51 protein-coding genes, 1 tRNA gene and 3 other annotated features (2 of these 55 cut by a window edge) are annotated in these 57,671 nt (G+C 48.3%); of the genes, 2 read left to right on the top strand and 50 right to left on the bottom strand.

From position 1 onward, the window contains the following. The 34 genes from radC to Q0757_RS00315 all read right to left on the bottom strand — a co-directional run. Window positions 1–655, bottom strand: partial view of a DNA repair protein RadC gene (gene radC / locus Q0757_RS00480; RefSeq protein ID WP_298783593.1) — the 5' portion only. It extends 29 nt beyond the left edge of the window; the window shows 655 of its 684 coding nt (coding positions 1–655); it begins with the start codon at window positions 653–655; its stop codon lies beyond the left edge, outside the window. 41 nt (window positions 656–696) lie between these two features. After that, complete coding sequence (locus Q0757_RS00475) at window positions 697–1,452, bottom strand: A24 family peptidase (protein ID WP_298783592.1); 756 nt, start codon at window positions 1,450–1,452, stop codon at window positions 697–699. A gap of 105 nt (window positions 1,453–1,557) precedes the next feature. After that, the gene (locus tag Q0757_RS00470; RefSeq protein WP_298783590.1) at window positions 1,558–2,850 is read right to left on the bottom strand and encodes a folylpolyglutamate synthase/dihydrofolate synthase family protein; all 1,293 of its coding nucleotides are present in this window, start codon (window positions 2,848–2,850) and stop codon (window positions 1,558–1,560) included. 59 nt (window positions 2,851–2,909) lie between these two features. Next, window positions 2,910–5,528: a valine--tRNA ligase gene (locus tag Q0757_RS00465; protein WP_298784477.1), complete on the bottom strand. Its 2,619-nt coding sequence runs from the start codon at window positions 5,526–5,528 to the stop codon at window positions 2,910–2,912. A 61-nt stretch (window positions 5,529–5,589) separates the two neighbouring features. Further along, window positions 5,590–5,804 (bottom strand) — a binding site (T-box leader). 49 nt (window positions 5,805–5,853) lie between these two features. Continuing rightward, a complete protein-coding gene (gene hemL, locus Q0757_RS00460) occupies window positions 5,854–7,167 on the bottom strand; it encodes a glutamate-1-semialdehyde 2,1-aminomutase (RefSeq protein ID WP_298783588.1) in 1,314 nt (437 codons plus the stop codon). Window positions 7,168–7,269: 102 nt separating this feature from the next. Continuing rightward, window positions 7,270–8,262 carry a porphobilinogen synthase gene (hemB, locus tag Q0757_RS00455; protein ID WP_298783586.1) on the bottom strand — a complete coding sequence of 331 codons (993 nt, stop codon included), beginning with the start codon at window positions 8,260–8,262 and terminating at the stop codon, window positions 7,270–7,272. An 11-nt stretch (window positions 8,263–8,273) separates the two neighbouring features. Further along, on the bottom strand, window positions 8,274–9,020 hold the full coding sequence (locus tag Q0757_RS00450) for a uroporphyrinogen-III synthase (protein WP_298783584.1): 747 nt from the start codon (window positions 9,018–9,020) through the stop codon (window positions 8,274–8,276). Then, window positions 9,020–9,955, bottom strand: a complete 936-nt coding sequence (hemC, locus tag Q0757_RS00445; protein ID WP_298783582.1) for a hydroxymethylbilane synthase — start codon at window positions 9,953–9,955, stop codon at window positions 9,020–9,022. The genes Q0757_RS00450 and hemC overlap by 1 nt, the downstream gene beginning before the upstream one ends. Window positions 9,956–9,990: 35 nt before the next feature. After that, a complete protein-coding gene (locus Q0757_RS00440; RefSeq protein WP_298783580.1) occupies window positions 9,991–10,821 on the bottom strand; it encodes an inner membrane protein YpjD in 831 nt (276 codons plus the stop codon). 15 nt (window positions 10,822–10,836) lie between these two features. Next, complete coding sequence (hemA, locus tag Q0757_RS00435; protein WP_298783578.1) at window positions 10,837–12,237, bottom strand: glutamyl-tRNA reductase; 1,401 nt, start codon at window positions 12,235–12,237, stop codon at window positions 10,837–10,839. Window positions 12,238–12,447: 210 nt separating this feature from the next. Beyond that, a complete protein-coding gene (yihA, locus tag Q0757_RS00430) occupies window positions 12,448–13,029 on the bottom strand; it encodes a ribosome biogenesis GTP-binding protein YihA/YsxC (protein ID WP_091614714.1) in 582 nt (193 codons plus the stop codon). Next, window positions 13,016–15,349 (bottom strand): endopeptidase La, encoded by a 2,334-nt coding sequence (gene lon / locus Q0757_RS00425; RefSeq protein WP_298783574.1) that lies wholly within the window; start codon window positions 15,347–15,349, stop codon window positions 13,016–13,018. The genes yihA and lon overlap by 14 nt, the downstream gene beginning before the upstream one ends. Window positions 15,350–15,584: 235 nt before the next feature. Then, window positions 15,585–16,859: an ATP-dependent protease ATP-binding subunit ClpX gene (gene clpX, locus Q0757_RS00420; RefSeq protein WP_022793156.1), complete on the bottom strand. Its 1,275-nt coding sequence runs from the start codon at window positions 16,857–16,859 to the stop codon at window positions 15,585–15,587. 327 nt (window positions 16,860–17,186) lie between these two features. Further along, on the bottom strand, window positions 17,187–18,524 hold the full coding sequence (gene tig / locus Q0757_RS00415; protein ID WP_298783568.1) for a trigger factor: 1,338 nt from the start codon (window positions 18,522–18,524) through the stop codon (window positions 17,187–17,189). A 144-nt stretch (window positions 18,525–18,668) separates the two neighbouring features. Then, window positions 18,669–19,688, bottom strand: coding sequence for a tetratricopeptide repeat protein (locus tag Q0757_RS00410; RefSeq protein WP_298783566.1), 1,020 nt, complete (start codon window positions 19,686–19,688; stop codon window positions 18,669–18,671). A 149-nt stretch (window positions 19,689–19,837) separates the two neighbouring features. Further along, window positions 19,838–20,428, bottom strand: a complete 591-nt coding sequence (gene leuD / locus Q0757_RS00405) for a 3-isopropylmalate dehydratase small subunit (protein ID WP_298783564.1) — start codon at window positions 20,426–20,428, stop codon at window positions 19,838–19,840. A 12-nt stretch (window positions 20,429–20,440) separates the two neighbouring features. After that, window positions 20,441–21,856, bottom strand: a complete 1,416-nt coding sequence (gene leuC, locus Q0757_RS00400; protein ID WP_298783562.1) for a 3-isopropylmalate dehydratase large subunit — start codon at window positions 21,854–21,856, stop codon at window positions 20,441–20,443. Window positions 21,857–21,870: 14 nt separating this feature from the next. Then, a complete protein-coding gene (leuB, locus tag Q0757_RS00395; protein ID WP_298783561.1) occupies window positions 21,871–22,962 on the bottom strand; it encodes a 3-isopropylmalate dehydrogenase in 1,092 nt (363 codons plus the stop codon). A 37-nt stretch (window positions 22,963–22,999) separates the two neighbouring features. Continuing rightward, window positions 23,000–24,553, bottom strand: a complete 1,554-nt coding sequence (locus tag Q0757_RS00390) for a 2-isopropylmalate synthase (protein WP_298783559.1) — start codon at window positions 24,551–24,553, stop codon at window positions 23,000–23,002. A gap of 4 nt (window positions 24,554–24,557) precedes the next feature. Next, window positions 24,558–25,562, bottom strand: a complete 1,005-nt coding sequence (ilvC, locus tag Q0757_RS00385; RefSeq protein WP_298783557.1) for a ketol-acid reductoisomerase — start codon at window positions 25,560–25,562, stop codon at window positions 24,558–24,560. A gap of 30 nt (window positions 25,563–25,592) precedes the next feature. After that, window positions 25,593–26,111 (bottom strand): acetolactate synthase small subunit, encoded by a 519-nt coding sequence (gene ilvN, locus Q0757_RS00380; RefSeq protein ID WP_298783555.1) that lies wholly within the window; start codon window positions 26,109–26,111, stop codon window positions 25,593–25,595. Next, window positions 26,108–27,835 carry an acetolactate synthase large subunit gene (gene ilvB / locus Q0757_RS00375; RefSeq protein ID WP_298783553.1) on the bottom strand — a complete coding sequence of 576 codons (1,728 nt, stop codon included), beginning with the start codon at window positions 27,833–27,835 and terminating at the stop codon, window positions 26,108–26,110. The genes ilvN and ilvB overlap by 4 nt, the downstream gene beginning before the upstream one ends. A 134-nt stretch (window positions 27,836–27,969) precedes the next feature. Next, window positions 27,970–28,222: a binding site (T-box leader), on the bottom strand. Between the two features lie 37 nt (window positions 28,223–28,259). Further along, complete coding sequence (gene ilvE / locus Q0757_RS00370) at window positions 28,260–29,165, bottom strand: branched-chain-amino-acid transaminase (protein WP_298783551.1); 906 nt, start codon at window positions 29,163–29,165, stop codon at window positions 28,260–28,262. A 378-nt stretch (window positions 29,166–29,543) separates the two neighbouring features. Then, window positions 29,544–29,620, bottom strand: a tRNA-Arg gene (locus tag Q0757_RS00365). Window positions 29,621–29,692: 72 nt separating this feature from the next. Continuing rightward, window positions 29,693–30,223: a metallophosphoesterase gene (locus Q0757_RS00360; RefSeq protein WP_298783549.1), complete on the bottom strand. Its 531-nt coding sequence runs from the start codon at window positions 30,221–30,223 to the stop codon at window positions 29,693–29,695. A gap of 41 nt (window positions 30,224–30,264) precedes the next feature. Continuing rightward, window positions 30,265–30,861, bottom strand: coding sequence for an XTP/dITP diphosphatase (locus Q0757_RS00355; RefSeq protein WP_298783546.1), 597 nt, complete (start codon window positions 30,859–30,861; stop codon window positions 30,265–30,267). Next, entirely contained in the window at window positions 30,861–31,637 is a 777-nt protein-coding gene (rph, locus tag Q0757_RS00350) for a ribonuclease PH (protein WP_298783544.1), read from the bottom strand. Before rph ends, Q0757_RS00355 begins: the two co-directional genes overlap by 1 nt. Then, window positions 31,606–32,475, bottom strand: coding sequence for a glutamate racemase (gene racE / locus Q0757_RS00345; protein WP_298783542.1), 870 nt, complete (start codon window positions 32,473–32,475; stop codon window positions 31,606–31,608). Before racE ends, rph begins: the two co-directional genes overlap by 32 nt. Window positions 32,476–32,707: 232 nt before the next feature. After that, window positions 32,708–34,429 (bottom strand): phosphoenolpyruvate--protein phosphotransferase, encoded by a 1,722-nt coding sequence (gene ptsP / locus Q0757_RS00340; RefSeq protein ID WP_298783540.1) that lies wholly within the window; start codon window positions 34,427–34,429, stop codon window positions 32,708–32,710. Next, the gene (locus Q0757_RS00335) at window positions 34,429–34,692 is read right to left on the bottom strand and encodes a phosphocarrier protein HPr (protein WP_298783538.1); all 264 of its coding nucleotides are present in this window, start codon (window positions 34,690–34,692) and stop codon (window positions 34,429–34,431) included. Before Q0757_RS00335 ends, ptsP begins: the two co-directional genes overlap by 1 nt. A gap of 345 nt (window positions 34,693–35,037) precedes the next feature. Beyond that, the gene (sdhB, locus tag Q0757_RS00330) at window positions 35,038–35,835 is read right to left on the bottom strand and encodes a succinate dehydrogenase iron-sulfur subunit (protein ID WP_298783536.1); all 798 of its coding nucleotides are present in this window, start codon (window positions 35,833–35,835) and stop codon (window positions 35,038–35,040) included. After that, on the bottom strand, window positions 35,835–37,613 hold the full coding sequence (gene sdhA / locus Q0757_RS00325; RefSeq protein WP_298783534.1) for a succinate dehydrogenase flavoprotein subunit: 1,779 nt from the start codon (window positions 37,611–37,613) through the stop codon (window positions 35,835–35,837). The genes sdhB and sdhA overlap by 1 nt, the downstream gene beginning before the upstream one ends. A gap of 39 nt (window positions 37,614–37,652) precedes the next feature. Beyond that, window positions 37,653–38,264 (bottom strand): succinate dehydrogenase cytochrome b558 subunit, encoded by a 612-nt coding sequence (locus Q0757_RS00320; RefSeq protein ID WP_298783532.1) that lies wholly within the window; start codon window positions 38,262–38,264, stop codon window positions 37,653–37,655. Between the two features lie 387 nt (window positions 38,265–38,651). Then, window positions 38,652–40,001 carry a TrkH family potassium uptake protein gene (locus Q0757_RS00315; protein WP_298783530.1) on the bottom strand — a complete coding sequence of 450 codons (1,350 nt, stop codon included), beginning with the start codon at window positions 39,999–40,001 and terminating at the stop codon, window positions 38,652–38,654. A 112-nt stretch (window positions 40,002–40,113) separates the two neighbouring features. Here Q0757_RS00315 and Q0757_RS00310 point away from each other — a divergent pair, with 112 nt between their 5' ends. After that, on the top strand, window positions 40,114–40,494 hold the full coding sequence (locus tag Q0757_RS00310; protein ID WP_298783528.1) for a DUF2507 domain-containing protein: 381 nt from the start codon (window positions 40,114–40,116) through the stop codon (window positions 40,492–40,494). Between the two features lie 54 nt (window positions 40,495–40,548). On the opposite strand, the gene uvrC is transcribed toward Q0757_RS00310, so the two are convergent. The 12 genes from uvrC to Q0757_RS00250 all read right to left on the bottom strand — a co-directional run bounded on the left by uvrC (window position 40,549) and on the right by Q0757_RS00250 (window position 55,073). Then, window positions 40,549–42,336, bottom strand: a complete 1,788-nt coding sequence (uvrC, locus tag Q0757_RS00305) for an excinuclease ABC subunit UvrC (protein ID WP_298783527.1) — start codon at window positions 42,334–42,336, stop codon at window positions 40,549–40,551. Between the two features lie 104 nt (window positions 42,337–42,440). Continuing rightward, the gene (trxA, locus tag Q0757_RS00300) at window positions 42,441–42,755 is read right to left on the bottom strand and encodes a thioredoxin (protein ID WP_022793132.1); all 315 of its coding nucleotides are present in this window, start codon (window positions 42,753–42,755) and stop codon (window positions 42,441–42,443) included. A gap of 112 nt (window positions 42,756–42,867) precedes the next feature. Next, the gene (locus Q0757_RS00295) at window positions 42,868–43,458 is read right to left on the bottom strand and encodes a TetR/AcrR family transcriptional regulator (RefSeq protein WP_298783524.1); all 591 of its coding nucleotides are present in this window, start codon (window positions 43,456–43,458) and stop codon (window positions 42,868–42,870) included. Window positions 43,459–43,709: 251 nt separating this feature from the next. After that, window positions 43,710–44,108, bottom strand: a complete 399-nt coding sequence (locus Q0757_RS00290; protein ID WP_298784475.1) for a DUF350 domain-containing protein — start codon at window positions 44,106–44,108, stop codon at window positions 43,710–43,712. Between the two features lie 26 nt (window positions 44,109–44,134). Further along, window positions 44,135–46,492, bottom strand: a complete 2,358-nt coding sequence (locus Q0757_RS00285) for an endonuclease MutS2 (RefSeq protein WP_298783523.1) — start codon at window positions 46,490–46,492, stop codon at window positions 44,135–44,137. Window positions 46,493–46,515: 23 nt separating this feature from the next. After that, window positions 46,516–48,231 carry a DNA polymerase/3'-5' exonuclease PolX gene (gene polX / locus Q0757_RS00280; RefSeq protein WP_298783521.1) on the bottom strand — a complete coding sequence of 572 codons (1,716 nt, stop codon included), beginning with the start codon at window positions 48,229–48,231 and terminating at the stop codon, window positions 46,516–46,518. Window positions 48,232–48,368: 137 nt separating this feature from the next. Beyond that, complete coding sequence (locus tag Q0757_RS00275) at window positions 48,369–48,947, bottom strand: CvpA family protein (RefSeq protein WP_298783520.1); 579 nt, start codon at window positions 48,945–48,947, stop codon at window positions 48,369–48,371. Further along, a complete protein-coding gene (zapA, locus tag Q0757_RS00270) occupies window positions 48,947–49,198 on the bottom strand; it encodes a cell division protein ZapA (protein WP_298783518.1) in 252 nt (83 codons plus the stop codon). The genes Q0757_RS00275 and zapA overlap by 1 nt, the downstream gene beginning before the upstream one ends. Before the next feature lie 118 nt (window positions 49,199–49,316). Then, on the bottom strand, window positions 49,317–51,740 hold the full coding sequence (gene pheT / locus Q0757_RS00265; protein WP_298783516.1) for a phenylalanine--tRNA ligase subunit beta: 2,424 nt from the start codon (window positions 51,738–51,740) through the stop codon (window positions 49,317–49,319). 15 nt (window positions 51,741–51,755) lie between these two features. Further along, entirely contained in the window at window positions 51,756–52,790 is a 1,035-nt protein-coding gene (gene pheS, locus Q0757_RS00260; protein ID WP_298783515.1) for a phenylalanine--tRNA ligase subunit alpha, read from the bottom strand. Between the two features lie 322 nt (window positions 52,791–53,112). After that, entirely contained in the window at window positions 53,113–53,910 is a 798-nt protein-coding gene (locus Q0757_RS00255) for an RNA methyltransferase (protein ID WP_298783513.1), read from the bottom strand. A 74-nt stretch (window positions 53,911–53,984) separates the two neighbouring features. Next, on the bottom strand, window positions 53,985–55,073 hold the full coding sequence (locus Q0757_RS00250) for a M42 family metallopeptidase (RefSeq protein WP_298783511.1): 1,089 nt from the start codon (window positions 55,071–55,073) through the stop codon (window positions 53,985–53,987). 266 nt (window positions 55,074–55,339) lie between these two features. Between Q0757_RS00250 and Q0757_RS00245 the strand changes: the two genes are divergently transcribed. Further along, window positions 55,340–55,747: a sigma-w pathway protein ysdB gene (locus Q0757_RS00245; protein WP_298783509.1), complete on the top strand. Its 408-nt coding sequence runs from the start codon at window positions 55,340–55,342 to the stop codon at window positions 55,745–55,747. A gap of 42 nt (window positions 55,748–55,789) precedes the next feature. Here Q0757_RS00245 and rplT read toward each other — a convergent pair whose 3' ends face one another. From rplT to thrS, 4 genes are all read right to left on the bottom strand, one after another. Beyond that, window positions 55,790–56,143 (bottom strand): 50S ribosomal protein L20, encoded by a 354-nt coding sequence (gene rplT / locus Q0757_RS00240; RefSeq protein ID WP_298783507.1) that lies wholly within the window; start codon window positions 56,141–56,143, stop codon window positions 55,790–55,792. Between the two features lie 41 nt (window positions 56,144–56,184). Next, window positions 56,185–56,388, bottom strand: coding sequence for a 50S ribosomal protein L35 (gene rpmI / locus Q0757_RS00235; RefSeq protein WP_022793119.1), 204 nt, complete (start codon window positions 56,386–56,388; stop codon window positions 56,185–56,187). 43 nt (window positions 56,389–56,431) lie between these two features. Continuing rightward, window positions 56,432–57,046 (bottom strand): translation initiation factor IF-3, encoded by a 615-nt coding sequence (gene infC, locus Q0757_RS00230; RefSeq protein WP_245558588.1) that lies wholly within the window; start codon window positions 57,044–57,046, stop codon window positions 56,432–56,434. After that, window positions 57,042–57,186 (bottom strand) — a sequence feature (ribosomal protein L20 leader region). (Overlaps the previous gene by 5 nt.) Window positions 57,187–57,242: 56 nt before the next feature. Continuing rightward, window positions 57,243–57,671 carry the final stretch of a threonine--tRNA ligase gene (gene thrS / locus Q0757_RS00225; protein ID WP_298783497.1) on the bottom strand. Its footprint extends 1,512 nt past the window's final position, so only the last 429 of its 1,941 coding nucleotides appear in the window; its start codon lies beyond the right edge, outside the window; its stop codon occupies window positions 57,243–57,245.

Raw genomic sequence — 57,671 nt, 5'->3', positions numbered from 1 at the left:
CAAAGCACTGATCACCAACGATTACATGGTCGAGCAGTTCAATGCCAAGCAGTCGGCCGCATTCTGCTACCCGCTTAGTCACCTGAATATCCTCGCTGCTCGGCGCCGGATCGCCGGATGGATGATTGTGAAGACAGATAATTGATGCAGCGGACCGCCGCAGCGCTTCTTTGAACAGCTCCCGTGGATGAACAATACTTGAATTTAAACTGCCGATAAATAGCGTCTGCTTATGAATAATTTGATTTTTAGTATTCAGACACAGTACTACAAAATGCTCCTGCTGTAAAAACCTCAAGTCTTCCATCATATACTCCGCCGCGTCTTCAGGTGAACGCACAACGTATCTGTCCGGATACGAATAGCGAAAGACGCGCTTTCCCAGCTCAAGGGCAGCCTGCAGCTCCAGAGCTTTCGCTTTTCCAATACCCGGGATTTCCATCAATTCTTCCCTGGTCGCTTCTTTCAATAAGGGAAGAACATCGAAACGTTCCATCACCTGGGCAGCCAGCTCCAGTACCGGCGCCTGCTTTGTACCTGTGCGAAGGAGTACTGCCAGCAGTTCCTGCTCCGTCAGCGCCTCCGCTCCTTGTTGTTCCATTTTCTCACGGGGACGGAACAGTTCTGTTCCGGCAGGGATTGCAGTCAATTTCATCAGTGATCGTCTCCTTTATATGTGGGGGTTGAAACGGGGAATTATAAAAAAGCCAGGTACCATTTCAGGCATGCTTCTCCGGTAAACAACGTAAATAAGCTGCCGACCGCGATAGCAGGGGCAAACGGGAACGGTGTTCCTTTTTTGAAAGCATTAAATGGATATAGTAGAAAAATAACAATAGAAGCAGTGAATACAGCAGCTGTAAAATTTACGGCAAGAAGATGCGGGCCAAAGAAAAATCCGAGAACAGTAAATATTTTCAGATCGCCGCCGCCCATCCCTCCTCTCGTTACCAGAATAATAGCTGATAAAAGAAAAAAGCCGGCTAGTGCGCCTATGAAGCTTTCGTTCCAGGCGGGCTCCTCCAGCCAGAACAGTTTTAAAAGCACCGCTCCAAGAAAAAACAAAAGCGACACCCGGTTCGGGATGATCATGGCTGTAATATCGCTGATAGTAATAATGAAAAGGTAGGAAATAAGAAGTAAGGCTGCAGCGAATTCTGCAGTTGGTCCGAAGCGGACGTAGGCGAGGAAAAACAAGACACCACCGGCGCCTTCCATAAGAGGATAAATCGCGGAAATACGGGTTTTGCAGAAGCGGCATTTACCGCCCAGATACAGATACGAACAGCAGGGGACTAAATCTCTTTTTTTAATTGGCTGGACACATACCGGACACTGTGACGGGGGCGCCCATACAGACTCACCAACAGCCATTCGCATGCCTGCGGCGTTACAGAAGGAACTCACTACCATCCCTGCCGCTGTAAAATATACAGCGAGCAATACGTTCATTACAACACCTCTTCCATTTTTTTCTTATTATAGCATGCTTTTCCGTTAATCAGCTCAAAAAAATAATAAAAAAGCAGAAGCATGCGGCTTCTGCTTGTCGTTTTCTTATTGACTCCACTCCTGCATCAGTTGGGAGATGAAATACAGGGAGCCGGCAAACACGATCACGTCTTCCTGATCCCGGGCTGTCTCTGCTTTTTCCCACGCCTTCTGCCAGCTTTCTGCTGTTTGAACGCCGGCTGTATTCGCTTCAGCAATATCCTCCGGCGCTGCTGCCTGCGGAAAATCAAACGGTACCGCTGTGATGGATTCTATCTCCAGGCCGTCCAGCTGATCGAGCACCGGTGCCTGTAATTTGTCCGTTTTCATTCCAACAATAAAATGAAACCGGCCGTTTGGATAATGCGTGGCTAACGCTTCTTTAAGGCTTTTCATTCCCTCTTCATTATGCGCACCGTCAAAAAAGACGTGCTCCTCGCCAGGCGCTTTTTCAAGTCTCCCCGGCCAGGCTGCTTTTTTCAGACCAGCACGAATGTGCTCATCCTCTGCAGGCAGGGCATAATACATTTTCAGGTAACGCGTTGTAATTACCGCTGCTGCCGCATTCTCCACCTGGTGCTCCCCGAGCATGGAGACCTCGAGATCCTCCATATCCCCCAGCAGGGAATAAAAGGAAAAACGAGTTCCTGACTCTGACGGCTCAAGACGGCGGACATGAAACTGACTGCCAAGCTGATAAAACTTCGAGCGCTGGTAATCGGCAGCCTCCTCAAAAATGCCGGCAAGCTCCTCATTCTGTTCGCATGTCACCACAGGAACCCCGCCTTTAATAATGCCGGCTTTTTCCCGGGCTACTTCTTCGAGCGTGTCCCCGAGGATTCCCTGATGGTCGTGTCCAATATTTGTGATAATGCTCACCATAGGGTGGATGGCGTTTGTAGCGTCCAGACGACCGCCAAGGCCAACCTCCCATATTACTACGTCCGGAAACGTTTTTCTGGCAAAATACATTGCCGCTATAACAGTAATCACTTCAAACTCCGTCGGTGATCCAAACGGCGTGCGGGCGATGCTTTCCACTACCGGACGAAGAACGGCAGCCAGCTCCAGAAAATCCTCCTCGCTGATCGGCTCTCCGTCTGTGGCAATCCGCTCACGGAAATGGTGAATATACGGTGATGTGAATGATCCGCAGACAATACCTGCTTCTGTCATAATATTTCTCGTAAATGCCGCGGTGGATCCTTTGCCGTTCGTTCCGCCAATATGAATACCCTTCAGTCGGCGTTCCGGATTGCCGACAGCTTCAAGCATCATGTTCATCCGGTCAAGTCCCGGGCGGATACCGAACGTTTCGAGTGAGTGCACCCATGCTTCTGCTTCCTTGTATGTGTGCAAAGTAGACCTCCCTTTAAACAGCCATGCAGCAGGCCCCCTTAGCCGGGGGCGTCTGCTGCTTAGCTTTTTTGCAGTTCTTCCATTCTGGCTGTTACTTTTTCTCTTTTTTGTTCGTAATCCTTCTGTTTTTCTTTTTCTTCCTCGACGACGTGTGCAGGAGCTTTGCTGACAAACCCTTCGTTGTTCAGCTTTTTCGTGACCCGTTCCACTTCTTTATCAAGCTTGTCTTTTTCCCGCTGCAGCCGCTCTATTTCTTCGTCTACATTAATCAGGCCTTCAAGTGGGAGAAAGATCTCCGCCCCGCTCAATACGTGGGATATGGATTTTTCCGGAGCCTCCATTGCTGCATCGATCGTCAGCGTTTCCGGATTTCCAAACCGTACAATATAGTCACGCCCCCGTTCGAGTCGTTCCGAAGCCTGGCTGTTGGACGGCTTCAGACTCATCGGCACCGCTTTGCTCGGTGGAACGTTCATTTCCGCCCGCGTATTCCGGACCGAACGAATAACCTCCTGGATTAATTCCATATCGCGTACCGCTTCCTCGTCAAATAGCTGCGAATCCGCTACCGGCCAGGAAGCACTCATGATCGACGTTCCTTCATGAGGGAGATGCTGCCAGATTTCCTCCGTGATAAACGGCATCATCGGGTGAAGCATACGCATCGTCTGATCAAACACATGAACAAGCACAGACTGGGCCATGCGTTTTGGCTGTTCGTCTTCACCGTACAGCGGCAGCTTGGCCATTTCAATATACCAGTCGCAAAGGTCATCCCAAATAAAGTTATAGAGCGTCCTTCCGGCCTCCCCAAACTCGTATTTCTCCATCAGCTGAGTGGCGTTCTGCTTTGTTTCCTGCAGCCGGTGTAAAATCCAGCGGTCCGCAATCGTTTTTGTGCCTTCGAGCTCGATATCTTCTGCCGTGATCCCTTCCACATTCATCAGCGTAAACCGGGCAGCGTTCCAAATTTTATTGCCAAAATTCCAGTTGGCCTCTACCTTTTCCCACTGGAAACGAATATCATTGCCCGGTGTTGTACCTGTAGCGAGCAGAAAGCGCAGAGCATCCGCCCCGTACTGATCGATAACATCCATCGGGTCCACCCCGTTGCCGAGGGATTTACTCATTTTCCGCCCTTCGCTGTCACGTACCAGGCCGTGAATAAGCACGTCCTCAAACGGGCGTTCGCCGGTAAACTCCAGACCCTGAAAAATCATCCGGGACACCCAGAAGAAAATGATGTCGTAGCCGGTGACAAGCGCACTCGTCGGATAGTAGCGCGCATAGTCCGCGCTTTCTTTCGGCCAGCCCATAGTCGAAAACGGCCATAAAGCCGAGCTGAACCATGTATCAAGCACGTCCTCGTCCTGTTTCCACTCCTCCGGATTTTCCGGTGCCGTGCGTCCGACATAAATTTCGCCTGTTTCTTTATGGTACCAGGCCGGGATCCGGTGCCCCCACCACAGCTGCCGGGAAATACACCAGTCCCGGATGTTTTCCATCCACTGCAGATACGTCTTTTCAAAGCGTTCCGGAACAAAGGTAACTTTTTCTTCCTTCTTCTGAAGCTCTACCGCCTGCTCCGCAAGCGGCCCCATGTTTACAAACCACTGCGTGGAAAGATAAGGCTCAACCACGGCGCCGCTACGCTCGGAATGGCCGACAGAATGCATATGCTCTTCGATATCAAATAGAATGCCCTCTGCCTGCAGATCCTTCGTCAGCTGCCGGCGGCAGGCAAAACGGTCCATGCCCTCGTAGACGCCGGCATTTCCATTCATGCTGCCGTCCTCATTCATCACAAGTACACGCGGCAGGTCATGACGGTTACCCATTTCGAAGTCGTTTGGATCATGCGCAGGCGTAATTTTTACTGCCCCTGAACCAAAATCCATGTCCACATAGTCGTCTGCGATAATTGGAATTTCTCTTCCGATGATCGGCAGCACGGCCGTTTTTCCGATAAGATGCTTATAGCGCCCGTCCTCCGGATGTACTGCGACTGCCGTGTCCCCGAGCATCGTTTCCGGCCGGGTCGTCGCTACTTCGATCGAGATATTTTCGCCTTTAACCGGGTAGCGCATATGGTAAAAGTGACCCTGTACTTCTTTGTACTCCACCTCGATATCCGAAAGCGCCGTCTGCGTTTCCGGGTCCCAGTTGATGATGTACTCACCACGGTAGATAAGCTCTCTTTCATACAACGAAACAAAGACTTCCCGTACCGCTTCCGAGAGACCTTCATCAAGCGTGAAGCGCTCCCTCGAATAATCAAGTGAAAGTCCGAGCTTGGCCCACTGGCTGCGGATGAAATCTGCATATTCCTCTTTCCATCCCCACGTTTTTTCCAGGAACGCTTCCCGTCCAAGCTCGTAGCGGCTCGTACCTTCTTCCTTCAGCTGCGCCTCGACCTTGGACTGGGTAGCAATGCCGGCATGGTCCATCCCCGGCAGCCATAGGGTGTCATAGCCCTGCATGCGTTTCATGCGGATTAAAATATCCTGAAGCGTCGTATCCCACGCATGGCCCAGGTGAAGCCGGCCGGTTACGTTCGGCGGCGGAATAACAATTGTATAAGGTTTGCCGTCTGTCTGTCCTGCTTCAAACTGACCTGTTTCTTTCCAGAAATCATACCAGCGGTTCTCTGTTTCCTTCGGATCGTACTTTTTCGCCATTTCCGTCTCTTGTTTTCCCATACAAATCCCCTTTCTTCTCATAAAAAAACTCTTCATCCCAAGTAAGGACGAAGAGTTTTCGCGGTACCACCTTAATACCTGCCGCCAAGCAGGCACTTTCCCATAACGGTGGCTACCGTCTTTTCTTACTGTATACGTTCAGAAAAGAAGCTCGAGGGCGACTTTCCGCACGGGTCGTTAAAGAATCTCTCAGCCCTGGATCCTTTTTTCTGTACAACGACCTTCGTGCGTACTCCTCCCTGTTTCTGCTTTTATTATTAATATTGAGTTAGTGTCTTTATTTTACGAAACCAGGACGCGTGCGTCAACTGTCTTCCCCGTGCTCTTTATTTGCAGCAAGACTTGCAAAGACGCGGTCAGCCGCCTCAATGGTTTTATCGATATCTTCTTCGCTGTGCTCCGTCGATAAAAACAGGCCTTCGAACTGCGAAGGCGGAAGGGATATTCCCTCTGCCATCATTCCACGGAAATAACGCGCGAACATTCCCAGATCAGACTTCTTCGCAGAAGCAAAATCCACTACCGGTTCATCGGTAAAGAACAGGCCGATCATCGCTCCGGCACGGTTGATTTGATGTGGGATTCCATGCTTGGAAGCCGCACGGTTCAGCCCTTCTTCAAGCTGGGATGCCCGGGCGCGGAACGTTTCATAGCTGCTTTCGTCCACCTGTCTGAGTGTTTCAAGTCCGGCTGTCATCGCCAATGGATTGCCGGAAAGGGTTCCTGCCTGATAAATAGGTCCGTCCGGGGCAATCTGCTGCATGATATCGGCACGGCCGCCGTAGGCTCCCACCGGAAGCCCGCCACCGATCACCTTTCCAAGACACGTGAGATCCGGAGTCACCCCGTAGTGTCCCTGGGCGCTGTTATAGTCCACCCGGAAGCCGCTCATAACTTCATCAAAAATCAGCAGACTGCCGTGCTGATTCGTAATGTCGCGAACGCCTTCCAAAAATCCTTCACCCGGTGTGACCACACCCATATTCCCGGTGACAGGCTCGAGGATAACACCGGCGATTTCATCTCCGTATTCATCAAACGCCTTCTGCAGGCTGTCGAGATCATTGTACGGAACGGTAAGCGTATTCTGCGCAATCGAACCAGGAACGCCCGGGCTGTCCGGCAGGCCAAGCGTGGCGACGCCGGAGCCGGCACGAATGAGAAGAGAATCTCCGTGGCCGTGATAGCAGCCCTCCATTTTTACAATTTTGTCCCGGCCGGTAAACCCGCGGGCAAGGCGCAGCGCACTCATTGTCGCTTCCGTGCCGGAGTTCACCATCCGGACAACTTCAATGGAGGGCACGCGGTCCACGACAAGCTCTGCCAGACCCGCTTCTGTTACGTGCGAAGCACCGAAGCTCGTGCCTTTTTCAGCCACAATTTTTAAGCTGTCGACCACATGCTCGTTTGCGTGTCCGAGAAGAAGCGGCCCCCAGGACATCACATAATCAATGTATTCATTGCCGTCAATATCTTTAATACGGGAGCCTTTGCCTTCATCCATATAAACAGCCGGATGGCCGACCGATTCATAGGTCCGTACGGGGCTGCTGACTCCTCCCGGCATTACTTTTTTTGCGCGTTCATGTGCATGTATTGAATTATGATACGATTTCATGTCATACCTCCTGGATACTTAAAAGTTATCTTTTTTGCTATTCCCGTCCTTAGTATAACGAAAACAAGCCCTGGACTGAATACCTTCCAGAGCTTGCTATTATTATTTATTATCCTCCTGCATATAACGAACAGCGTCTTTGGCGAAATACGTCACAATCAGGTCTGCTCCGGCACGCTTCATGCTTGTGAGCTTTTCCATGACAATATCCTTTTCATTCACCCATCCGTTCTGGGCGGCAGCTTTAATCATCGCATATTCCCCGGAAACGTTATAAGCTACCACCGGATATCCGGTGCGCTCCTTCACTTCTCTTACGATATCGAGATAAGCAAGGGCCGGCTTCACAATAAGAAAATCGGCACCTTCTTCGACATCAGTTTCCGCTTCTTTTAACGCTTCAAGCCGGTTCGGTGGATCCATCTGGTAGGTTTTCCGGTCCCCAAACGAAGGAGTGCTGTGAGCTGCGTCACGGAACGGGCCGTAAAAGGCACTGGCATATTTAACTGTATAGGACATCAGTGGCACTGTCACGTGTCCTGCTTTATCGAGCCCTTCCCGGATAGCCGCTGTAAATCCGTCCATCATGTTCGACGGCGCAATAATGTCTGCCCCGGCTTCTGCCTGGGAGACCGCGGTTTCTGTTAGATTTCTCAGCGACTCATCGTTATCCACGTAGCCGTTATGAATAACCCCGCAGTGCCCGTGGTCTGTATACTGGCACAGACAGGTATCTGCAATCACCGTTAACGCCGGGTGATTTTCTTTAATCTGCCGGATCGCCCGCTGGACGATTCCGTCCTTCAGAAAAGCCGGCGTTCCTTCAGCGTCTTTTTCCTCCTCATGAGGCACGCCAAACACGATGACGCTCGGAATACCGAGGGCTTCCAATTCATCCATTTCTGCATCCAAATGATCCAGGGAAATATGATAGACCCCCGGCATGGACGGTACTTCTTTGCGCACGTTTTCCCCTTCGACGACAAAGATGGGATAAATCAAGTCATTGGGTCTTAGTTCGTTTTCTCTTACCATTGCTCGTATACCAGGCGTCGTCCGCAATCTGCGGTGCCGGCGGAAATGTAAATCAGCCAATGTGAAGCCTCCTAAATAATTTCCTTGGTTTTTTCTATCATTCCTTCTACGGAATGAATATCTGCTTCGTAAACATACTTGAATCCAGTTTCGCGGGCAGTTTGTCCAGTCGAGGGGCCGATTGCCACTACGGGAACAGCCAAAAGCACCTGCTGGTAAGCCCCTGCAAGCCGGTACAGGGCCTCTACAGAAGAAGGACTTGCGGCCGTCAGTACGTCAACTCCCCGGTTCTTTAAAATCGTCTGCAGAAAGGACTCATTTTTTTCTTCCGGCACCGTTGTATATAAATGCCATACCCATAAGCTTAAGCCCCGGGCTGCAAGCGACCGGTACAGGGTGTCCGCCGCCTTGGCGCTTTGAGGAAGAAGCACGTTTTCCCGGCGGCCAATTACCTGTCCGGCTGCTTCAGCTAACGAAACGGCTTTATATTTTTCCGGCATCAGCTCTACCTGAAAGCCTTCCTGTTCCAGTGCCTGCTTGGTTTTCGGCCCGACAGCAGCTGTTTTTAAGTTGGCGGGAATACCAAGACCGTGCCGCTTTTGCCATTCTGCCAGGTAATAGACGGTATTCACGCTTGTTACCAGCATCCAGTCTATATTACCGCTCCGCCACCGCTCTGCCATTGCCTTTTCCCTGCTCCGTACCGGTACGGTGGTAATAATCGGCACCGCTTTGACACAACAGCCTGCAGACTGAAGACCCTGCACCAGACTTGCGTTCTGGCCGGCTCCTCTTGTCACCAGTACTGTTGCTGTCACTACTCTTCCCCCATCTCTTCCCGGGCCTGTTCCAGAATTTCTTTGCCGCCCCGGCCAAGCAGGGCATCAGCAGCCTGTCTGCCCATTTCTTCCGGATTATCACCCGTAAGCTTTTCTTTTAGTATTTTGCGTCCATCCGTAGAACCGATCATCGCGGTTAATTGCACATTACCCTTTTTGTTTAGAGTCGCATACCCGCCGATTGGCACCGCGCATCCTCCCTCTACAGCTTTCAGGAAGGCCCGCTCTGCAGCTACACATACCGCAACCGGCTCATCATGAAGACGTTGAATGATCTTTAATATATCTTCATCCCCGCTGCGGCACTCAATACCGAGTGCGCCCTGACCTACAGCCGGGACACACATGCTGGGTTCAAGAAATTCCGTGACAATCTCATCGCTCCAACCCATCCGTTCCAGGCCGGCAGCCGCTAAGATAATGGCGTCAAAGCTTTCCTCCCGCAGCTTCCGAAGCCGGGTTTCGATATTACCCCGGATCCACTGAACGTTTAAATCCGGCCGCTCTGCTTTAATCTGGGACGTGCGCCGCAGACTGCTCGTGCCAACTACTGCCCCAAGCGGCAGATTATGAAACTTTACATGATCGTTTGCAATATAAGCGTCTCTTGGGTCCACCCGGTTTGTGACAGCGCCGACCTCAAAGCCTTCCGCCATTTCTCCCGGCAGATCCTTCATGCTGTGTACAGCTATATCAATTTCACCATCTGTAAGCGCCTGCTCAATTTCCTTTACAAACAGGCCCTTTCCGCCAACTTTAGATAACGTCCGGTCCAGAACACGGTCGCCCTTTGTAGAGATTTTTTTCACTTCAAAACGATAGGGCAGGTCCAGTTTTTCAAGCTCCTGCTGCACCCATTCTGTTTGTTTTAATGCCAGATTACTTTTTCTAGTGCCCAGGGTAATTGTGCGCATACATCTAGCCATTCCTTTCTAAGCATCCATATTTGTTATAAGTACCATATATGAAACTGGCTCAAATCACTGGAAATAAAATAATTAATGAGTAAAACGACAAAGCAGGCAACGTTTAAAAGCGCCATACGGTAGCCGCGCCAGTGATGAACAGCCAGTAAATATATATACGTACTGTAAAAGCCAAGGAGAATGATCGAACCGATGACTTTTGCATCCTGCCATGGAAGGGAGTCATACCATCTGCCTGCCCAGAGAAAACCAAACACCAGTCCCGCAAATAAAAGGGGGACTCCGATCACGGTGGTCGTGCCTGCCAGCTTCTCCATTTTTGGCAGGTTCTCCATTCTGATTAACCGTTTCCCCCATTGCTTTCTTTTTAAAAGCTGATGCTGCAGCACATACATCGCAGAAAATACAAATGCCAGTGTAAACGAAGCATAGGAGAGCAGAATAAAAATAATATGCACTACGAGTGTCTCAGACAAAAGAAGCGTTTCAAGCTCGTTTGGAATATCGCCGTTAAACGAAAAAGAGCTGAACGTCATCAGCAGAAACCCGATCACATTTAAAAAGAAAACCAGTACATCCATTCGAAAAAACCAGTTCACAATAAGTGAAATGGTTACAAGAGACCACGCATAGAAATACATGCCTTCAAAAGGCGTGATTACCGGAGCGCGATCATACATAAATATTCTAAGTACTAAAAAGGCCGTCTGCGAAGCCCAGACAATAGAAAGCAACCAGAAGGCGAGTCGGTTCACCTTCCGGTTGGTTTGAGAAAAATCAACGAAGTAGCAAAGGACGCTCAGGCCGTATAGTACAATCGTTACAATATAAATAATTCCTTCGGCTGCAACCATCCTGACGCCCCTCTCTTAGGAACGAACAGCGACATCTGTCGCGTAAGCATATGGAAGGCGGAACCCACGCGATTCTCTGGAGGCATTCCATTCCTCCTCCGCTTCTTCCTTGCGTATCTGGCGCTCCTCTGCTGCTCTAGCTTCTTCTACTTCCTCTTCAAGAGCAAAGATTTCGGTAAACAGCTGCAGCATTTCTTCTGCATCATTGTTATCAGCCATTTCTTTAGCTTTCGTTATCGGATCTTTGATCATTTGATTGATGATGCTTTTCGTGTGCTTACGCAGCACTTTCTTTTCCCGCTCGGTAAGCTCCGGAAGCTTCCGTTCCACACTGTCCATCGTATCTGCCTGGATAGCCAGAGCTTTTGTCCGGAGAGCGGAAATTACCGGTACCACTCCGAGGGTATGCACCCAGTCCTTAAAATCTGACACTTCAGCATGGATCATTCTCTCCATCAGTGCTGCAGCTTTTTTGCGTTCTTCCATGTTGGAATTCACAATGTCCTGCAGGTCATCAATGTCATACAAAAAAACATTATCGAGCTGATTCAAGGCCGGATCCAAATCTCTTGGAACCGCAATATCAACCATAAACAGCGGTTTACCTTTTCGCTTTTTGCTGGCAGAAGCCACCTGCTCTTTATTCAGCACATAGGAATCCGAGCCGGTGGAGGAAATTAAAACATCCGCCTGTGCAAGCGCGTCAGTCAGCTCCTCCATTGGTTTAGCTTGTCCGTTAAACTGCGCAGCAATCTGTTCTGCTTTTTCATACGTCCGGTTAAATACCGTCACTTCAGCAGCACCGCCGGAGTGCAGATGTTTAGCTGTCAATTCGCTCATTTTTCCCGCACCCAAAACAAGCACCCGCTTGTTTTTAAACGAACCGACTACTTTTTTACCAAGCTCCACAGCAGCATAGCTGACTGATACAGGATTATCATTAATTTCTGTTTCGTGATGGGCCCGTTTGGCATACGTGACTGCACGTTTAAACAGTTCATTAAATATCGTGCCGGTCGTTTCATTTTCGTGGGCAGTAGCAAGGGCATGTTTCACCTGACCCAGTATTTGTGTTTCACCAATCACCATGGAATCAAGACCGCTTGCGACCTGAAACAAATGCTGCACTGCTGCATCATTTTCGCGTATATTTAAAAATGGGCCAAAATCTTCCTGTGGCATTTCGAACCAGCGGCCCAGAAATTTTTTCACAAAGTGCCTTCCTGTATGCAGCTGGTCAACGACTGCATACACCTCTGTCCGGTTACAAGTAGATACGATGACGCATTCCAGGATACTTTTCATGTCACGAAGCTCCTGCAGTGCCTGAGGAAGTGTATCCTCCTGAAAGGCCAATCGTTCCCTCGTTTCAACTGGAGTTGTTTTATAGTCTAATCCAGCGACAATAATATGCATGTTCGTATCTTCACCCCCTGCGTCATCAATACCATGTTTAATGCAACCACCAAATGTTCAGCTTTTTTTATACGTTCCACTCTTCACACAACCCATTGTATCACACAACTATTTATCTTTTGACGTCAATTTGTGAACAAGGGCTGACAGTTTTTATACTATATCTTTCTTTTACTCACCGTTCCAATGTATAACTTCCACATATTATTTTCAAATAAACTGCTCAATAGCCCGCCAGGCTTCATCTTTACCCTGTGCCGTTTCTGCGGAAAACACAACCGTCTGGTCCTCCGGCTTCAGCTTAAGTGTTTCTTTAACACGTTTTAAATGACGGGGGCGTTTATTTTTCGTAATTTTATCTGCCTTTGTTGCAATAATGACCACCGGCAGCTCATGAAATTTCAAATAATCGTACATCGCAATATCATCTTTTGTCGGTTCGTGGCGAAAATCAATAATCATAAAAGCAGCTTTCAGTACGTCTCTGCTTTTAAGATACTCCTCCATCATTTCGCCCCAGGCTGCCCGTTCGCTTTTCGATACCTTCGCGTAGCCGTAGCCGGGAACGTCTACAAACAAAAAGCGGTCTTCGATATTATAAAAGTTGAGTGTACGTGTTTTGCCGGGCTTTGAAGAGGTACGGGCCAGGTTTTTTCTTGCTAACAGGGAATTAATGAACGAAGATTTCCCGACGTTGGATCTTCCGGCCAGAGCTATTTCCGGAAGTCCTCCCTCAGGATACTGCTTAGGGCTGACCGCGCTTATCACCAGCTCCGATTTATGAACTTTCATTTTTCTCCTCCAATGCTTCTTTTAACACTTCATCAAGATGCTTCACCGTGATAAACGTAATATCTTTTTTGATGCTCTCCGGTATATCTTCCAGATCCTTTTCATTATCGGCTGGTATCAGGATCGTCGTCAGTCCGGCCCGGTGGGCGCTCATTGATTTTTCCTTGAGTCCGCCGATTGGGAGGACTCTGCCCCGCAGCGTAATTTCACCGGTCATTCCTACTTCCTTTTTCACCTTCCGCCCGGACAGTGCAGACACCAGGGCTGTTGCAATTGTGATGCCTGCTGAAGGCCCGTCCTTCGGAGTGGCCCCTTCCGGAACGTGAATATGAATATCCCATTTTTCCTGAAAATCAGGGTCAACGCCCCACTCATCCGCTTTTGAGCGAATATAGCTGAATGCCGCCTGCGCGGATTCCTTCATGACGTCACCGAGCTTTCCGGTTAACTGCAGCTGTCCATTTCCTTTTGCAAGAGATACTTCAATAGATAAAGTTGTTCCTCCGGCAGCTGTATAGGCAAGACCGGTAGCTGCGCCCACTTGGTCTTCCTCCTCCGCACGTCCGTAACGGTACCGTGGACGTCCGAGCAGTTCTTCGATTTTCGCCGGCGTGACTACTACTTTTTTGTTTTCACCCATGACGATCAGCTTTGCTGCTTTTCGGCACACTGCTGCAATTTCTCTCTCAAGGCCGCGGACTCCTGCTTCTCTCGTATACTCACGAATCAGCTTCAAAAGGGCTCCCTGCCGAAACTGGATGCTTCCTTTGGTTAAGCCGTTTTCCTTAATCTGCTTTTCCACAAGGTGGTTTTTGGCAATGCCTTCTTTTTCAATTTCGGTGTACCCGGCAATGCGGATAACCTCCATCCGGTCGAGCAGCGGCTCAGGGATGGTGTTCATATTGTTCGCCGTAGTAATAAACATCGTTTTGGAAAGATCGTAAGGCTCTTCCACATAATGATCTTCAAATGTATTATTCTGTTCCGGGTCAAGCACTTCAAGCATGGCTGAAGAAGGGTCCCCCCGGAAATCACTGGCCATTTTGTCGATTTCATCAAGCAGAAATACCGGATTGACGGTCCCTGCCTTTTTCATTCCCTGAATAATACGTCCGGGCATAGCACCGACATAGGTTTTTCGGTGGCCGCGGATTTCCGCTTCATCCCGGATGCCTCCAAGGCTCATTCTCGTGAAGTTACGGTCGAGAGAGCGGGCAATGGAACGAGCTAAGGACGTTTTCCCCACACCCGGCGGTCCGGTCAGGCACAAAATCGGCCCCTTCACTGATTCTGTCAGCTGCTGCACGGCTAAGTGTTCAAGCACCCGGTCTTTAACTTTTTCAAGGCCGTAATGATCTTCATCAAGCACCCGTTGGGCACGCTTAATGTCAAGCTGGTCTTCAGTTTCCTCATACCATGGTATATCCACCAGCCATTCGATATATGTCCTGATAACGGAAGTCTCTGCAGAAGCCCCTGGCATTTTTTCGTAGCGCCTGAGCTCCCGCTCGGCTTTTTCCTGGACCTGTTCCGGCATTTTTGCCTGCTGAATTTTTTCCCTGAGTTCATCTACTTCGCTTTCTTTTCCGTCAGCTTCTCCGAGCTCCTTTTGGATCGCCCTCATTTGTTCGCGCAGATAGTATTCCCGCTGCGTTTTTTCCATCGATTTTTTTACGCGCTGTCCGATCTGGTTTTCAAGACCTAATACTTCCTGTTCCTTCTGCAAAATATCGATAATTTTACGCAGACGCTCTGAAGCGGTGAACTGTTCGAGCAGCTCCTGCTTCTCTGCCACTTTTAACGGCAGGTGAGAGCTGATCATATCGGCGAGCCGGTCCGCCCCTGCAATGTCCTGTACCGACTGGATCGTTTCACTGGAAATTCGCTTGGAGGCAGTGGCGTATTGTTCAAAAGCCTCGAGTGCTTTTCTCATTAGTGCCTGTTCCTCAGCCGAATCCGCGTGCTCTTCCGTAGGCAGCACTTCCATTTCCACCTCGAAAAAAGCATCCTTATCGATAAATTCTTTTATTTCTGCGCGCTCCAGACCTTCCACCAATACACGGATGGTGCCGTTCGGAAGCTTCAGCATCTGCTTAATTTTTGCCACTGTACCAACATGGTACACATCAGCTTCGCCCGGATTATCTACTGATAAATCTTTCTGCGTGACGAGCAGAATCCGGCTGTCCTTAGCATTTGCCTGTTCCAGGGCCTCTACGGATTTATCTCTTCCCACATCCAAATGAAGCACCATCGACGGGAACACAAGCAGTCCGCGAAGCGGCAGCATCGGTATGGAAATCGTCGTTGTATTTGGCATTCGCTAACACCTCTATTGTCAAATTATATTCGTTTGCTGTTATGCAGTGATGCGGTTGTTACGTACTAAAGGTATACTATTTATTTTATCCTATTTATAAAATTACTGTCTATGAAACATTACTCATTGACAGGAAGTTGTCTATAAATGCTATGTATAAATAATCAGAACCCCCGCACCATACGGATGCGGGGGTTTCTGTATAAGGTCCCTTTTCATTCAGGCGAAAAACCGTTTATGCACTTTCTTTTGGTTTGTACTGTTTTAACGTTACTTCTTTGCCATCTTTTGTTTTCAGAAGAGGTGATCCGTCACTATCTACGCTTTCTGCTGTAATAGTGCAGGAAACAATTTCTTCTTTGGAAGGCAGATCATACATGACATCAAGCATAATGCCCTCGATGATGGAACGCAGTCCACGTGCTCCGGTCTTGCGTTCAATTGCTTTACGCGAAATCGCACGCAGCGCGTCTTCGGTGAATTCGAGCTCCACTTCATCCATTTCGAGCAGCTTCTGATACTGCTTGACAAGCGCGTTTTTCGGCTGGGTCAGGATCTCAATCAACGCTTCCTCGTCTAACTGCGACAGGCTGGAAATGACAGGGATCCGGCCGATAAATTCAGGAATCAGGCCATAGCGCAGCAGATCTTCCGGAAGAATCCGGCTCATGTATTCATCGTGGCCCATTTCAGCGTTTTCAGACTCTGCCCCAAAGCCGATGATTTTACGGCCAAGGCGTTCTTTTACAATTTGTTCGATGCCATCAAATGCACCACCGCAGATGAACAGCACATTGCTCGTATCAATCTGGATAAATTCCTGATGAGGATGCTTTCTGCCTCCCTGCGGAGGAACACTGGCGGTTGTGCCTTCCAGAATTTTCAGAAGCGCCTGCTGAACCCCTTCCCCGGATACGTCACGGGTGATGGAAGGGTTTTCTGATTTACGGGCTACTTTATCAATTTCATCGATGTAAATAATACCCTTTTCTGCTTTCTCTGTATCATAATCAGCTGCCTGGATAAGCTTCAGCAAAATGTTTTCCACGTCTTCACCCACGTAGCCTGCTTCCGTCAAAGAAGTTGCATCTGCGATCGCAAACGGCACGTTCAAAATACGGGCCAGCGTCTGGGCTAATAGTGTTTTCCCGCTACCGGTCGGACCTAAGAGCGCTATATTACTTTTAGCCAGTTCCACGTCGTCGGTTTTCTTTGTGGAATTCACACGCTTATAGTGGTTATAGACAGCTACAGAAAGCGATTTTTTCGCTCTCTCCTGGCCGATAACATAATCATCTAGTGTTTCATTGATTTCGTATGGCTTCGGAATTTCTTCGAATTCCACTTCTTCTTCCGAACCTAATTCTTCCTCCACGATCTCCGTGCACAGTTCGATACATTCGTCACAAATGTATACGCCGGGCCCGGCGACCAGCTTACGAACCTGATCCTGAGTTTTTCCACAGAAGGAACATTTCAATTGTCCTTTTTCTTCATTGAATTTAATCAACTGGTTCACCCCTCACCTAAATATGAAACATTTAAAGCAGCGTAATGTATACAATCAATCCGTCTGATTAAGCCCTTCGATGACTTTTCTCAAAGCGGCATATTCTCTGCTCTGCCTAAACACAAATATTAATTCTTCGTTTACTATATAGGAAGTTTTTAAATAACACAATTATTGCGCTTGAGTTGAATTGTATCATACTTTCCTATGGAAATCGAAACAATACCCTTTAGTATGGGCAGCCGGGGTATGCTGATTTTTGCCCGTTTCAGGCGGAAAAATCCTGAAGGCATACTTCACCCTCAGGATTTTTTAAGCATTTAAGCCTTATTCGTTTTCTGTTTCTTCATCTTCTGGTTTTTCTTTTTTCGGTACAGTTTTGCTGTGCTCAACAAGATAGTCGATAGCGCGCTGCAGACGAAGATCCTGCTTCAGCATATCCACGCCGCCCTGCATTTCGATAAGGCTGCGGATTTCTTCTTTATCGCGCTGGTACATGTCAGCCATTTTTTGAAGTTCGTTTTCCACGTCTTCTTCACTTGCTTCAAGGTTTTCCTGCTCAGCTACGGCTTCAAGAGTCAGATTCATGCGGACACGTTTTTCAGCTTCCGGCTGGAACTGCTCTTTCATGCCTTCTTCGTCCGTACCGGTAACCTGCTGGTACATTTCCAGAGTCATACCCTGGGATTGAAGGCGCTGGCTGAATTCCTGAAGCATACGGTCGGATTCTGTGTTGATCATCGCCTGCGGAATTTCTGCAGAAGCTTTCTCCGCTGCCTCTTCAACTACAGTGTCCCGCTCGTGATGTTCTTTTTCATGCTCACGGTCGTGTTCAAGCTGATGGCGAACTGCCTCTTTAAGCTCGTCGAGTGTTTCTGCTTCGTGCTCTTCTACGTCCTTCGCGAACTCATCGTCGAGCTCTGGAAGCTCTTTACGCTTGATTTCGTGAAGCTTGACATGAAAGACAGCTTCTTCGCCGGCAAGGTTTTCAGCATGGTACTCTTCCGGGAAAGTAACCGTAATATCTTTTTCTGTACCCGGCTGCATGCCTACAACCTGCTCTTCAAATCCTGGAATAAAGGAATTGGAGCCGATCTCAAGCGAGTGATTTTCCGCACTGCCGCCTTCAAAAGCTTCTCCATTTACGAAACCTTCGAAATCGAGTACAGCGGTATCTCCGTCCTGGACTTCGCCCTCTTCCACTACGGCAAGATCTGCGTATTTGCCCTGAAGATTTTCAAGCTCCTGGTTTACTTCTTCTTCTGATACAGAAGTGTCAAACTCCTCTACTTCGAGTCCTTTGATCTCGCCGAGCTCTACTTCCGGCTTCACGGTGACTGTAGCAGTGAATTTCAGGTCTTTGCCTTTTTCCACTTCTTCTACATCGATTTCCGGACGGTCCACTGGTTCAATACCCGCTTCGTCCACTGCTTCGGCATAAACATCCGGAAGCAGGATATCCAGGGCATCCTGGTATAAAGACTCTACTCCAAAACGGCTTTCGAAAAGCTTCCGTGGCACTTTTCCTTTACGAAATCCTGGAATAGATACATCATTTTTCACTTTATTAAATGCTTGATCCAGAGCTTTGTCAAACCGTTCCGATTCTACGTCTACGGTTAAGACTCCCTGGTTTCCTTCTTTCTTTTCCCAACTGGCATTCATTCAAATTCCCTCCAAATAACTAGGTTCTACCGTGTAAACAACTACCCTATTATAACATAACACTAAACCATTTCAATGAATGATTCATTTTCCGCTAAACTTACTCCCACAAGGGATTAAACATCACTTTCAAATAGGGGCTTTTCAGATTTCCTGAATGAACCCCTGGATTCTTTCGTATTCCTCCTGCATCGATCTAAAGCCTGCTTCAGCTACTCCGTAACACTCCCTGATATCCTGTTCGTCCGGGAGCGGCTCAAACTGCCGGAACGTCTCAAAGTGCAGCACAGCTGCCAACACTTCAATCTGTACCGAAGGAGGAAAAGGATAGTAATACAACAGCAGCTGCTGCAGCAGCTCTTTCGCATGCTGAAGCAGCACTGGATCTTTATCCCCGAGCGAACGGTCGAGCAGAAACGAGGACTCTGTATACGAGCTGCTCTCTTCCAAAGCCGGAAGCGTGGACGGGGCGAACTCCCCTTTCCTGCCCAGCTTCTGCACCCAGACAGCGTCTTCGATCTGCCAGTCCTTCAGAAGCAGAAGAAGGAAGCTTTTCATTAGTGGCGATGTTTCCTGCCGGGCCAGCAGCTCCCTTATTGCAGGCATCCATTTTTCCGCTCCTTCTTTTCGAAGCACATTTAACACATGCAGCTTCTGGTCCTCAGTTCCCATTTGAAGCACCATTTCCCATTCCACCGGCAGCGAAGAGCGTTCTTCAGGCATTGTATTGTATTCTTTTGTTTCCACTTGCATATGCGTCATGCCATCAGCAAGAGCATACAATTCCTGAAACTGCTCTCTCAAATGACCAGGCACTTCCTTTGTGTTCTGCACTTCATCCAGCGTTTCAATTACCTGGTCATACCTGCCCAGCTGAGCTAATACCGGTACGTATACATGGAGAATCTCGAGAAAGTCACTGGTATTGTCTTTAAGCAGTTCTTCTGCCCATCCGGCCGCTTCCTGCAGATATCCTGCTTCCGCGTAAGCTAAAAGAAGACCATAGGAAGCGTCAGGATTTCGGCTCTCATGCATCAGCGCCTGGCGAAACACGTCTACGGCCTGCTCCTTTTCACCAGCCTTCAGCTGTTCGAGCCCCTGCTTCACCAATTTTCCGGCTGCTCCAGGGAAAGAAACAACCTTCTGATTCGGCCTTTTATCCATCTGGTGCCTCCTTCTGTAAAAATCCGCTATGCCAGTAGATCGTAAATTTTTTGTATGGGCAGATCAAATAGTATATGTATGTATGAATAACTGCGTTCAGTACAGCTTAATGTAAAAATGAAGACGGCCGCTTTGGGCCGCCTTCCCCGTTAAACTTTGACCCGTTTTTCATACGCTTCGATATCTTTTTCATATTGAAGCGTAATACTAATTTCATCCCATCCGTTTAACAGCATTTCCTTCCAATAGGGATCTATCTCAAATGTTGCCTCGAAATCCGCATCTTTATCAGAGATTTGCTGATTTTGTAAATCTACTGTCAAGTGGTATTCTTTATCATTCCCATTCTTCATCAGTTTATAAACCTGATCTTCGGGCAGCCGTACCGGCAGTATCCCGTTTTTGACGCAGTTATTGTAAAAAATATCCGAATAACTGGGAGCAATAATAACGCGAAACCCGTAGTCCTGCAATGCCCATGGGGCGTGTTCCCTTGAAGAGCCTGAACCAAAATTATGGTCGGCAATCAAAATTGAAGCATTGGCTGCTGATGGATAATTCAGCTCAAAGGAAGGATCTTCTTCCCCATCTGACTTGAAGCGCCAGTCAAAAAATAAAAACTGGCCGAACCCGGTACGTTCTACGCGTTTTAAAAACTGCTTCGGAATAATCTGGTCTGTGTCCACGTTTGCCCGTTCAAGTACTGCCGTATTTCCTTCGTGCACTGTGAGTGCTTCCATGCTGCCACCTCCTTATGAAGAAACTGTCTGATCCAATTTTCGTACATCTACAAAGTGTCCGTAAATAGCAGCCCCTGCTGCCATAGCCGGACTGACCAGGTGCGTTCTTGCACCTTTTCCCTGCCGGCCTTCAAAGTTTCTGTTGGACGTGGAGGCACAGCGCTCTCCCTCAGGTACAAAATCAGGATTCATGCCGAGGCACATGCTGCACCCGGAGTCCCTCCACTCAAATCCAGCTTCCTTAAATACCTGGTCGAGTCCTTCTTCCTCTGCCTGCATTTTCACCTGTTGGGAGCCCGGCACGACCATCGCGCGGATCCCATCCGCTACTTTGTTGCCGCGAATGATTTTAGCAGCTTCACGAAGGTCCCCGATACGCGCGTTGGTACAGGAGCCAAGAAACACATGCTGCACATGAATATCTGTGATTTTCGTGCCCGGCTCCAGAGCCATGTAATCAAGCGATGTTTTGATCACTTTTTTCTCCGTAGCACTTTTCCCGTCTTCCGGATAAGGAACTGTACCGTGAATACCTACACCCTGGGACGGGTTGGTTCCCCACGTTACCATCGGTTCGATTTCGTCTGCGGGGATCACTACGTGTTCGTCATATTCGGCCCCTTCATCTGTAGCAAGCTGACGCCACTGTTCGACTTTTTCATCAAATTCTGTGCCCTCCGGTACAAACCGGCGGTCTTTCAAGTAATCGAACGTCACCTGATCCGGACTGATCAGGCCAGCACGCGCCCCGGCTTCGATAGACATGTTACAAATTGTCATCCGCTCTTCCATCGTCAGACCGCGAATTGCCTCACCGGTATATTCCAGTACATAACCACTGCCAAAATCAACACCAAATTTAGCGATGATCGACAAAATAATGTCCTTGGCTGTTACTCCGGTGCCCAGTCTTCCATCCACATGGACCTCCATCGTTTTTGGAGGAGACTGCCAAAGCGTCTGAGTGGCAAGCACATGTTCCACTTCACTTGTACCGATACCAAAGGCAAGGGCTCCAAAAGCGCCGTGGGTGGACGTGTGGCTGTCGCCGCACACGATCGTTTTTCCCGGCTGGGTCAGCCCGAGCTCCGGGCCGATAATGTGGACAATGCCATTGTTCGGGCTGTGAATGTCAGCAAGCTCCACTCCAAACTCCTTGCAGTTGTCAAACAGCGTATCAATCTGCTTTTTCGAAATGGCATCCGTAATAGATTCCCGGTTCAGCGTCGGTACGTTATGGTCCATTGTCGCAAAGGTCAGGTCCGGGCGCCTCACTGGACGCCCGCTCAGCCGGAGGCCTTCAAATGCCTGCGGGGACGTGACTTCGTGGACCATATGAAGATCAACATACATTAAATTCGGTTTGCCTGTTTCAGCACGAACAGCGTGTTCATTCCAAATCTTATCAATGATTGTTCTCGGCTTCATGGAACTTCCTCCTTTTAATATTTTCCTGCCAGCCGTGCAATGTGACTGCATACGGCTTTTGTAACTTCTTCTGTTGAGGCCGCAGATGTTTTATCCCTGCTTAAGTCTGCCGGAAGCAGTCCCTCTAAGAGGACCTGCTCAATCGCTTCCTCCACTGCATCTGATTCCCGCTGGAGCTCAAAGGAATATTTCAGCATCATTGCACTCGAAGCGATCGTGGCCAGAGGATTCGCTGTCCCCTGTCCGGCGATGTCAGGGGCCGATCCGTGGACCGGCTCATACAAAGCAGGCTTTTCACTGCCCATACTTGCAGACGGCAGCATACCGAGCGATCCTGTCAGCATCGATGCTTCATCGCTTAAAATATCCCCGAACATATTTTCCGTAACGATGACGTCGAGCTTTTTCGGATCATACATAATCTGCATGGCCGCGTTATCCACGAGCATATGCTCAAGCTCCACATCCGGGTAGTCTTTGGCTGCTTCTTCAGCTGTTTCCCGCCATAAGCGGCTGGATTCAATAACATTCGCTTTATCGACTGATATTACTTTTCGCGTGCGTAAACGGGCAATTTCAAAGGCCTGCTGAACAATTCTCCGGATTTCTGATTTTTTATAAACCAAGGTGTCCACCGCTGCTTCTTCGCCGTCGATTATCCGTCGTTCTCTTGGCTCCCCGAAATAAAGCCCTCCGGTTAATTCCCGGACAATCATTACATCGACTCCGTCAATCACTTCTTCACGCAGGGGTGAACTGTGCAGCAAGCTTTTGAAACTGCGGACCGGGCGCAGATTGGCAAACAGTCCTAACTCTTTACGAATGCGCAGCAGTCCTTTTTCCGGGCGCTTTTCTCCCGGAAGGTGGTCCCACGCCGGGCCTCCGACTGCACCAAGCAGAATGGCGTCGCTTTTTTTACAAATATCGAGCGTATGAGCAGGGAGCGGATCATCGTAATCATCCACGGCTCCTCCGCCAATATCTGCATATTCAAATGTAAATGAATGGTTAAACGATGTTTCAATCTGCTTGAGCACCTGTACTGCTGCCTCTACTACTTCCCGTCCGATACCGTCACCGGGCAGGATCGCAATCTTTTTTTCCATTTCGATCTCTCCCTTGTCCGCTGCTTCAGTAATTATTTTATGGCGTGGATATATTTGCTACTTTAGGCTGGTTTTCTGCACGACGCTGGTTTAACACACGGTTCACGGCGTTAATATAAGCTTTTGCGGACGCTTCAAGTACGTCGTTATCCGTTCCGCGTCCACTGGATTCCGTTTCCTCAAATGCCAGCCGCACGAATACTTCTGCCAGCGCATCACGGCCGCCGGTAGTGGACTGGATACGGTAATCCTGGAGCGTGAAGCCTTCCCCTACAATTTTTTCAAGCGTGTTGTAAAGGGCCTCCACGCTTCCAGAACCAGTACCCGCGTTTTCAATACGCTCTCCTGCCTGGTCCAGCACTGTAACCGTAGCCGTCGGAATATTTGACGTCCCGTACGTCACCTGCAGTGTTTCAAGAGAATAATACTTCATTGCATCACCGGCTTTTTCATCGGCCATTAATGCAAAAATATCTTCATTTGTAATTTCTTTTTTCTTATCTGCGAGTTCTTTAAAGGATTTGAACACTTTATTGATCTCTTCTTCGGTCGCGTTATAGCCGAGAGAAATAATCTTTTCTTTAAAGGCATGACGTCCGGAAAGCTTACCAAGTACCATCCGGTTCGCTTCTACACCGACGAGCTCCGGCGTAATAATTTCATACGTGGATGTTTCTTTCAGTACGCCATCCTGATGAATACCGGATTCATGGGCAAATGCGTTGTCGCCGACCACGGCTTTATTGTTTGGCACCTGCATACCCATGAGTGAACTGACAAGACTGCTTGTCCGTTTAATTTCGTTCAGCGTAATGTTAGTGGATTTACCGTAAAAATCATTCCGGATATGAAGAGCTACAGCAATTTCTTCCAAAGAAGCATTACCGGCACGTTCCCCGACAGCGTTAATTGTACATTCCACCTGCTCCGCGCCGCCTTCGACAGCGGCCAGAGAATTGGCAGTCGCCATGCCGAGATCGTCATGACAGTGAGCCGACAGTACAGCTTTATCTGCGTTTGGCACTTCGTTTTTAATATAGCGGAACATGCTGCGGATCTCCTCCGGCATGATAAATCCGACCGTGTCCGGCAGGTTTACTACATCTGCTCCGGCGTCAATGACTGCTTCGACCACTTCCGCCAGAAATGGAAGCTCTGTCCGGCAGGCGTCCTCTGCTGAAAACTGGACCTTGGAAAAACGCTCTTTTGCATAGCGTACCGCTTTAACTGCTGTCTCAATCACCTGTTCCTGAGTCATGTGGAGCTTATGCTCACGATGGATCGGGGACGTGGCCAGAAATACGTGGATTCTTGGCTCTGCCCCTCCCTTTAACGCTTCCCAGCAGGCATCGATATCAGAAGTCAGGGCGCGGGACAGCCCGGTTACTGAACTGTTTTTGACAGTATCCGCAATTTCCTTCACAGAACGAAGATCGCCTTTAGAAGCGGCTGGAAACCCCGCTTCAATAATATCAACACCCAGACGTTCGAGCTGTTTCGCAATTTGAAGCTTTTCTTCAAAGTTCAGGTTGACGCCCGGCGTCTGCTCTCCATCTCGAAGCGTCGTATCGAAAACGTTAATGTTTTTCACAGCATTACACTCCCTTGGAATTTGGGTTAACAAACGGCATCATTTCGCGGAGTTCGCGGCCCACCTGCTCAACGAGGTGATTTCTCTCACGGGCATTGGTAGCGTTGAACTCTGGGCGGTTCGCCTGGTTTTCTGCAATCCATCCTTTAGCAAAACGGCCGGTTTGAATATCGGTCAGAATACCTTTCATTGCCTGTTTGGTATCTTCCGTTACGATGCGCGGTCCAGCCTGAAAATCTCCCCACTGAGCCGTGTCTGAAATGGAATAGCGCATGCCTTCAAGGCCGCCTTCATACATCAGATCGACGATCAGTTTCAGTTCGTGCAGGCACTCAAAATATGCAATCTCCGGCTGATACCCGGCTTCAACAAGCGTTTCAAATCCGGCTTTAACAAGCGCGGACGTTCCGCCGCAAAGAACGGCCTGCTCTCCGAAAAGGTCCGTTTCGGTCTCTTCCTGGAACGATGTTTCCAGAATTCCGGCACGTCCCGCACCGATTTGTTTTGCATAAGCAAGCGCAGAGTTTGTGGCGTTTCCACTTGCATCCTGATACACAGCATACAGAGCAGGTACTCCGGCGCCCTGTTCAAATGTCCGGCGCACAATATGTCCCGGCCCTTTCGGTGCTACCATGAATACGTCCACGTCTTCCGGCGGCACAATCTGGCTGAAATGAATATTGAAGCCATGCGCAAATGCAATCGCTTTTCCAGCTTTAAGCTCCGGCTTGATTTCTTCTGTGTAAATCGTCGGCTGATACTCATCCGGAAGCAGGATCATGATAACGTCTGCTTTCGCCGACGCTTCTTTTACCGAATATACTTCAAATCCATCCTCCGAGGCCTTGTCCCAAGACTTTCCTTTACGGAGCCCAATGATAACGTGAACGCCGCTTTCCCTCAGGTTTTGTGCGTGGGCGTGGCCCTGTGAGCCATACCCTACGATTGCTACTGTTTTCTCCTGTAGTGCTGCCTCATTTACATCGTTGTTATAAAATACCTTTGCCATTGCTGGAACCTCTCCTTTTATGAATACTCATTAATTAATAATGGAATACCTGGTTTGATCACTGCTTTTTTTCGTTGCCCGTTGAAAGGCTGTTACACCCGTGCGGGCCATTTCTTTAATGCCGTAAGGCCTTAACAGATCGATGAGTGCTTCCACCTTTGGTGTGTCTCCGGTCACTTGAATCGTGACACTCTCTCTTCCCACATCGATAACTGTAGCCCGGAACGGTGCAATTAAATCCGATATTTCTCCACGCTGGCCGGAGCCTGTCATGACTTTAATCATCGCAAGCTCTCTGGCTACAATCGCTTCATCGGTAATATCACGGACTTTTAATACATCCACCTGCTTATTCAGCTGCTTGATGACCTGGTCAAGCCCCCGCTGGTCGCTCACATTGACCACAAATGTCATTCTAGACACTTCCGGGTTTTCCGTCATTCCGACTGTGATGCTTTCGATATTGAAATGACGGCGGGCAAAGAGACCGGTAATGCGGTTCATCACTCCTGTTGTGTTGTTTACTGTCGCTGTAATGGTCCGCCTCATGGTTTCACTCCTTCCATTTGATGGTGCCCCTGTCCGGGAGCGATCATCGGATACACGTTTTCTTCTTCGTGTACTCTGCAGTCGATAAGCACCGGTCCGTTGTAGTTGAATGCTTCTTCAAGCACTCCTGCCACTTCATTTTCGTCGGTAATTTTATACCCTTTAATATCATACGCTTCCGCCATCTTCACGAAATCCGGCTGGATTGGAAACAGGGAGTTGGAATACCGCTCTTCATAGAAGAGCTGCTGCCACTGGCGGACCATGCCGAGCGATGCGTTGTTGACCAGAAGCACCTTCACCGGAAGATTCAGCTCCTGCAGGATGGAAAGCTCCTGCATTGTCATCTGGAAGCCGGCATCTCCAAGAATAGCCACTACCTGACGATCCGGTTCGGCAAACTGGGCACCGATAGCAGCCGGAAAACCAAAGCCCATCGTTCCTAGACCGCCGCTTGTCACCCAGGCGTTCGGATGATCGAATTTGTAGTACTGGGCAGCCCACATTTGGTGCTGGCCGACATCTGTCGTGATAATTGCTTCCCCGTTGGTTTTTTCGTAAACAAGCTCTGTAAGCTTCTGCGGTTTAATATACTCAGAGCCTTCCTTGTACCAGAGCGGAAACTCCTGCTGCCATTCGTCCACTTTCATTCTCCAGCGCACGCTTTCGCCCGGCTTTGGATTCACTTCGTTTAACAGGCGCAATGCTTCTTTGGCGTCTCCCACAACCGGAATATGCGTTTCAATGATTTTACCGATTTCTGCCGGATCAACGTCAATATGGGCAACTGTTGCCTGCGGGGCAAAGTGTTCCAAATTACCGGTGACACGGTCGTCGAAGCGGGCGCCTATATTGATAAGCAGGTCGGCTTCATGGAGGGCCATATTGGCTGCGTACGTCCCATGCATACCCGCCATGCCGAGTGCCAGTTCATGAGTGCCGGGAAACCCGCCAAGCCCAAGAAGTGTGGAAGCAACCGGGATCTGCTGCTGTTCGACAAATTCAAGCAGTTCCGGAGAAGCGCCGGCATGCAGAATGCCTGCTCCTGACAGAATAACCGGGCGCTTCGCTTTCGTTACCGCTTCAGCAAGCTTGCGGATCTGAAGCTTGTTTGGCGTATATGTCGGCTGATATCCGGGAAGGTTCGGCTCATCATCGTAATGAAACATCCCGGAGGCAATGGATACGTCTTTAGGAAGGTCAATTACGACCGGTCCCGGACGTCCGGTAGTGGCAATATGGAATGCTTCCCGGATGATTCGCGGAAGGTCCTCCACCGACCGTGCCTGAAAATTGTGCTTTGTGATCGGCATCGTGATACCCAGAATATCCGCTTCCTGGAAAGCATCCGTACCGATTACCGATGTTGCCACCTGGCCGGTCACAACCACAAGAGGAAGAGAGTCAATCATGGCGTCGGCAATGCCGGTTACCACATTTGTAGCTCCAGGGCCTGATGTTACTACACACACACCGGGCTTCCCTGAAACTCTTGCGTACCCCTCTGCTGCATGAATAGCGCCCTGCTCATGCCGGGAGAGGATATGGCGGATACCGGTACGGTAGATTTCATCATACGTTGGAAGAATAGCTCCGCCGGGATAGCCGAAAATGGTATCTACATTTTCCCGGGCCAAAGCCTGGATCAGCATGCTTGAGCCACTCATTTCCTGGTTTTCGTCTTTCAATTCACGCCCTTTTACTTCTCTCACTCTTGTGTTCATACTCGCTCCTCCTTTTATACTCAAATTACTTTTTTCTCCACGCCTGCGTCAATGCCATGCCGCCACCCTTAAAAAGGACTTCTCCGGATAATAAAAAACGCCCTTTCACCTCCAATAGACAGCTGCTGCTGCTCTAAAGGGGCGAAAAGACGTCTGCTTTTCACGGTACCACCCTTTTTTACAATAAGCTCGCACTTATTGCCTTAAGAACCGTTTTTGCGGTTCGGTTTGCCATAACGGAGGCCGTGTAGGCATCCGGCCTTCCTTACTTGGGTTCAGGGAGGCTCTCAAGGGGGAGTTCAATACGATTTCCTGCTGCTCTTTCAGCTGCGGCAGCTCTCTGTGAAGGAAAATCTGTTATTTACTGGTCCCTGTCGTCGATTTATCAATACTATTTAATTATATTGTACATGTAATCAGGCAATTAGCCAATCTCTATGCGTGAATTGTCTGAATAAACTTTTACTCCGTCTTCCACAACCTTTTGTCTGAAAGCACGCAGAAGCCGGTTTGTCTCTTCTCCCGGCTGGCCATCGCCGATCACTCTTCCATCTACCTTTACCACAGCAATGACTTCTGCAGCTGTTCCGGTCAGAAACACTTCTTCTGCGGTATAGACATCATGTCTCGTAAACGCTTCTTCGCGCACGTCATACCCCATATCCTCAGCCATTTCCAGAATCGCCTGCCGGGTGATGCCCTCTAAAGCCCCAATGTAACCCGGCGGTGTCATCAGCACACCGTTTCTAATAATAAAGATATTGTCTGCGGAGCCTTCGGCCACATAGCCCTGATCGTTAAGCATTAACGCTTCGCTGACCCCTGCAAGGCTTGCTTCCATCTTCACCAGTATATTATTCAAATAATTTAATGATTTCACTTTTGGGCTTAATACATCCGGCCGGTTCCGCCGGGTAGCAACTGTCACAATTTCGAGGCCATGCTCGTAAAATTCCTTTGGATAGATTGCAAGCTCCTCTGCAATAACTATAATAGAAGGGTTTGCACATGATGCCGGATCCAGGCCAAGATTCCCTACACCTCTTGAAACAACAAGCCGGATATAAGCATCTTCGAGTTTATTTTTCTGCAATGTCTGCCTGATAATTTCCGTCATATCTTCCTTCGATTGAGGGATATCAAGCATAATCGATTTTGCAGAGTGATATAAACGCAAGAGGTGTTCATCCAGTTTGTAAATATTTCCGTTATATACGCGAATGCCTTCAAAAACACCGTCACCGTATAAAAAACCATGATCATATACGGAGATTTTGGCATCTTCCTTTTTGACGAACTCTCCGTCCATAAATATCCATTGTTCCGCCACTGATATCACCTCTGCGTCCCTTCAATCTATCGTCTGCCCTCTTAATGAACACGGTAACGTGTACACCCTCAAAAGGCAAATGTTCTTTCTCTGAATACATTTTTAACGTTTGACGTATATATTACGCCGAATACAGTTTATGGTCAACCATTTTGCAGAAACTTTTTAGATAATTTGTACTTCTGCATCAGATATAAGAATTATTGTCCACGATCTTGCAATATAACCTGACATTATTTCTTTTAAAGCAGGAGTAAAGGCCCCCCTGAAGCATTTTCTGGGTTCGCCCCGCCTTCCCTTCCAGCATGGGTGAAATAAATAAAAAGAGACAGGAGAGGAAATCCTCTTCTGTCTCTTGGCATATTATTAATTAGGAAATGGTGTCCCAGGCAGGACTCGAACCTGCGGCCTACAGCTTAGAAGGCTGTTGCTCTATCCAGCTGAGCTACTGGGACATCTGTTTTTTGCGACATTCATTATGTTAAAATATTTTCTCCTAAAAGTCAATAAAGGTTTCCAGAGGGATTTTATTCTCCCTCTGGAAATGGAAAGCTTTGCGAAAGTTCAAGAAGCTCGCTGCCTGACTCTCTTTCATAAAAATGGACGTTGATCGACTGGCCCTGGTTAGAGACATTTACGATAGCATAGGTCTGCTCAGGACGCTCCTGCGGCAGCAGCAGGCTTCCTGGATTCACAAAAATCGTTCCGTCCTCTTCAAACGCTCCCGCTACGTGAGTATGCCCGGAACAAACCAGGTCTGCATTAATCTCTTCAGCCTTGGAAAAGAGTGAAGTATAAGACGTTTTCACCTGATATAAATGTCCGTGAGTAAGATACGTTTTTATATGGCCCACGTTTACTGTTAATTCATCAGGAAAGTTTCCCGGACTGTCCACATTTCCCTGAACGATATGCACATCGTTCAGGAGATTATTTTCCGGTGAGGCTTCCGAATCTCCGCAATGCAGTACAGCACTTACCCCGCCCTGATGACGGTCGAGCACCTGCTTTAATACTTCTTCACTTCCATGATTGTCGCTTACTACTAAAATGTCCATTCATTCTGCCTCCAACTCTCTATGATTCGCAAAAATTATTTTCAGTCGTCCTGCAGAAGATTTTGTCCCTGGACGCGCAATCTTTCAAGCGCCTTGCCCCGATGGCTGATGCGGTGCTTTTCTTCTGCGGTCAGCTCCGCCATCGTTTTTTCGTAATCCGGCAGATAAAAGACGGGATCGTAGCCAAATCCGTTATCTCCAGCTTTCGCTTCTGCTATTTCCCCTTCACATGTTCCCGTAAATGTATGAACGCTGCCATCCGGAAACGCCACAGCCAGTACACACACAAAACGGGCACTGCGACCGCCGCGGGGCACCTGCTTCATTTCATGTAACACTTTCTCTATATTTGCTTCATCATCTTTATCTTCTCCCGCAAAACGTGCGGAGTAAACACCCGGGCGCCCGTCTAAGGCGTCAATCTCCAGCCCGGAATCGTCTGCAACCACCGTGCAGTTGAGTTGATCTCTTACAGCCTCTGCTTTAATAATGGCATTTTCTTCAAAGGTGGCGCCGGTTTCTGGAATATCATCAATATTTTTCTCCAGTAACGATTCCACTTTATACTCACTGCCAAACATTTGTTCAAACTCTTTTACTTTTCCCGCATTCTTTGTAGCTATTACTACCGTTTTCATTATAACTCCCTTCCGCTGCTGTCATTTGAAAAGTTCTCCTGAATAGAAGCAGCCGCAGGCCCGATAACCTGCTTTTGAAGCTGAATGATTTCATGCATCCCCGCCTCTGCAGAGTCAAGCATGCTACTTAGCTGTCCTCTTGTGTATGAAGCTTCTTCGCCTGTGCCCTGTACTTCTACATATTCGCCTTTTCCCGTCATTACTACATTCATATCCACATTTGCCTGAGAATCTTCTGCATAGGCAAGGTCGAGGATGGTTTCCTGGTCAGCGTTAAGGCCTACGGAAACAGCTGCTAAGTAATCCGTAATAGGGAAGCCTTTAAATTTTCCCTTCTCATGGTAGGACTGCACAGCCATAGCAAGAGCAATAAAAGCCCCTGTTACTGAAGCTGTACGCGTTCCCCCGTCTGCCTGAATCACGTCGCAGTCAATCCAGATGGTCCGCTCTCCCAGGAGCTTCAGATCCACTACCGCCCGAAGAGCCCGTCCGATTAAGCGCTGGATTTCCATCGTTCTTCCGGTAAGCTTGCCCCGGGCCGCTTCCCGGATATTACGGGTTTCTGTTGCTCTTGGGAGCATCGAGTATTCGGCTGCGATCCAACCCCTCTTTTCCCCACGCATAAAAGGTGGGACACGCTCTTCAATACTCGCTGTACAAATTACTTTTGTGTCACCGAAGGATATCAGTACCGAACCCTCCGGATGCTTTAAATAATCTGTTTCAATTTGAATAGAACGAAGCTCATTCCATTCCCTTCCGTCCAATCGATTCATGTAATCTTCCTTTCTTTTCACTCCCGGCAAACCGGTCGTCACTATCAAGTCGAATAGATACTACATGTTCTATCTGCTGATCCATCCATTGGTTTGCTATGCTCCGAAATTCTTTTTCGGGCCCGGTAGTGTAAAACCTGTGAAACGGAGGGATTTCTCCCGTATTTAACGTTTCATGATAATTAAGCAGTGTGCTTACTTCCCTGGCTGTTTCATCACCAGAGGAGATTAACTGAATGTCCGGACCCACTGCCTCCTGAATCACACCTTCGAGCAGCGGATAATGAGTACACCCTAAAATCAGCGTATCATACGAAGCGTACTTTAGCGGCCGCAGCGTCTGCTTTACAATATCAAGAACAGCTCTGCCCCCGCACTGTCCCTGCTCCACGAGCGGAACGAACGGTACACAGGCAAGTGACGTAACTTCCACATCTTCATTAATAGATTTTAACGCCCGCTCATAGGCACCGCTTTTTACAGTGCCGCTGGTTCCAATCACGGCCACCTGATCTGTTTTGGTGACCTTCAACGCTGATATAGCCCCGGGTGTAATCACCCCTACGACTGGAATATCCAAAATTTGCTTTACTTCCTCAAGCACTACAGCTGTTGCTGTGTTGCACGCAATCACAAGCATTTTGATATTTTCAGACTGCAGCCTTGCAATCATCTGCCAGGTAAACTCCCTTACTTCCTCAATCGGACGGGGCCCGTATGGACACCTCGCAGTATCCCCTATGTATATCATTTCTTCTTTCGGAAGCTGCCTTAAAATTTCGCGGGCCACAGTAAGGCCTCCAAGACCTGAATCGATAACGCCAATAGGTTGTTTCATGTTTGCTTCTCTCCATTTTCAGAACTTGTTATCCGGGTTGGAACCAAACAGACTATCTGATATCTTCTGTGCAGTTCCGGAGCTGCTGACAATTTTATAAATTCCGTTCAAAAGCTTTTTCAGCTGAAGAACATTAACTTTTTCAGTATACAAGAAAATATACGTTTCATCACCCACAAAAAAGCCTGGAACCTACCAACGGTTCCAGGCTTTTTGTTTTCCTGCTTTCAGTTTATTGAATGACAAAGCCTCTGTTTTCAACAAGTTCAGCAATTTCATCTGCTGTAGAACATTTCATTGCTTCCTCTACAAGACCCTCTGCGTCCGTTTTTTTCAACGAGCGGAGCTGGGTTCTTGCTGGAAGTACCGAGGTGGCACTCATGCTGAATTCATCCAATCCGAGTCCCAGAAGAAGAGGGACCGCTACAGGCTCGCCGGCCATTTCGCCGCACATGCCTGCCCATTTGCCTTCTTTATGAGCGGCATCGATCACATTTTTAACTAAACGAAGAATCGCCGGGTGATAAGGCTGATACAAATGAGCTACTTTTTCGCTCATCCGGTCTGCAGCCAGAGTGTATTGGATCAAGTCATTTGTCCCAATACTGAAGAAATCCACTTCTTTAGCAAAAATCTCTGCTGCTGCTGCTGTGGAAGGGATCTCTACCATAATCCCCACTTCAATATCCCCGGAAACCTCGATGTTTTCATCCTGCAGTTCTTTCTTAGCTTCTGCAAGCATCGATTTTGCTTCACGCACTTCTTCTACTGTTGCCACCATCGGGAACATAATTTTTAATTTCCCAAAAGAGCTGGCCCTCAGCAGGGCACGGAGCTGCGTGCGGAACATATCCTTCTCTTCGAGACAGAGCCGGATCGCACGAAAGCCGAGAAACGGGTTCATTTCCTTTGGCAGGTCCAGATAAGGAAGCTCCTTGTCACCGCCGATATCAAGCGTACGTATAACGACTGGCTTTCCTTCCATACGCTCAAGCACTTCTTTATAAGCTTCAAACTGCTCTTCTTCGGAAGGAAGCTCGTTTCTGCCCATATACAAAAACTCTGTCCGGTACAAACCGATGCCTTCAGCACCGTTGGATAAAACACCGTCGAGGTCATTCGGGGTGCCAATGTTAGCCGCTAATTCCACCGTATGACCATCTTCTGTTTTTGTTGGTTCATTGACCAGCTTTGCCCATTCTTCTTTCTGGCGGTTAAACTGCTCCAGCTTCTCTTTATACTCCTGCACTTCATCATCACTTGGGTTGATGACCACCCGGCCCTCAAGGCCGTCAACAATTAAAAGATCGTCCTGATTAATCGTGTCTGTTGCTTCTTTCGTTCCCACTACAGCTGGAATTTCCATCGATCTGGCCATAATCGCAGAATGGGAAGTACGACCGCCGATGTCTGTAGCAAAGCCCTTCACATATTCATTGAGTTGAGCAGTATCAGAAGGGGTCAGATCATCAGCAATAACGATAACTTCCTGATCAATCGTTGCCAGACTGGTATTTTCGAGTCCAAACAAATGCATGAGTACACGCTTGGATACGTCCCGGATGTCCGCAGCACGTTCTTTCATGTATTCATTATCCATGTTCTCAAACATATCTACATACATGTTCGCTACTTCACTGAGAGCATATTCTGCATTGGCACTCTCCTCCGTAATTTTACTGGAGACACCGTCCATAATCTCAGGGTCTTCCAGTACGAGCATATGTGCAGAAAAAATCTCAGCCTGGTCTTCTCCCATGTCCTGAAGTGTTTTTTCTTTAATAACCTGAAGCTCCTGCTTGGACTCCTGGACTGCTTCTTTAAATCTTGTGATTTCGTCCTGGGCGTTATCCACCGGTTTTTTACTTACATCCAATTCCGGTTGTTCCAAAAGGAAAGCTTTTGCAATTGCTATTCCTTTTGAGGCAGCAATTCCGGTCAGGCTGGCACTCATTATTCCCCAAGCCCTTCTTTAATCACTTGATCCACTGCTTCCATGGCATCTTCTTCGTCATTACCTTCAATTTTAACCGTTACTTCGGATCCTTTTCCAACGCCGAGAGACATAACGCCCATGATCGATTTCAGGTTTACGGATTTGCCGTTGTATTCTAAAGAAATATCTGAAGAAAACTGGCCGGCTTTGTTTACGAGCTGCGTCGCCGGACGCGCGTGGATTCCTGTTTCGTTTGTAATAGTAAATGTTTTTTCCTGCATGATTTATACCCCTTTTCAATATAGATCGCTTTCACTAAAAAGCGCTCAACATGTGCGCTTTTCTAGAAAGCAGGCTTTTTATATTGTACTTCACCCTTAATAAAGTCGCAACTGCGAACTGCTCCTATAACCCTGGAGCGTTGTGCACTGCTATTATAAGCGGTTTCAGTATGTAAAATACTTTTATATTGTACCACTCTGATTTGCGGGAAACAAGAATAGACGCAGCGGTTTCTCCTGCAGGACCCCATCAGGCTTTCCTACCCTTTTTGCCGGGTACAGCGCACCTATAATTCACATAAAACATGAAATAAAAAGACAGCCCGGAGGCTGCCCTTTTATCAATTAATTTCCGCCGCCAAAAAAGTTTTTAAACGACTGGATATTTGTTTCGCGGTTCATGGCAGCAATGGAGGTTGTTAAAGGGATCCCCTTCGGACATACTTCCACACAGTTTTGGGCATTACTGCATCCACTGATCCCGCCTTCACCCATCAAGGCTTCCAGACGCTCGGATTTGTTCATTTCCCCTGTTGGATGGGAGTTGAACAGGCGAACCTGGGAAATAGCTGCAGGACCGATAAATGAAGAGTCATCGTTTACGTTCGGGCAGGCCTCGAGGCACACGCCGCACGTCATGCACTTGGAAAGCTCATACGACCACTGGCGCTTATTTTCTGCCATTCTCGGCCCTGGACCAAGATCGTACGTACCGTCGATCGGAATCCATGCTTTAACCTTTTTCAGGGAATCAAACATCCGGCTTCTGTCCACCTGAAGGTCTCTCATTACCGGGAATGTTTTCATCGGCTCCAGACGGATCGGCTGTTCAAGCTGATCAATCAGGGCCGTACAGGACTGGCGGGCCGTACCGTTAACAATCATCGAACAGGCGCCGCATACTTCCTCGAGACAGTTCATATCCCAGACAACCGGATTCGCCTGGTTGCCCTGGCTGTCGACCGGATTTCTGCGGATCTCCATCAGGGCGGAGATAACGTTCATGTTTTCTCTGTAGGGAACTTCAAACTCCTGATCATAGGAAGGACTCTCCGGGTCATCCTGACGGGTGATAATAAACTTCACTTTTTTTGTATCGGTTTCTTCTGCGTTACGCGTTTCTTGCGCTTGTGCATCACTCATTAGTTACTTGCTCCCTTCTCTGAAGATGCTTTTCCTTGGGAATAATCCCGTTTTCTCGGCTTAATCAGCGACGTGTCAACCTCTTCGTACTCAAATTCCGGATGATTGGTTTGCGGATTGTATTTAGCCTTCGTGGTTTTCAGGAAGTCTTCATCATTACGTTCCGGAAACTCCGGTTTATAGTGGGCACCGCGGCTTTCATTACGGTGATAAGCTCCGAGCGTCATCACGCGGGCCAGGTGGATCATTCCTTTAAGCTGGCGGGTAAACATTGCGGCATGGTTATTCCATTTGGAGCTGTCGTGCATGTTAATGTTCTCCCAGCGCTCAAGAAGCTCCTGGAGTTTATCATCTGTTTCGAGCAGTTTATCATTTTCCCGGACCACAGTCATATTGTTTGTCATCCATTCCCCGAGTTCGTTATGAAGCGCGTAGGCATTTTCGGTGCCGTTCATGTTCATAATCCTGTCGAACTCCTGCTGCTCTTCCTGTTTCTTTGTTTCAAAAAGCGAAGAAGAAAGATCTTCCGCTGATTTTTCCAGACTGTTGGCATACTCCACCGCGTTCGGCCCGGCAACCATCCCGCCGTATATAGAGGAAAGCAGGGAGTTTGCTCCGAGTCGGTTACCGCCGTGCTGAGTATAGTCACACTCCCCGGCAGCGAAAATACCCGGAATGTTTGTCATTTGGTTATAGTCAACCCACATGCCGCCCATCGAATAGTGGACAGCTGGGAAGATTTTCATTGGCACCTTCCGCGGATCATCACCCATGAACTTTTCATAGATTTCCATAATCCCGCCAAGCTTTACATCGAGTTCATGCGGATCTTTATGGGAAAGATCCAGATAGACCATGTTTTCCCCATTAATACCCAGCTTCTGGTTAACACAGACATCAAAGATTTCACGCGTGGCAATGTCCCGCGGAACGAGGTTACCGTACGCCGGGTATTTTTCCTCAAGGAAGTACCATGGCTTGCCGTCTTTGTATGTCCAGATGCGTCCGCCTTCCCCACGCGCAGATTCACTCATCAGCCGGAGCTTATCATCGCCGGGGATTGCAGTCGGGTGAATCTGGATAAATTCACCGTTGGCATAATTGACGCCCTGCAGGTAAAGCGATGAGGCGGCAAAGCCGGTGTTGATCATGGAGTTCGTGGATTTACCGAAAATGATGCCAGGGCCGCCCGTAGCCATAATGATTGCATCAGCCCGGAACGTTTCAATTTCCATCGAGCGCAGGTTTTGAGCGGCAATGCCTTTACAGGCCTGCTCCTCATCCAGAATAGCCGAAAGAAATTCCCATCCCTCGTATTTATTGACAAGCCCTTCTACTTCATAACGGCGAACCTGCTCGTCCAGCGCGTACAGCAGCTGCTGGCCAGTCGTTGCTCCGGCGTAAGCCGTACGGTGGAACTGGGTGCCGCCAAAACGGCGGAAGTCGAGCAGTCCTTCCGGAGTCCGGTTGAACATAACGCCCATGCGGTCCATCAGGTGAATGATCCCCGGAGCCGCTTCTGTCATAGCTTTTACCGGAGGCTGGTTTGCCAGGAAGTCGCCCCCGTATACAGTATCATCAAAGTGCTCCCACGGGGAGTCACCTTCACCTTTTGTATTGACGGCACCGTTCATGCCGCCCTGAGCACAGACAGAGTGAGAACGTTTTACCGGTACAATTGAAAACAAGTCCACCTGAGAACCTGCTTCAGCGGCCTTGATTGTTGCCATCAGTCCTGCCAGTCCTCCGCCTACGACAATAACTTTTCCATTACTCATGCGGATGTTTCACTCCTTTAGTTTATTAAAAAACCGATCTTATACGAATGCGAAAATAGCACGAAGGCCAATCACAGACATCGCTACGAAAACGAACAAAGTGAAATATGTTGCAGCCAATTGGGCTTTTGGCGTAACCGTAATACCCCATGTAACCAAAAATGACCATAAACCGTTTGAAAAGTGGAATGTGGCAGACAGGATACCTACGATGTAAAATGCGAGCATCCAAGGATTCGCTACGATATCAGCCATCATCTGATAGTTTACTTCAGCACCGAAGAACTGGGCCTGCACCCATGTATCCCAGACGTGCCAGGTAATAAACACCAGCAGAAATACCCCGGTGATACGCTGGAAAATGTACATCCAGTTACGAAAGTAGCCAAAGCGCTTCGCATTCGCCTTGCCCTGAAATACAATAAAAAGTCCGTAAATCCCGTGAAACAGTATAGGAATATAAATGAGAAACATCTCTAAAAAGATACGAAACGGTAAATTTTCCATAAAGTGAGCCGCTCCGTTGAACGCTTCAGCACTCCTGGTCGCGAAATGGTTTACTACGAAGTGCTGCATTAAAAATAGTCCAATTGGAATAATACCAAGAAGCGAGTGCAGCCTCCGGGCGGCAAATTCCTTATTTAAAGCCATATTCATCCTCCTCCATTAGCATAAAAATTCTCTCCATCCTGTTTTTCTGCCTTGCTTTCTTTTCCGGCTCCATTACCCCCTTGCTGAACTTTCCACTGCCCGCACAATAAACAGAATTACAGTCTCCTGTTTTCTATGTACTCGTGTGCCGGCTGTGTCTCCTGCTTCTTTTCCCTTTTGCAAAATGCATATGCATGCACGATACAACCAATTAGTCACAAAACCGAAAAGAAATATTCAGGGAATTGTACGAAACATTACGTTAATTGTACTCCCCCTAAAATTACCCGTCAAGAAAACGTATACAGCATCTTAAATGTATATTATTCATCTTTTATACGATTCACTTCCCCTGCAATAAAGAAGGCCGGAGAATTCCCTCTCCGGCTAGCCAATAATTATGCGTTCTGTTGGATATCTATAATGCGATTTTGTTTCTTTCTTTTTCACTGAGAATAAAAACACCAGGATTCCCACCCGTCCGATGAACATCAGGCACATGAGCAGCACGTGACTCGGGGTGGAAAAATCATCCGTCAGCCCGGTCGAAAGCCCACAGGTTCCGAAGGCCGAGCTTGTTTCAAAAATAATATCAATCAATTCCACTTCTGCATTGCCGCGTTCGAAGGCGCTGATTAGAGTAATCGCAGCCAATAAACCTACAATAAAAAAGGAAATGACAATAAACGTCCGCTGTTTATCCTCCGGGTCAATCTGGCGGTTGAATACTTTGACATCCGAGCGTCCAAGCGCAAAGCTCCGAATCGTCAAAAACATTACAGCAAGGGTGGTCGTCCGGATCCCTCCCCCGACACTCGATGGACTCGCCCCGATAACCATCAATCCCGACATCAGAAGAAGCGTCGGCATAGAAAACGCCGAAACATCCATTACCGACAACCCGGCACTTCTTGTGGTCGCTGAGTTAAACATCGAAAAGAAAAACTGCTGATGCCAGGCCATACCATCATAATAAAAGCCGAATTCAAGTGCCCATATGCTGACCGCCCCGAGCACAAATACGAGAAAGTACGTCGTAGTCGTCACTTTCGTAAACAGGCTGAAATTAAACCGCTCACGGTTTGTCAGATATTCCCGGACCTCCATCAGAACCGGAAAGCCAATCGCCCCGGCAAAGATCAGAGTGATGACGACAAACAGGACATAGTAGTCTTCAGCAAAAGGGATGAGCGATTGCCCTGTGACGTCAAAGCCAGCATTGGTAAAAGCACTAAGCGCGGCAAAGCCGCCCTGATAATAAGCTTCCCACGTCGAATCAAAATAACGAAGAAAGTATGTACCAAGTATCAGCATCCCCATGGCTTCAATACCTAAAGCAAGCAGCAGGATGTTTCTCATCAGCTTGACCATTCCCGAAAACTTATACTGATTCTGGTCCACCATAATCAGTAACCGCTGGGATAAATTAATTTTTCTTCCAAAAACCATCCACACAAACGTGCCCAGAGACATAATTCCAATGCCGCCCACCTGCATCGCCAGTGCTAAAAACGCAATCCCGACAGAGCTCAGAGTGTCAGACACCTGAATCACTGTCAGTCCTGTTACGCTGACGGCGGATACTGAGGTAAACAAAGCTTCGATATATGTTAATTCATGCCCCGGCTGATGTGAAATTGGCAGCCAGAGCAGTAAACTGAACAACAGCATTGAAAAAACGTAGGCACCGATGATCATGCGAAATGGTGTCATTTTTTCTGCAAAAACATTTTTCATATCGGTCCCTCCGTCATAATCGTGCATTAGTATATCATGTATGATTTTGGGAATCTATAGAGATTTCCAACTCCAGCATGTATAATATCAGATGTAGAAAGTGGTGATGGAAATGGAAGAAGAAACAAATAAACCAGCTGCCTTCGGGTATGAATTACTGAGGAAAAATGTTCTTCCTGATATTTTAGGCTCTGACGAGCATGCGATATTATACTGGGCCGGAAAACAGCTTGCCCGCCGCTATCCATGCAGCTCTCCTGGTGAGGTGGCTGATTTTTTCCATGATGCCGGCTGGGGAGAGCTCCTCTGGAAAAAAGAAAGAAAAAAAGACGTCATTGCTGAGCTGTCCGTTTATGAAAGGGAAAATTCGTTCACAAAAGCTTTAGAAGGCGGCTTTCTGGCAGAGCAGTGGTCACAGATGAAGGATACGTACGCGGAAACTTACATAGAAGAAAAGAAAAAATCCACGACTATGCATATTAAATGGGAGTAACCCACATCACACCATATAGCAAAACGTTCGCTGATATGCATCAGCGAACGTTTATTATTTCGAAAGTGTAGAATCCTCCTCCAGCTTTTTCATCAGCTCCGTAATAACATCATCCGGGAGAGAAAGCTGTTTAAAATCCTCAAAGGAGGCCTCCTTCATTTTTTTCACAGATCCAAAATGCTTTAGAAGCATCTGCTTGCGCTTCTGTCCAATCCCGTTAATATCGTCCAGGAGAGAAGAAAACATTGTTTTTCCGCGTGTCTGACGGTGAAAAGTAATTGCAAAACGGTGCACCTCATCCTGAACACGCTGCAGAAGGTAAAAAGCAGAGCTGTGCCGTTCGAGAGGTACTCTGACGGCCTCTTCTCCCATAAGGAGCTCCGAGGTGCGGTGCTTATCGTCTTTAGCAAGTCCCGCTACCGGAATATTTAAACCAAGCTCATCCTCAATAACGCTGACGGCCGCACTTAACTGGCCCTTTCCGCCATCAATAAGAATCAGATCCGGCAGCGCCGCTTCGTCCTTTAACAGACGGATATATCTTCTTCGCACAACCTCCCGCATGGACGCATAGTCGTCCGGCCCCTGTACGTCTCTGACCTTATATTTTCTATACCCTTTTTTCCACGGCTTCCCATCTACAAATGTAACCATTGCCGCAACAGGGTCCGTCCCCTGGATATTCGAGTTGTCAAAAGCCTCCATGCGGTATGGTGTATCAATACCCATCGCTTCACCAAGCTGCTCCACCGCTTTTACCGTCCGTTCTTCATCCCGTTCAATCAATGCAAAGCGATCGCTGAGCGCCTGCCGGGCGTTTTTCTCCGCCAAATCAAGCAGTTCTCTTTTCTGGCCGCGCTTTGGCTGCTGAACCCGCACGTTTACAAACTGTTCCGCCATGGAGGCGTCCACCGAGTCCGGGATAAATATTTCTGACGGCTTCATGTGCTGTTCCTGCATATAGAACTGGCCCAGGAAGGTAAGAAAGTCCTCTTCAGGCTCCTGATACATTGGAAAAAGAGAAACGTCCCTTTCAATCAATTTTCCCTGTCTTACAAAAAATACCTGCACGCACATCCAGCCTTTGTCATAGCTGTACGCAAACACATCGCGGTTCGCCTGATCCTTCACAGACATTTTCTGCTTTTCCATGACGGAATCAATATGCTGTATTTGATCCCTCAGCTCTTTGGCTCGTTCAAATTCCAGCTGTTCCGAAGCTGTTTCCATTTTGGTCTGAAGCTCCGCCCGTATTTCGTGGTGGCCGTTGTTTAAAAACCGTGCAATCTGCTGAATCATGTCGTCGTACTGGTCTCTCGTCACCGTAAATTCGCAGGGGGCCAGACACTGGCCAATATGGTAGTATAAACAAACCCGGTCGGGCATTGTCCGGCATTTACGCAGCGGATACAATTGATCGAGCAGCTTCTTTGTTTCGTTTGCTGCACCAGCGTTCGGATACGGGCCAAAGTATTTACCGCCGTCCTTTTTTATCTTTCTCGTAATAATCAGACGGGGATGCTCTTCGTTAGTAATTTTAATATACGGGTAGGACTTGTCATCTTTAAGAAGCACGTTATATTTTGGTTCATACTTTTTAATCAAATTCATTTCAAGGATTAATGCTTCCAGATTGGAAGAGGTCATAATATATTCAAAATCGGTAATTTCCATTACGAGCCGCTGGGTTTTTCCGTCGTGCGACCCCGTGAAATAGGATCTCACCCGATTTTTCAACACCTTTGCCTTGCCTACATATATAACGGTGCCGTGTTTATTTTTCATTAAATAGCAGCCAGGCTGATCCGGAAGAATCGCCAGCTTTTCTTTTAATTGAGTCATGTGCCCAACCCCTCTTGGCGTGTAATATCTATGGTGTTCCCTGCCTTTTTTTCATGAAGAAGAAACAAAAAACTGCCGGCCCAGGGACCAGCAGTTTCGTGTTTTTACAAATGTTTGTTCAAAAGCTCCACCAGTTGTTCTTTAGGCTGAAAGCCGACTACCTGCTCGACAACTTCGCCGTCTTTAAAGATCATTAGTGTTGGAATACTCATTACACCGTATTTTCCGGCTGTCTCCTGGTTTTCATCAACATCTAATTTAGCAATTTTAATCTGTTCGCCCATTTCTGTGTCGATTTCTTCGAGTACTGGAGCGATCATTTTACAAGGTCCGCACCATGGTGCCCAAAAGTCCGCAAGCACTACTCCGTCGGACGTTTCACCTGCAAAGTTTTGGTCCGATACATTGACAATAGCCATGAATGGTTCCTCCTTTATATCTCTATCTTTGCATTTATTCTTCGTTATTATAGCATTCCCGCGCTTTACTGGCTAACGTTTAGCTTAAACTTTTTCAAAGGCCACGCCTAATTTATATTTCCGTCTGCAGCGCCTGATAAACTATTTCTGCAAGCACCGGTCCCTGTGCTGCCAATGAATAGCTTCCATTTTCCATCACCCACGTGGTGATCGCTTCATTGAGTATGCCGACAAAGCAGATTCTGCCAATTTCTGTAGAAAGTGATGAGGGAAAGACCTGTTCGTCTTTTCCCCTGTTCACAATATTGATCACCGCCTGAAAAAACGGACCCAGTATGCGCTGCATATTGTCATGAATCTCGCCCTTCGTCTGCAAAAGCTCAAAGTGGGCAAGCGTAGCAAGCTCTGGCCGGCCCTCCATAAATTCAAGCTGCAGCTGGGCCATTTCATACAGCTGCTCTTTAACAGAAACATCCCTTTGCGTGATGGTCTCGAGCTTCTGCATGAACTCCTGCATTTTTTCCTCAAAAATGGAGATTAATATATGCTCTTTATTATTAAAATACAAATAAATCGTTCCGTCTGCTACCTTTGCCTCTTTGGCAATATCCGACACCTTCGCCTGATGATAACCATGTTCAGCAATTACCTTAATCCCCGCCTCGATAATCTGTGCATGCTTCCTGTTTTGATTTTTCCCCATACGTATCTGCCACCCTTTCAAACAAAACCAACTATTATGCCGGCTTCTGTTTCACCCCGCCTGAATAATGCCTTTAAAAGCGCCTCACTCCCGTAACAGAGTAAGGCGCTTCATTTCGTTTGGGTAATACTGGCACAGTATTTTAGTTAGTTATAAATGTACATAATCTGTAAAGGGATGTCAACTATAATACACATACATAGTCCTAATTAATTAACTATTTGTGGCTTTTATATTACATTTTTTTCTATTTAATTGATAATTCCGGCACCTATTACAAAAGAAACACCCACCGAGATAATAAAAGAAATGATTCCCACTGCACGGTTATCCCTGCTGATTTCTTCATCCACCTTAAACATAGGAGTAAGAAATTCAAAAATTAAATAGCTTAAAATCAATAATACAAAGCCATAAAAACCCCATAAAAGCATAAACAGAATGCCGTCGTTATGCATGATGGAATAATGAAGAATGTTGGAAACCCCAAACAGTTTCCCCCCGGTCGCCAGAGCGACAGCGATATTTCCTTTCTTGATTTCCTCCCAGTTGCGGTAAGGAGTAATAATTTCAAATATCCATAGAAAAATTACCAGGGAGAGTACAGCAACGCTGAAGTTGCCGGCTGTATTTATAAAAGCATTATTCATCCACACATCCACGTGCACCCCTCCGCTTACTTAAGTTCTGCCACCGTGTTACCGATGCCGCCTTCATTCATTCCGCCATCCCTGGTGGATTTTACGCTGGGATGATTTTTTAAATATTCTTTCACACCCTTGCGAAGAGCCCCGGTGCCTTTTCCATGGATGATATGGACTTCCCGGTAACCGGCGAGCACCACTTCATCGAGGTATTTTTCAAGACGCTGTACGGCATCTTCGTACCTTTCACCGCGCAGGTCCAGTTCAGGCTTCGCCGGTGCCGCTGTAGAAGTCGTAGCTGTCTGACGCTTCGGTTCTTTGGCGGGCTCTGATTTAAGCTTTTCCATTTCTTCGGGCTTCGCTGTCATTTTCATGATACCGAGCTGCACCTGAAATTCCTTGTCATTTACCTTTTCAACAATGTGTCCCCGCTGCCCGAAGCGAAGCACCTTCACTTCATCTCCCACTTCAAAGGTACGTTCCTTCTGGGCTTTTTGTTTCACCTGTTTCTGCTTTTTAGTCATCGCTGGCGCTGCCTGTTCCATCTGTCTGCGGGCTTCGATCAGGCGGTGTTCTTTAATTTCCGCGCCTTCCTTCTGCATCTCCTTCAGTTCGGCAATAATTTCTTCGGCCTGGGCTTTCGCCTTATCGACTTCGCTTTTTGCTTTCCCTTCCGCGTTTGCAATAATCTGATCCCGTTTTTGCAGCACTTCATTCCAGGCAGTGTTCAATTCCTGCCAGAGTCTGGATGCTTCCTGCCGGAGTTCATCTGCCTCCTGCCATGCCGATTCTGTTTCTTTTCTTTGTTCATCCAGAGAAGCAATCATCGTTTCGACCTGCTTTGTATCTGTGCTCATTTCTTTTTCCGCATTGGAGATAATAGAATCCGGCAGGCCAATCTGTCTTGAAATAGCAAACGCGTTGCTTCGGCCCGGCACGCCTACGAGCAGACGATAGGTTGGCCTCAATGTTTCCACATCAAACTCGACGCTTGCATTCATGACGCCTTCGCGGTTATACGCATATCCCTTTAGTTCACTGTAGTGGGTCGTCGCGATTAACCTGCCCCCGGCGTCCTGAACATAGTCCAGAATACTGACCGCAAGAGCCGAACCTTCTTCCGGATCCGTGCCGGCACCAATTTCATCGAAAAGCACGAATGACTCATTGTCCACCTGCTTGACAATATCTACAATATTCGTCATGTGGGAAGAAAACGTACTTAAGCTCTGCTCAATCGACTGTTCATCCCCGATATCGGCAAACACCTTCGAAAACACAGCGGCCTCTGCTTCTTCTTCTGCGAGAACAAACAGCCCTGACTGGGCCATGAGCGTCAGCAGACCGGCTGTTTTAAGAGTCACGGTTTTACCGCCAGTGTTGGGCCCGGTAATGACAAGCGTACCAAATTCTTCTCCAAGCTCCAGGTCGAGCGGCACCATTTCTTCCGGGTCAATGAGCGGATGTCGCGCCTCCATGAACCGGAATCTCCCTTCATTATTCAGCTCGGGCTGCACCGCTTTCTGGTCTCTTGCATAGTAAGCCTTGGCAAACGTGAAATCAAGCTCGGTCAGCGTATTCATATTTACCAGAATCGCTTCCCCGTCTTCAGCAATGTACGAAGACAGCTCCTGTAGAATACGCTCAATTTCCCGCTGTTCTTTCAGCCTTGCCTCCCTCAGTTCGTTGTTCATCGAAACCACCGCCTGCGGCTCAATGAACAGAGTAGCCCCTGTGGAAGACTGGTCGTGGACAATGCCGCCAAAGGACGAACGGTATTCCTGCTTCACTGGCAGCACATACCGGTCATTACGTATCGTTACGATGGAATCGGACAGGCGTTTTTGCTGGTCCGGCGACCTGGTATACTGTTCAAGCTTTGAACGCACCGACGATTCGAGGCTTCTCATCTGCTGCCGGAGTCCGCGCAGGGCGGAGCTTGCGCTGTCGAGAACCACCCCGTTTTCATCTATACAATCACGGATTTGCTTTTCAATCTCCGGAAGCGCAACTATCTGCCGTACCAGCCCCTCAAGCAGCGGAAGATCGACCGTTTCCTCTGTCATGTCCAGAATAAATGACCGTATCCGGCGGCCCGCGTATAATGTGTCCGAAACCTCTGTAAGCTCGCCGGCGTTCAGCATGCCGCCGATTTGTGCGCGGCGCACGTGGGCATGGATCTGACGGATGCCGCCGAGTGGCGCCTGGCCCCGAAGCCGAATGACTTTAGCCGCTTCTGCGGTAAAGTTTTGTGCTTCCTTCGCTTCTGCGAGCTCCCGGTATGGCTGCAGCTGTTCAATCCGTTCTTTGGCAAGAGTGGAGCCGGCATGAGCCTGCAGCTGCTCTTTCATTTTTTCGTATTCCAGCACACGGAGTGTTCTATCATTCAACAATGCTCACCTCTTTGATTGTTCTATTGTTTCTTACGCTTCAGCCATTCTTTCAGCTGCTCCGCTGTCATCGTGTTTATGACCTGTTCCGGCTGCAGAAGTGCTTTTTTGGCAATGGATATGCCCACATCCATGTGATTAAGCATACCGGGATTATGGGCGTCCGTGTTGATTGCAATACAGACATTATGCTCAGCAGCTTTTCTCAGCCAGTCGGCCGAAAGATCAAGGCGATTGGGATTGGCATTCAGCTCCAGAGCCGTGTTCGTTTCGCCCGCCCGCTTCATCAGCCGGTCTACATCTACTTTGTATCCGCCCCGACGTCCTAAAAGTCTTCCCGTTGGATGGGCGATAACGTTCACTTCCGGATGCTCCAGAGCCTGCTCCATCCGGTTCATAATTTCTTTTTCCGTCTGGGAGAAGGAGGAATGGATGGAAGCAATGACGACATCGAGCTCTTCGAGAACTTCATCCTCAATATCAAGCGTGCCGTCCGGCCGGATATCCATTTCAATACCGGCAAATAGTTGAATATCTTTTTCTTCTTCTCTGATTTTTTGTATTTCTTCTATCTGCCTGCGGATTCTTTCTTCATCCAGTCCATGGGCAATGCGGAGGTATTTGGAATGATCCGTAAGAGCCAGCCATTCATAGCCGTGCTTCTTCACTTCCTCCACCATCTCGCGGATGGAAAGAGAGCCATCGCTCCACGTCGTGTGCATGTGAAGATCGCCGCGGATGTGTTTCTTTTCGATATATGGATACGACTGACGGAATTTATCCGTTTCATCTCTGCCCAGGCGTGCTTCGGGAGGAATAAAGTACAGGCCAAAGTGGTCGTAAAATTCGGCTTCATTCTGAAACGTTGTTTTGCGCCCATGCTGGTCTTCAATGCCGTATTCACTTAATTTTTCATTTCGTTCCTTTGCCAGCTGGCGCATTTGTACATTATGGTCTTTCGAGCCGGTAAAGTGGTGCAGGGTGCTCGCAAAATCTTCTTCCTCCACTAAGCGAATATCTACTTGAACGTTATATTCCCCTTTAATTTCAACGCTGACCTTGCTAGTACCATCGTTAATAACCTTCGTTAATTCGGGCATTTCCACCAGCTGCTTACGGACATTTTCGGCATCTTCCACACTCATAATATAATCCAGGTCCTTCACCGACTCTTCCACCCGGCGCAGGCTGCCCGCCCGTGCATACCGACGCACCCCTTTCACAGCTTCCAGGGAGGCTTCCAGCTTTTCGGCCATTTCCAGCATATAGGCAATTGGCAGCCGTTCCGGACGCTTGCCTTCTTCCGCGAGTGCTTCGAGTATTTTCTGCTCGGTTTTAGCCCCAAAGCCTTCGAGATTTTGTACCTCATGGGTTAAACAGGCCTGTTCAAGCGAATCCCGGTCCGTTATGTCCAGCTCCTGATAGAGCTTCGACACTTTTTTTCCGCCGAGTCCGGGAAGCTTCAGCAGCGGGATCAATCCCTCCGGCACTTCTTCTGTCAGCGTCTGCATCAGTTCTGTTTCCCCGTTATTGTCCCGCCATTCCTTTATCAAAGCCGCTGTTCCTTTTCCGATGCCCTTTAAGCTGCCTGCATCATCAATTTCACTCAATGAACGCTCATCATATTCAAGCGCCTGAGCCGCTTTACGGTAGGCAGAAATTTTAAATGGGTTCTCACCCTTAATTTCCATATATACAGCGATTGTTTCCAAATGGCCAATAAGATCTTTTTTATTCATGCTACTCTCCTCCACATGTCAGCTTTAATCATGTTAGGCATTCTTTTTTGAGTATAACGGGAGTTAATAATTCTGTCTAAGCCCACGCCGCCGGAGTGAAGACATAAAAACAGACTCCCCTGTGAAACGCAGGGAAGTCAGCCTTCATTCTCTATTGGGCCGTCCATGCTCCCGGGGTCTGCCGGCATGATTTGCTCGTACCAGCCGGAAAGCCATGGGGTTTCATGTAATATAAAACTGGCGACTGCCGAATTGTTTACTACCGGCTCAAGAGCCGGAAACGGCATCAGCATAGCTGCAGCCAGCACAACGAATAAAATCACGTACGCCTCCAGCACCCCGAGCACGCCGCCAAGCCAGTAATTGATCGTTCTCAGCACCGGAAGCCTGGCGATGCCGCCTGCTGCTCCGGTTAAAAAGCCGGCGATGATGCGGGCGGCGATAAATAAAAGAAGAAAGGCAATCGAATAATAAAACAAGCTGCGGGTATCAAAAGCAGCAAGAAAGGTCCCTTCTGTCTGCTGGCCGAATGGGTAGGGGATCCATTGTTCTAAAAACTGTGCCACTTCTTCATAAAATAAAAACGCAACAATAAACGCTGCCACCAGACTGACCAGGCGAAGCAATTGATGAACAAAGCCTCTTTGAAGCCCTGTAAAAAAGCTTCCGATTAAAATCACAACAAGCAGAACGTTTATTACTATTTCCATAGCCATTATCCTTCAGAGTCTCTGTCCTTGTTTACTTCTTCTTTGAGTTTGATATAATCATCCACTACGTTTAAAGCTGTCAATACCGCCAGGCGGGTCGTATCCAAATAAGGATTGTATGCTTTATACTCTTTCATTCTTTTATCTAAATAATTGGCGACCTGATTAATATGCGAGGGTTGTTCATCACCGACAATCGTGTACTGCTGGCCGTATATTGTAACCGTAGTGCGTTTTTTACTTTGATCATCAGCCACGTCTTCCGCCCCCTGTTCTTGAATGTGCCTTTACCTTAATAGTAACAGAATAAAAAGGCTCTGAATATCTTTCCCTGTACAGGCCCTTTATTAAACCGGAAGATGCCCGGCAGCTGTTTTACTGCCTGAGCTCTGCCCCAGTTTTTTCTTCAAGCATGCGAAGCACCTGGTCGTGTGCAGAGCTGACCTCTTCATCCGTTAATGTTCTTTCCGGATCCAGATACACCAGGGTGAACGCCAGGGATTTTTTGCCGGGCGTCAGATTCTCGCCCTGATAAACGTCAAACAGGGAGGTGCTGTACAGCGTGCTTCCACCCGCGGACTCAATAACCTCTTTCACTTCAGCTGCAGGCACATTTTCGTCCACTACGATCGCGATATCACGGGTAGTGGAAGGGAACCGCGGCAGTGTGTGGTAACGAACCGGCGTTTCCACCGCCTGAAGCAGGGAGGTTAAATCAACCTGCAGGGCATACGTTTCAGCTATATCCCAGTCACCCGCCGTCGTTGGATGAATCTGGCCGACATACCCCACTGTCTCTCCGTCGAGCAGTATATCTGCGGTACGGCCAGGGTGCATATCACTGCGCTCTGCCAGAGTGAACGAGGCACGGCTTTCTACGTGCAGTTCCTCAAGAATGCCTTCAGCAATTCCTTTCATCACATAAAAGTCTGCATTTTTCGTTTCTCCCTGCCACAGGTGGTTTTCCCATCTGCCGCTTACTACTGCAGCAAGCATAATGCGTTCTTCCGGCTGCACAGCAGCATTCGCTTCTTCGGAAAGAAACACCGAGCCCATTTCAAATAGGGCGATATCCTTCGTTTGGCGGTTGCGGTTATAGCTGACTCCTTCAAGAAGCTGCGGAATCAGGCTCTGTCGCAGTACTCTGCGGTCCTCGCTCATCGGCATGGATACTTCCATCGTATACTTTTCCGGGTAAAGCGTGAAACGTGACGCTGAGCTGACGGTTGTCAGGGAATAGGTGACAGCTTCACTCAGCCCGGCACTTTCTAAAAAGCGGCGTACTGTCCGCTTTCTTTTCTGCTCGGCGGTCAGGCTTCCGGCGGTCGTAGCCCCTTTAGGCAGCGTACTCGGAATATCCTGATAGCCATGCATCCGCGCGATTTCTTCTGCAACATCCTCTTCAATATGAATATCCGGACGGCGGCTTGGAATGTACACTTCGATACTGCTCGTTTCCTTGTCAGCAGTCTGAAAGCCGAGACGTTCGAGAATACGCACCATCTCTGAACCGCTGAGCTCCATTCCAAGCAGCTGGTTGATACGGCGGTCGCTTACCCGAACCCATCTGCCGCCTGGCTCCCGGTGGTCCTCCTGCTCGATGCCCTGAAGCACAGAGGCACCCGCATATTTGGCGAACAAGTGGGCCGCCCGGTCTGCTGCCTGCTCCACTCTTTCTGTGTCGAGCCCCCGCTCGTACCGGACGCTTGCGTCGCTTCGTATCCGCGTATCCTTGGACGCCTGGCGGATCAGGGACGGGTGAAACAGAGCCGCTTCAAGCAGAATATTTGTTGTCTGGTCGTTGACCTCTGAGTGCTCTCCACCCATCACTCCTGCGAGAGCTGTCGGCTTTGTGCCGTTGGTTACAACCAGATGCTCTGTCGAAAGGTGGTGCTTATTGCCGTCGAGCGTTTGTATTTCTTCATCTTCAAACGCTCTTCGCACAAGCACCTGGTCAGAGCCGAAGGCGTCAAAATCAAACGCATGCAGCGGCTGCCCGTATTCAAGCAGCACATAGTTGGTAATGTCTACGACGTTGCTGATTGGCCGGATGCCTGCAGCCATTAAACGGTTCTGCATCCAATACGGAGACGGCTTCACCTGAATATTTTCAGCGACTCTTGCTCCGTAATAAGGAGTATCCTCCCCGTTTTCGATTTTCACATTGACCGCTGCCGAGGCAGGCTTTTCGCTTTCCTGTACCGAAGTTACGGGGAGCTGAACGGTCCGGTCCAGCTGGGCCGCTACTTCATAGGCGACGCCGAGGATGTTGAGACAGTCGGCACGGTTTGGCGTAATGTCGAGATCCATTACCGTGTCGTCCCAGCCAAGAGCTTTTACCGCATCCGATCCCGTTTCCGGCTCCTCATCAAAGACGAAAATACCTTCAGCCACGTGTTTAGGAACCAGTTTAGCTTCCACACCGAGCTCCTGGAGAGAGCAAATCATACCGTTGGATTCCTCGCCGCGTATTTCCGTTGCTTTAATTTCCATGCCCCCGGGCAGCACGGTGCCAGGCTTTGCCACTACGACCTTCTGTCCGGCTGCCACGTTGTCAGCTCCGCAGATAATCTGCACCGTTTCTCCTCCCTGATCCACCTGGCAGATGTTTAAATTATCCGCATCCGGATGCTTTTCGGCTCCGGTAACGTATCCGACGACGCAACCCTCAATCGGCTCGGCACGCCGGTACAGGGCGTCTACCTCCACGCCTCCCGTAGTCAGACGGTCAGCGATTTCTTCGGGAGTAATATCTTCAATATCTACATAATCTTTCAGCCACTTATATGAGATCAACATGTCTGCATTCTCCTTCTATACTCGAGTGAATTGTTTTAAAAAGCGCATATCGTTCGTGTAAAAATGCCGGATATCGTCAATGCCGTATTTCAGGAGGGAGAAGCGCTCCACTCCCATTCCAAAGGCAAAGCCGCTGTAGACATCGGGATCAAAGCCGCTCATTTCCAGCACGCGTGGATGCACCATTCCGCACCCGAGTACTTCAATCCACCCGGTATGCTTGCAGATGCGGCAGCCTTCCCCGGCGCAGATGCCGCACGAAACATCAAGCTCTGCAGACGGTTCGGTAAACGGAAAGTAGCTCGGGCGGAGGCGGATTTCTCTTTCCTCTCCGAAGTATTTTTTCACAAATGTTTCGAGTACCCCTTTTAAATCACTCATCCGGATATTTTCATCAACCATCAGCCCTTCGATTTGCATAAACTGGTGGGAGTGAGTAGCATCATCGTCATCCCGGCGGTAGACCTTGCCCGGACAGATGATTTTTACCGGTCCTTCGCCGTGGTGGCGTTCCATCGAGCGGGCCTGCACCGGCGACGTCTGCGTACGCAGAAGCAGATCACTGCTGACATAAAAAGAATCCTGCATATCCCGGGCCGGATGGTCCTTTGGCAGATTCATGGCCTCAAAGTTATAATAATCGGTTTCGACCTCCGGTCCTTCAGTCACTTCGAATCCCATGCCGATAAAGATATCTTCAATCTCCTCCACCACGCTCGTCAGCGGGTGCTTCGCCCCGCGCTGAACTTTACGTCCCGGAAGTGTTACATCCAGCGTCTCTTTATTAAGCTTTTCCTTTAATGCTTCTTCGGCAAGCATTTTCGTCTTTTTCTCCAGACGCTCCTGAATGGCTTCACGTACTTCGTTTCCTTTTTGGCCAACAACGGGGCGCTCCTCCTTGGACAGCTGCCCCATCCCCCGGAGCACTTCCGTAATCGGGCCTTTCTTCCCTAAGTATTTTACTCTCACCTGCTCCAATTCTTTTGTATCGCCAGCTTCTTCAATCTGCTGCAGCGCTTCCTGCTGCAGTTCCTCCAAGCGTTCTATCATATCCTGCTTCCCTCCATTTTTATGCCAAATAAAAAGAGCCCTCTCCCTGAAAGGGACGAAGGCTCGCGGTACCACCCTTGTTAGCTGCAGTGCACAGCTCACTTTCCTGTAACGACAGGTTCCGGCACGCTTTTCTTCCACAGGGAATACTCCAGCGGCTGCTCCGAAGCGAATTCACAAATCCTTACTGTAAGGTATTTTCAGTCAGCGATACCTTTTCCCTGTCCAGCAGGAAGCAATGCTACTACTCTTCATCTGCGCATTTGTGTTTATATGTTTCAATATGCATTATTATAGAAAAAGCCCGGCCCGATTGCAACCATCACCAATCTGTCTGCTTCAAATGATACAGGAGGATACCGGCAGAGACAGCCGCATTTAGTGATTCTGCCTGTCCCGGAATCGGAATGTACAGGTTCTGGTCGGTCCGCTCGAGCCATTTCTTTTGTACACCGGCTCCTTCATTGCCAATAATCAACGCAAAGTAAGGCTGCGGCTCAAGTGCCGAATACGACGTTCCTTCATCAAGCGAAGTGCCGAAGCACGGAATGTCCGTTTCCTGCAGCCATTCCAGCCATTCTCCCAGGTCCTCCTGGAGTACCGGAACATGAAACAATGAGCCCTGCGTCGCCCGGACCACCTTTTCGTTGTACGCATCCACCGTACCTGTGCCAAGAACGACTACCCCTTTTCCAAGCGCATCAACCGTCCGGATAATTGTTCCCAGATTACCAGGGTCCTGAATGCTGTCCACCAGCACGAAAAACGAATATCCGCCGCTTCTCACATTAGAAAATTCAGGAATTCGGCATACAGCTACAATATTTTTCGGCGTTTCCGTCGAGCTGATTTCTTTCATGACGCTTTCTGTTACCTCTGTGGCCGGTGTTGGTATTTCATTGAAAACCTGCGGCCACTCTTTATGCTCTTCAATGAAAATTTCTTCAATCCAAGCCTGCGACCGGACGGCTTCTGTCAGCGCATGGTCTCCCTCAATTAAAAAAAGCCCTGACCTTTCACGTTCCTTACGTTTATGAAGTTTTTTTATCTCTTTTACTTTCGGGTTTTTTGCCGATTCTATCCGCTTCACTTCGCTGTCTCCCCCAGTATTTTCTCTCATCGTAGCACATTTTGGCCGGACACAGAAAGAAAATAAACAGCCCTCCCGTCCCTTATGGACAGAAAGGCTGGTTTTTATGCTTCGTACGTTAACGACTCTACTGTGTCGCGGTCCAGACGCTTAGCAATTTCTACGATTAACTGCACGGCATGCTCAAAGTCATCCCTGTGAAGAATAGCTGCATGCGTATGAATATAGCGGGTCGGAATCGTAATGGCCATAGCCGGTACTCCTTCACCGGACAGGTGAATAGATCCTGCATCTGTGCCGCCGTTTGCCATCATGTCAAACTGAAAAGGAATTTCCTTTTCTTCAGCCACACCGACAACGAAATCACGCAGCCCTTTGTGTGCGATAACGGAGGCATCCATCATAAGAAGCTGTGGTCCTTTACCGATTTTCGCTCTGGCGTCGTTACTTGTGACACCCGGCGTATCCCCGGCAATGCCTACATCTACCGCAAATCCGATATCCGGCTGAATCAGGTTGGTTGCTGTTTTCGCTCCGCGCAGTCCGACTTCCTCCTGTACAGCCCCGACACCGTAAATTTCATTCGGATGGGATTCGTTTTCGAGTCGCTTCAGCACCTCAATCGCGATAGCACAGCCAATACGGTTGTCCCAGGCTTTCGCCATCAGTAATTTTTCATTGTTCATCACTTCAAAATCACATACCGGCACGACTGAGTCCCCAGGACGCACGCCGAATGACTCTGCTTCTTCCTTACTTGAAGCACCGATATCGATGAACATATCTTTAATTTCCATCGCCTTCTTACGCTGCTCCGCCGGCAGAATATGTGGCGGCTTCGAGCCGATGACGCCGGTAATGTTTCCTTTTCTCGTCATTACCTTCACCCGCTGGGCGAGCATCACCTGGCTCCACCATCCCCCGAGGGTCTGGAATTTCAAAAAGCCATTCTCATCGATTCCCGATATCATAAAACCAATTTCGTCCAAATGCCCGGTAATCATTAATTTCGGGCCCCCGGCCTGGCCGGTTTTTTTGGCAATCAGACTCCCCAGCCGATCGGTGCTCATTTCATCGGCGTAAGGAGAAATATACTGGGTCATCACTTTTCTTGGTTCCTGTTCGTTCCCCGGAACGCCGTTTGCGTCCGTGAGGTCCTTTAGCATCTGCAATGTTGAATCTAATTCTGCCATTTCATGCTGCCTCCTTTATGTACGGTTGTTTTACACACACATGCAAAGGGAAAATATTATTAATGAGCCGCATTAATATTTTCATCAGTACAAGCGTTGTGGTGCGGGTTCTTCCATATTCAGTATAAAGAACTTTGCCGCAGGGCTCAAACATAATCTATCATACCCGGGAACCTGTGAAACTTTTTAATATACTGTTCGTATATATTAGAAATGATAAGGTTTATGTGCGCTTAATCCGATAGATGCAGAGGAGGGTGTAAAGATTGGGTATTCTTTTGCGGGTGCTGCTGTTGATCGCGCTTGTTATTATCATATACTCGTTTTGGAGATACTGGAATAATTCAAGAAGAAAACTGGAAGCAGCCCACCATAAAAAACAATTCTATCTGCTTGATGACCAGCAAAATGTACGGAAAAATCTACTGGCTACCCACAAAGGCGTCATGTTTGAAGGCGAAAAATACGTAGGTACAACCGAAAAAGCGTTTGAAGTGGTTACTATTTCGCTCTGGGTGATTGAAAGCGAGCATTTGCGCGGCTTTCAGCGCGAGGATTTCACCTTTCTCGAACGGGAAATTCTTTCACTTTACCCGGAAGCTGCCATCGAGTGGAACAGTCCGGTGAAAGAGTTCATGCAAAAGCTTGAAGCAACACAGCCGGAAAAACATTAAAAAGCGGAACGCCTCATTACGGGCGCTCCGCTTTTTGTTTAATTATAAGTTTGATTTCGCTTTTTCAGCAAGCTCTGCAAATGCTTTTTCATCATTTACTGCAAGATCTGCGAGCATTTTACGGTTCATTTGGATACCGCCCTGCTTCAGGCCATGCATCATGCGGCTGTAGGATAAGCCGTTCAACCGCGCTGCTGCGTTAATGCGTGCAATCCACAGCTTACGGAATTCGCGCTTGCGCTGGCGACGGTCCCGGTAAGCATACTGCAGGGACTTCATTACCTGTTCCTGTGCTGTTTTAAACAGTCTGTGCTTAGAACCTCTATAACCTTTCGCGAGTTTTAATACTCGTTTACGTCTGCGACGTGCCACATATCCGCCTTTTACTCTTGGCATCGTCAACCCCTCCTTAGATTATCTCAATTATTTGGCCGTGCTTATTTTTTCGTTTTCGGCAGTAGTGTCTTGATACGCTTGTAGTCGGACTTGGAAACAAGCTCCGGCTTACGAAGGTTACGCTTTTGCTTTTGGGATTTATGCGAAAACATATGGCTCGTGAATGCGCGTGCGCGTTTTACACGGCCGCTTCCTGTTTTGCGAAAACGTTTTGCTGCTCCGCGGTGAGATTTCATTTTTGGCATAAGTGACATCCTCCTTTTTTAATATAACGGAAAAAACCGCTGTCTATTCTTCTTTGCTGGATTCTTCTTTTTGTTCCCGTTCCTGCTCCGCTTTTGGAGCGAGCATGAGGAACATGCTGCGGCCATCCATTTTCGGCTTCGTTTCGATCGTACTCACGTCTTCACATTCTTTGGCAAACCGGTCAAGTACTTCCTTACCGATATCAGAGTGTGTGATCATACGACCGCGGAAGCGGATAGCTGCTTTCACTTTATCGCCTTTGGACAAAAACTTGCGTGCGTTACGCAGCTTTGTATTAAAGTCGTGTTCTTCAATGCTCGGGCTCAAACGAACTTCTTTCACGTTGATCGTTTTTTGCTTTTTCCGGGCTTCTTTATCTTTTTTCTGTTGTTCAAAACGATATTTACCGTAATCCATAATACGGCAGACAGGCGGTTTCGCGTTTGGAGCAACAAGAACAAGGTCAAGGTTTTCTTTCCCGGCCAGCTCTAAAGCTTCGTTTCTTGATTTCACTCCAAGCTGCTCTCCGTTAGCGTCGATGAGTCGAACTTCACGGGCACGGATGCCCTCGTTTACCTTTTGGTCCTTACGAATAATAAGCCACCTCCAGAAATTTAGTGCGCGGGGCTTCCACGCAAATACATACCATTGGCACAACGAAAAAACGTGCAGACACCCTCTGAAACAGAGAAGCGCCCACACGTATATAGAATATATGATCTACACATTCAATATATTGATAATAACCAGCCAACGTTTGTCGGTCAGGTGAGAAGCGGGCGCTTCTTCTTTAGGGATTAATTATTTTCACACTAAGACATCGTAGCACGGACCTATTAGGACGTCAACCACTTTACCGATATTCATTAATAGCCGCTGTTACATTTTCCACAAAATCATTCAGCGGCTGTGATTGTGAATCCTGCTGACCGTATTTGCGTACATTTACGGCATTTGCTTCCTGCTCTTTGTCGCCAAGCACAAGCATATAAGGGATTTTCTGCGTCTGGGCTTCCCGGATTTTGTAGCCGAGCTTTTCATCCCTCGTATCCACTTCCACCCGGATATCTGATGCCTGCAGCGCCATTTCCACTTCTTTTGCGTAGTCGAGATGAACGTCAGGCGAGACCGGTATGATTTTCACCTGAACAGGAGAAAGCCACGTCGGCAGAGCGCCTTTGTATTCTTCAAGCAGAAAGGCGATAAAGCGCTCCATCGTGGACACAATACCCCGGTGGACTACTACCGGACGGTGCTCGCCTCCGTCACTTCCAACATACGT

Origin of the sequence: uncultured Marinococcus sp. (assembly GCF_947493875.1) — a bacterium.
GTDB lineage: Bacteria > Bacillota > Bacilli > Bacillales > Marinococcaceae > Marinococcus.
The sequence above is the reverse complement of the archived record's forward strand: the minus strand, read 5'-3'. Positions and strand labels throughout refer to the sequence as shown.

Bases quoted from the DNA above. Each gene is read 5' to 3' on its own strand.
- ptsP (WP_298783540.1), bottom strand. From the start codon at position 34,429: ATGAGTGCCAGCCTGACCGGAATTGCTGCCTCAAAAGGAATAGCAATT.
- racE (WP_298783542.1), bottom strand. From the start codon at position 32,475: ATGAAACAACCTATTGGCGTTATCGATTCAGGTCTTGGAGGCCTTACT.
- pheT (WP_298783516.1), bottom strand. From the start codon at position 51,740: ATGTTGATCTCATATAAGTGGCTGAAAGATTATGTAGATATTGAAGAT.
- Q0757_RS00255 (WP_298783513.1), bottom strand. From the start codon at position 53,910: ATGAGAGAAAATACTGGGGGAGACAGCGAAGTGAAGCGGATAGAATCG.
- yihA (WP_091614714.1), bottom strand. From the start codon at position 13,029: ATGAAAGTTCATAAATCGGAGCTGGTGATAAGCGCGGTCAGCCCTAAG.
- Q0757_RS00315 (WP_298783530.1), bottom strand. From the start codon at position 40,001: ATGAAAAATGTTTTTGCAGAAAAAATGACACCATTTCGCATGATCATC.
- leuD (WP_298783564.1), bottom strand. From the start codon at position 20,428: ATGGAAGCACTCACAGTGCACGAAGGAAATACGGCAGTACTTGAACGG.
- ilvN (WP_298783555.1), bottom strand. From the start codon at position 26,111: ATGAGGCGGACCATTACAGCGACAGTAAACAACACAACAGGAGTGATG.
- Q0757_RS00320 (WP_298783532.1), bottom strand. From the start codon at position 38,264: ATGGCTTTAAATAAGGAATTTGCCGCCCGGAGGCTGCACTCGCTTCTT.
- ilvC (WP_298783557.1), bottom strand. From the start codon at position 25,562: ATGGCAAAGGTATTTTATAACAACGATGTAAATGAGGCAGCACTACAG.
- Q0757_RS00290 (WP_298784475.1), bottom strand. From the start codon at position 44,108: ATGAATAATGCTTTTATAAATACAGCCGGCAACTTCAGCGTTGCTGTA.
- Q0757_RS00360 (WP_298783549.1), bottom strand. From the start codon at position 30,223: ATGGACATTTTAGTAGTAAGCGACAATCATGGAAGTGAAGAAGTATTA.
- Q0757_RS00250 (WP_298783511.1), bottom strand. From the start codon at position 55,073: ATGGCAGAATTAGATTCAACATTGCAGATGCTAAAGGACCTCACGGAC.
- lon (WP_298783574.1), bottom strand. From the start codon at position 15,349: ATGCCAAATACAACGACGATTTCCATACCGATGCTGCCGCTTCGCGGA.
- Q0757_RS00475 (WP_298783592.1), bottom strand. From the start codon at position 1,452: ATGAACGTATTGCTCGCTGTATATTTTACAGCGGCAGGGATGGTAGTG.
- hemA (WP_298783578.1), bottom strand. From the start codon at position 12,237: ATGCATATTATTGTCGCTGGATTAGACTATAAAACAACTCCAGTTGAA.
- Q0757_RS00295 (WP_298783524.1), bottom strand. From the start codon at position 43,458: ATGGGGAAAAATCAAAACAGGAAGCATGCACAGATTATCGAGGCGGGG.
- leuC (WP_298783562.1), bottom strand. From the start codon at position 21,856: ATGAAGCCGAGAACAATCATTGATAAGATTTGGAATGAACACGCTGTT.
- uvrC (WP_298783527.1), bottom strand. From the start codon at position 42,336: ATGACTCAATTAAAAGAAAAGCTGGCGATTCTTCCGGATCAGCCTGGC.
- rplT (WP_298783507.1), bottom strand. From the start codon at position 56,143: ATGCCAAGAGTAAAAGGCGGATATGTGGCACGTCGCAGACGTAAACGA.
- Q0757_RS00310 (WP_298783528.1), top strand. From the start codon at position 40,114: ATGGAAGAAGAAACAAATAAACCAGCTGCCTTCGGGTATGAATTACTG.
- rph (WP_298783544.1), bottom strand. From the start codon at position 31,637: ATGAATCGATTGGACGGAAGGGAATGGAATGAGCTTCGTTCTATTCAA.
- polX (WP_298783521.1), bottom strand. From the start codon at position 48,231: ATGAATAAAAAAGATCTTATTGGCCATTTGGAAACAATCGCTGTATAT.
- Q0757_RS00410 (WP_298783566.1), bottom strand. From the start codon at position 19,688: ATGGATAAAAGGCCGAATCAGAAGGTTGTTTCTTTCCCTGGAGCAGCC.
- ilvB (WP_298783553.1), bottom strand. From the start codon at position 27,835: ATGAACACAAGAGTGAGAGAAGTAAAAGGGCGTGAATTGAAAGACGAA.
- hemC (WP_298783582.1), bottom strand. From the start codon at position 9,955: ATGCGCACAATTACCCTGGGCACTAGAAAAAGTAATCTGGCATTAAAA.
- Q0757_RS00465 (WP_298784477.1), bottom strand. From the start codon at position 5,528: ATGGCGAAAAAGTACGATCCGAAGGAAACAGAGAACCGCTGGTATGAT.
- sdhB (WP_298783536.1), bottom strand. From the start codon at position 35,835: ATGAGTGATGCACAAGCGCAAGAAACGCGTAACGCAGAAGAAACCGAT.
- Q0757_RS00275 (WP_298783520.1), bottom strand. From the start codon at position 48,947: ATGGCTATGGAAATAGTAATAAACGTTCTGCTTGTTGTGATTTTAATC.
- hemL (WP_298783588.1), bottom strand. From the start codon at position 7,167: ATGAAATCGTATCATAATTCAATACATGCACATGAACGCGCAAAAAAA.
- leuB (WP_298783561.1), bottom strand. From the start codon at position 22,962: ATGGAAAAAAAGATTGCGATCCTGCCCGGTGACGGTATCGGACGGGAA.
- pheS (WP_298783515.1), bottom strand. From the start codon at position 52,790: ATGATAGAACGCTTGGAGGAACTGCAGCAGGAAGCGCTGCAGCAGATT.
- tig (WP_298783568.1), bottom strand. From the start codon at position 18,524: ATGAATGCCAGTTGGGAAAAGAAAGAAGGAAACCAGGGAGTCTTAACC.
- sdhA (WP_298783534.1), bottom strand. From the start codon at position 37,613: ATGAGTAATGGAAAAGTTATTGTCGTAGGCGGAGGACTGGCAGGACTG.
- Q0757_RS00355 (WP_298783546.1), bottom strand. From the start codon at position 30,861: ATGAAAACGGTAGTAATAGCTACAAAGAATGCGGGAAAAGTAAAAGAG.
- rpmI (WP_022793119.1), bottom strand. From the start codon at position 56,388: ATGCCAAAAATGAAATCTCACCGCGGAGCAGCAAAACGTTTTCGCAAA.
- trxA (WP_022793132.1), bottom strand. From the start codon at position 42,755: ATGGCTATTGTCAATGTATCGGACCAAAACTTTGCAGGTGAAACGTCC.
- Q0757_RS00335 (WP_298783538.1), bottom strand. From the start codon at position 34,692: ATGCAGGAAAAAACATTTACTATTACAAACGAAACAGGAATCCACGCG.
- Q0757_RS00440 (WP_298783580.1), bottom strand. From the start codon at position 10,821: ATGGTTGCAGCCGAAGGAATTATTTATATTGTAACGATTGTACTATAC.